Here is a 57,671-nt window from a genome sequence, read left to right as displayed (position 1 = left end):
CGCAGTAAACGTACACGAGCCATCGAGATTTGTGCAGTGATGATTGATCCGCTTCACCGAATCCGATAGAGAGTGACTTGAACGACAATACGCTATCTGTAAATAAAGAAGGATACTTTATCACCACTCTCTGTCGCCTTGTTTTTTCACTGCTCTAAGTGCTTTGATTTTACTTCTTGCAGCAGGTGTTGCTCCTTTATGATAATCATAATCTGAAGCTGATTCAGGTTAATGACCCACTCAGGCAAACGCAGGGTCGTTGGTAACGCACCATTACCCAAAGCGCACGACAAATTTTCATGTTTAACATTGTTAAAAATACAAGAAAAAAGGCAAAGATAAACTTTATGTGTAGGATTTTTTATAAAAAAACTATTTTTTAGTTTATGTTTAGATGCTTCTTCTCATGAATTGATCATTTCAAGTTTGATATAAACAGATTGGTATAAGTTTAGGTATACTATGAAAGTTGAATTAAAGAAAAATATACTATGTAAAAAGGACTTACGACAATAATGCAACTTCCACTACAACATTGGCTCCAGACCCTAGGCCTCACTCAGTACACTGATATTATCGCGACGCTCATTATGCTCACCGCGATGATTTTCATCTCACTGATTATTCATTTACTGCTTCATAAACTGCTGTTACCGATACTGAAAAAACAGTCAGAAAAAAGCCAACAACTTTGGCCAAAATCTTTATTCAAACACCGCTTATTTAACCGCGCGACCTGGCTGTTACAGGGCGTGCTCTTTCAGACATTACTCCATATCCTATTCGACCCGCAGAGTATGCTGTTCGTCGGGCTCACCACCCTCTGCCAATTATGGGTGATGCTCTTCAGCTTACTGATCGCCTTCTCTCTGCTCGATGTGATCCAAGCGGTGACCGCCAGAAGTGAATTTGCTAAGCAGATCCCGCTGCGGGGTATCTTCCAAAGTATTAAATTAATGATGGCGATTTTACTCGTCATCTTGATGATTTCGTTATTGCTCGGGAAATCGCCCGGCACCTTGCTAACCGGCTTGGGCGCAATGACCGCCGTCCTGATGCTGGTCTTTCGCGACCCGATTCTTGGGTTGGTCGCGGGGATCCAGCTTTCCGCAAACGATATGCTGAAGATTGGGGATTGGCTCGATATGCCAAAATATGGCGCTGATGGTGCGGTAATCGATATCAATTTAACCACGGTCAAAGTACACAATTGGGATAAAACTATCGTTACTATTCCCGCTTACGCCTTAATTTCCGATTCCTTTAGAAACTGGCGAGGGATGTCAGAATCGGGCGGCAGACGCATAAAGCGTAGCGTCAATATTGATACCACCAGCATTCACTTCTTATCGACGGAGGAAATTGATCAGCTTGGTCAAGCCCATCTGCTCAGTCCCTATTTAGTGAACAAGCAGCAAGAGATCAGCCAATGGAATGCGCAGCGAGATAATCATAATGCGTCATTACTTAATCATCGTGCGCTGACCAATATCGGGACGTTTCGTATCTGGCTGGAAAGCTGGTTGAAGACGCACCCACAGATTAGACAAGATATGACGCTAATGGTGCGCCAATTAGCGCCCAGCGAAAATGGTCAACCTATTGAGATTTATGCTTTTACCAATACGGTTATCTGGGCAGAGTATGAAGCAATCCAAAGCGATATTTTCGATTACCTCTATGCGGCGCTGCCTACCTTTGGATTGCGCGTCCATCAAACCCCAACCGGCACCGATATTCGGGCATTAATGCCAAGCCGCCCAACAGAATAATGCGTAACACTAGGGGGCCTATGGCCCCCTGACGTTAAGCTTGCTCTTTGACGCGCAACAGCAGCAGTAGCGCGATAACCATCAGGACGGTTGCTAAAACATAAATCGCCTGATGACCGAGGAGATCACTCAATAGCCCTTGGCAAAGCCCGGCGAAGATCATCCCTGTCGAAACGGAATTGGTAAACAAGGTGGTTGCGGCGCCCGCTTTCCCTGGCATTAAATCCTGGAACCACAGCATCACCAATCCTGCCACAATCCCAATAAAGACGGCATTCAATAGTTGGATAATCAATAGGCCTGTTTGTTGATGAAACACCAGCATCGCAGGGTAAAATGCCAGGCCGCACACCGCCGCAACGATCACCAAGGGCCGTTTACCTACTCGTTTAGCCAAATAGCCTGCCAGCAGCATCACCGGGATCTCTAGCCCTGCCGCCGTGCCCATCAATACGCCTGCAAAGCTTTCAGGCATGCCCAAGCTCTTACTGATATAGAGCGGCATGTCGATGATATACATCAGATTACAGACCCACATCAATACCGAGGCAGCAAACAGGAACCGCACATCCGTACGTTTCCAGCCACTGGCTGCACTTTTCGCTAAATCTTCAGCTGGATAGAGTCTTGGTACACTAGGTAGGGTGGTCTTAATCAAAATCAGCGACAACAGAAACAGCGCGGCTGCTACGAGGTATAACGTAATAAACCCATAGTTAAGTGCCAGCGCGAAAGAGATCGGCGGGCCAATCACCCAAGCTAACGACATTTGCGTACGCATCACCGAACTAAACATTACCACCTCGCGGCCGGTGCGGTCAGCGTATTCCCTTGCTAAGGCAAAGAGTTGCGGCATGACGACACTGGTTAAGGCCGAGAGGATCAGCCCCAAGGTTATCAACACCACATACTGGCGCACAAAAGCGAACATCAGCGCATTAGCGATGGCCATCGCACAGCAAAACATCAATAACCGCCGGCGATCCCCTTTGCGGTCTGAACGCTTGGCCAATATAAAGCTGATGATGATACCCGTCACGGCATTGATGGTGAAAAAGAGCCCAACCATAAAAGGTTTAGCCGCTAACTCCTGACTCAGATAAAGGCTGAGTGTCGGGGCCTGTAACGCTCCAGCAATGCTGACAAAGAATGTCACCAGCATAAACATCATAAAAACAGGATTTCCCCCTTTCGGGGCGGGCGGGGTAAAAGATTGCATAAGTGGCCTATAAGACTAACGCCCTACCTTCGGTAAGGCATGGGTCAACATGAGGCGTTTATCATATCAGTTACAGAATGATGGGGGTATCGGCAAAACGCTTTTCGGTTTGCGACTGACGCCATTGGCGGGGACTGGTGCCAAACCAGCGTTTGAACGCCCGCGAAAAGGCGCTCACTTCAGAGTATCCCAGTAATAATGCCATATCGGTTACCGAGATGTGCGGCTGTTGCAGAAAGCTCATCGCCATCTCGCCCCGTACTTTATCCACCAGCCCTGTAAAGCTGACGCCCTCTTGGCGTAACCGACGCTGCAGTGACCAAGGGGTCATCGCGACCTGTTCGGCAATCTGTTCGAGATCCGGTTCCCCCTGCCCTATCGCGAGCTGTACCTGAACACGGATCTGATCGATTAGGGGTTGAGTTGATACCTGGCCATTTAACTGGCGAATAGCATCTTGAGTCACCGTCAACAACATCGGATCGCTATCTGGCATGCTACGCAGGCCATCACTTTTCGGGATCACCATGCAGTTGGTCGGTTGGTCAAACCAAATCGGCGCATCGAAGACTTTACAGTGTTCATGCCATGCCGCTGGCCGCGGGTGTTCGAAATGAATTTCTCTCGGCGCCCAGTGACTGCCTAGCGCATGACGAATCAGGTTTAAGAACATACATAGGGTCAATTCGGCATCTTGCCGACGCTGAAGAATCGCGCCGTGCCGTACTTGATAGTGCAGTTGCCAGCTATCCCCTTTATCGACTAATTTAATCAAGGTATCGTGTTGGTGATAGGGAAAGGCATGAACCACATTACGCAATGCCTCTTCTAAGGTGGCTGAGCAGATCCCGATGTAGCCGATCAACCCCAAGGATTGCGGTTTAAACTGTTTACCATAATAGAGTCCGAAGTTATCGACTCCTGAATGTTTGGCCGCGACCTCCATGACTCGACAGTAGTTGACTAAACTCAAGCTCATGGTCGGATTCCCCAGCAACTCTGGGTCGATACCACTCATGCCGAACACCCGATCAATATCCCCGCCCTGATGCGTGATAAATTGGCTCAGTCCACTCGCGGCTGCCGCTAATACGCCATGATGAGCCGCTTGGTGGGAGGAGGTGAATAATGATTGCATGGTGATGCCCTCATGGATAATCGCAACGATACGAGTAATGCTGCAAACTTCATACCAACATTGACTTGCGCGATATAACACAGGCTTATCACCACCATGACGAGAAGGCTCCCTTGTCTACGATTTAATAGTGCACAGTGTGACCAATTGGCCGCTGCTTCCCCTCTAAATAGGTGCGGCATAAGCCTAATGTGTCCGCTGACCAGCCTTGCGCCACGCTTTTCGCCATGTCGGTCTCGCAATGCGAGCCTAGCCATGCGGTGAGTTGAATACGCCGCTGAATGAATAAGGCAGGTAACACTGCAAAATCATCGTCGCTAAAATGATGGATCTGTTGGTAACCCTCGATCCAGCGATCAACCCATAATGGTGCAGAGGGATGATGCTCGACGAAACTGATCGCCGCCGCCAGATCATGTAAATACCAACCAAACCCACAATCATCGAAATCGATCACCCGTGTTTCGCCACGATCTAATAACAGATTGGTGAGACGGAGATCCGCATGAATTAATCCAAAGCGATCGCTCTGTTGACCATAGCGGGTCAGTTTCGCGTCCACATCCGCGATCACGGTACAAATGAGATCATGATCCTTACTCGATAGATCACTCATATCACGCCAGTCCCCCCAATGACTTGTGCTCCCCACCATTGAATCATGGTCCCAGCGCAGACGCTGAAAAGCTGTCGGGCGCTGCCACTGGCGACTGTGTCGATGTAATCGTGCCGTGATCTCTCCCAACTGCTTGAAAGCATCGGGAGACACCTCACTGGTCGGCATCTCGCCCTCAATCCAGTGAAAGAGCACTGCATGACGTTGTTCATCTGGCGATAAGACATAGGTTTGAATACGTTCTCCTTGACCGTCTCGCAAGGCTTCTGGAACTTGGATCCCTTCCGAACGTAGGGCATCTAACCATAACAGCTCGCTCTCGATAGCCGCTTTCTGATGATAATTCCCCCGATGCAAACGGAGTGCATAACGTTTTCCTTGAGCGATCACCGAAAATGTCGCGTTTTCTGAACGGCATAATAATTTTATTTCCGCGTTCTGTAGCAGCGGATAGGCTTGTACGACATGATTCGCAATATGCAGTAATACCGCTTGGTCGAGGGCATCGTATTGTTTCACACTCATCATCTTCTCCTACACAGCGTTAGAACCTAATGTGAGAAGTAGCATCCACCAGAGTGACGTCTGTGAGCTTGACGATAAAACAGTGAAAGTTGACCGCAGAGTACAGCCGCCAATGATTACCCAATGAGTTAACGCGAGATGACAACAAACTGTCTTTTCCGGTCAAGTTTCTCGCCGTTAAGCACTGCATTATCTTTCGAAACGCAGTAATGACCTGCGAGGACGTCTTCAAAAATGCTAACGGGGTTAACTATGACGACATCATTAAAACCAACACTGGGGGCACTCCATTTATGGGGGATTGCCGTGGGTCTGGTTATCTCAGGCGAGTACTTCGGCTGGAGCTATGGATGGGGTGTGGCAGGCACGCTCGGCTTCTTAGTCACAACGCTAATCATCGCCGTGATGTATACCTGCTTCATCTTTAGTTTTACTGAACTGACCACGGCGATTCCCCAAGCCGGTGGACCTTTTGCCTATAGCCGTGCCGCGTTCGGCGATACGGGTGGCTTGATTGCCGGTCTCGCGACGCTGATCGAATTCGTCTTCGCGCCGCCTGCTATCGCCATGGCGATTGGCGCTTATCTCAATGTGCAATATCCGACACTCAACCCTAAATATGCTGCTCTGGGCGCCTATATTGTCTTTATGGGGTTAAATATTCTCGGGGTAAAATTAGCCGCGATGTTTGAACTGATCGTCACGCTCTTGGCCGTGTTTGAATTGCTGGTCTTTATGGGCGTTGTCTCCCCAGGGTTTAGCATGAGTCATTTCGTGGCCCATGGCTGGTCGGGACAGGAGCATTTCTCGATGGCCGCCTTACCCGGTATTTTTGCGGCGATCCCTTTCGCGATCTGGTTTTTCTTGGCGATTGAGGGAGCCGCGATGGCCGCAGAAGAGGCCAAAAATCCTAAGAAGACCATCCCTATCGCTTACTTAACCGGGATCTTGACCCTAGTGTTCTTAGCCATCAGTGTCATGCTTTTCGCAGGCGGTGCAGGTGATTGGCGTGCCTTATCGGGGATTAATGATCCACTTCCTCAAGCGATGAAAATGATCGTCGGCGAGCACTCTCGTTGGATGCATATGCTGGTCTGGATTGGATTGTTCGGCCTAATCGCTAGCTTTCATGGCATTATTCTCGGTTACTCTCGACAATTCTTTGCCTTGTCTCGTGGCGGTTATTTACCTGCGTCACTGTGCAAACTCAGTCGTTTTCAAACCCCGCACCGCGCCATTATTGCAGGGGGAATTATCGGGATGATCGTGGTTTGTAACGATGGCATGACGCTACAAGGCATGAGTTTAACGGCCGCAATGATCACCATGGCGGTGTTCGGTGCCAACGTAATGTACATCATGAGCATGTTAAGTCTGTTCCGCTTACGTAAAACCGCGCCAACCCTTGAACGTAGCTATCGTGCCCCTGGCTACCCGGTGATCCCCGGAATTGCGTTGGTCCTCTCAATCATCTGTTTCATCACCATGCTCTGGTTCAATCCGGTGATTGGTGGCCTATTTATCGGGTTAATGATCCTTGGTTACCTCTATTTCCTCACGACCAAAGTGAGGCGCCAAGCAAACCAGCCGATTAACCTTAAGGTCGTTGAAAACGAATAATCCCTAATAAGATAGGGCACCGTCCCTATCCGTGACCTCTTACTGACGACAGCAGTACAAGGAGTAGATAATGACCACACGTTCCACGATTATGGATACCAACAGCTTTCGCGCTGAACATGCCGACGCATTACGCCCTGAAATTCGTCAACTAACAGACAAACGCGATCGGATCCTCGGCGAATCCTATCGTCTGTTTTACCGTAATCCCGTCCACCTAGTAAAAGGGAAAGGACAGTATTTATGGGATGCCGAGGGCCGAAAATATTTAGACGTCTACAATAATGTCGCCAGTATCGGCCATTGCCACCCTGCGGTCGTCGAGGCGGTGAGCCAGCAAATGCAACAGCTCAATACTCATACCCGTTACCTTCACGAGAATATCTTGAATTATACCGAATCAATCTTAGCGACCACCCCAGCAGAGATTGATCGCGCGATATATATGTGTACCGGATCGGAAGCGAATGATCTGGCCATACGCGTCGCTAAATCCTTCAGTGGCGGCACAGGGATCATCGTCACCCAAGAGGCGTATCACGGTACTAGCGAGTTAACCTCAGGTGCATCACCCGCTCTAGGCAGTGGTCAAGCCCTAGCACCGACCACACGCGTCGTCCCTGCACCCGATTTTTATCGCTTAACGCCAAGCGATCCGGGCCAATGGTTTGCTCATGAGATCCAAAAACAGATCGATGACATGAAGCAGAATGACATCAAGTTTGCAGGCTTCCTTGCCGATTCAATCTTCTCGTCGGATGGGGTATTACCCAATCCTCCGGGCTTTCTTAAAGCGGCGATTGAGGTCGTTCATAAGAATGGCGGTATTTTCATTGCAGATGAAGTCCAACCGGGATTTGCCCGCACGGGTGATACCTTCTGGGGATTTGCGCGTCACGGCGTAGTGCCCGATATTATCACGACGGGTAAACCAATGGGGAACGGGATCCCTGTCTCGGCACTCTTTGCGAAAAGTGATGTACTCGCCTCCTTTAGTGATCATATCCCTTACTTCAATACTTTTGGCGGTAACCCTGTTTCGATGGCGGCCGCACAAGCCGTACTTAAGGTGATCCAAGAGGAGAATTTGCAAGGGCATAGCCGCGTGATGGGAGCACTTCTATTAACGGAGCTGCGCCGCTTGCAACAAAAATATCGCTGTGTCGGCGATGTTCGTGGTGCGGGACTCTTTATTGGCTTCGAGTTAGTTACCGATCCAGAAAGCAAACAACCGAATAAAGCGTTAGCTTTAGACTTGATCGAGCGCCTTCGTGACCAAGGGATCCTCACATCAGTGGCTGGACCTTATGGTAACGTGCTGAAACTGCGCCCTCCTCTCGCTTTCCAAGCCGCCGATATCGACTGGTTGGTTGGCGGTCTTGATCGCGCACTGCAACAACTTTGTCCGTAACCCCTCTGACTCGCGCAGTCGTCCCTGACTGCGCGTCCTTTGATGATCTTTGCTTTCCTCTTACTCAATAATTGCCTAGAATGCTCAGACTCAACGGGGTGCAGTCACGAACTGCTGAGACACACCCGTAGAACCTGATCCGGTTAATACCGGCGGAGGGATTTGAGCGAACCTTTCTCAGATCCTTTGCGCCAACGAGCAACGTTTTTCTAGGAGCGCAAAGTGTTTCCAACCAAAAAATGTGTTTCAGGGTTATTATTGGCCCTTACCGCACTGCCCGCCTTGGCGACTAAGCCAGTATTAACGGTCTATACCTATAACTCTTTCGCGTCGAAATGGGGGCCTGGTCCAGCAATTAAAGCCGCTTTCGAGCCGCAGTGTGGCTGTACAGTACGTTATGTGGCGTTAGAAGATGGGGTCTCGCTACTCAATCGCTTGCGAATGGAAGGTACGCGCAGTAAAGCGGATGTGGTGCTAGGGCTGGATAATAATCTGTTAGAGAGTGCGACAAAAACCGGCCTGTTCGCCCCTGCCAATATTGATACGCAAAATCTTAAGGTCCCCAATGGCTGGACCGACAAGACTTTTATCCCTTACGATTACGGCTATTTTGCCTTCGTTTATAACAAAAAACGTTTACCTCACCCGCCAAAAAGTCTGCAGGAGTTAGTCGAAAGCCCAGAGAAATGGCGCGTCATCTATGAAGATCCGCGCACCAGTACGCCGGGACTGGGGCTTTTATTGTGGATGAACCACGTATTTGGCGATAAAACCGCACAGGCATGGCAGCAGCTGGCGAAAAAGACCGTAACGATCCCTCGCGGGTGGAGTGAAGCGTATGGGCTGTTTTTAAAAGGTGAAGCTGACTTGGTGCTAAGCTACACCACCTCACCGGCTTATCATATTATGGAAGAACATAATAATGATTACGCCGCCGCGAACTTCTCAGAAGGCCACTATTTACAAGTAGAAGTGGCGGGACAATTAGCGAAAAGCCCACAACCAGCGCTAGCCCACCAATTTATGCAGTTTATGCTGTCTGATGATTTCCAAAAAAACTTGGCGACAGGTAACTGGATGTATCCGGCGACGCATCAACCGCTTCCGGCCGCTATCGCGCAGCTTCCGGTTCCTCAGCAAGCCCTGCAATACAGTGCGTCACAGGTGGCAGCTTCCCGCGCATCGTGGGTCGAGGCGTGGCAGATGGCTGTTTCCCATTAATGAACAATTGGCGACTTCCCGGCAGTATCGCGGCGTTCACTATCCTCGTCTGTCTTAGCGCAGCGCTTATCGCGCTGCTGTTTGCAGCCCCCTTACCTTCATTGACGGGACTACTGGAAGACGCCTACCTTCATCATTTGATCGCGTTTTCGTTCAAACAGGCCTCGCTATCTGCTGTTATCGCCGTCGGTTCGGCGATCCCTATCGCCCGGGCATTACAGCGCCGACATTTTTTTGGCAAGATCTTACTGCTGCGCCTTGCCAGCATGACCTTAATTCTGCCAGTGCTCGTAGCGGTATTTGGCTTAATGACCGTCTATGGCCGTGAGGGATGGCTTGCCATGCTGTGTCATCGCCTCGGTATCGATTATACCTTTAGCCCTTATGGCCTAAGCGGGATTCTACTGGCCCACGTCTTTTTCAATTTACCGCTTGCCACTCGCCTGTTATTACAAGCCTTACAGCAGATCCCTAATGAGCAGCGGCAGCTGGCCGATCAATTAGCCATTCAGGGATGGAATCTATTTAAATTTCTGGAGTGGCCTTGGTTAAAACGGCAACTGTTCCCGGCTTTTGTGCTGATATTCATGCTCTGTTTCACCAGCTTTGCCATCGTCTTAACCTTAGGCGGTGGCCCTCAAGCCACCACGTTGGAACTGGCGATTTACCAAGCGTTGAGTTTTGATTATGACCCGGGCCGCGCAGCGTTGCTCGCCATCATTCAACTTTGTTGTTGTGGTGGACTGTTATTATGCAGCCATTGGCTGACCCCTATCCGCGCCCATGAAGTCAGTTTACGCCAAACCTGGCGGCCTAAAGTGGAAGGTGTATGGGCCCGTATTATTGACGCTGCAGCGATACTGATACTGGTCCTATTACTGATCCCGCCACTTATCGCGGTCACGACTGCCGGTATTGGCCCACAGACTCTTGCAGCCTTGACCGATCCGGCATTGTGGCAGGCCGTAGCCCTTTCACTCAAGATTGCTGTGGTGGCCGGGGTGCTCAGTGTCAGTATCACCCTCATGTTATTATGGACCTCTCGTGAATACCGCCGACGGCAGCAGTATGGCTGGGCCAGTTGCCTTGAAGGCAGTGCAATGCTTATTCTCGGGGTGCCAAGCATTGTTCTGGCAACAGGGGCTTTTCTGATCCTCAATCAAACCATTGGACTTAGTCGCTCACCAGCCTATCTGGTCATTATCGTCAATACCTTGATGGCTTTACCCTATGCCAGCAAGCTACTCGAAAGCCCGATGCGGGACTTAGCGAATCAATATAGCCGTCTCTGCCTCTCACTGAACTTAGGTGGATGGCAGCGTTTACGTCATATTGAGTTACCGACGTTGCGACAGCCGTTGTTACAAGCCTTCGCATTCGCCTCGTTGATGTCGATGGGAGACTTCGGCGTGATTGCGCTGTTTGGTAGCCAAGATTTTCAAACGCTTCCCTATTACCTCTATCAGCAGATGGGCGCTTACCGGACGCAACAGGCGGCAGTGACAGCGCTGCTGTTATTGCTGCTTTGCTTCCTGATTTTTATCCTTATTGAAACCTTGGCGGACCGTAATGCTCACCATAAATCAACTAGGTTGTGATTACCCACAACACCCCCTGAGTTTTACCTTATCCGTTACAGCGGGTGAGCGGGTAGTGATTTTAGGCCCCAGCGGCGCGGGCAAAAGCACACTGCTCAATTTAATTGCCGGTTTCATCCCTGCCAGCCAAGGAGAGGTATGGATTGCAGATCAGAACGTGACGGCGTTGGCTCCGGCCAAACGACCGCTATCGATATTATTTCAGGAAAATAATCTTTTTACCCATCTGACCGTTAAACAGAATCTTGCCCTCGGATTATCGCCCGCCATGCGTCTTTCTGCCGTCCAGCAAGAAAAACTCTTAGCATTAGCTGACCGTACCGGACTGTTACCGCTAATGGATCGTTTACCTGCGCAGCTTTCCGGTGGACAGCGGCAGCGCGTTGCGCTTACCCGCTGTCTGTTACGTGAGCAGCCCTTACTACTGCTGGACGAACCCTTCTCAGCCTTAGATCCCGCTCTTCGCCAAGAGATGTTGGTCCTTACACAGGCGCTGTGTCGAGAAAATCACTTAACTTTAATGATGGTCTCGCATCAACTTGCGGACGCGCGTTTTCTGGCCGATCGCTGTATTGTGATCGACCAAGGAGAAATGGCATGGAGTGGGACGTGGCAACAACTGGAAAAAGGCGACATCGAAGCCGCCAGAATGTTAGGGGTGACGCCAGCTAATGACCCATAAAGACTTGCCACAATAAGTGACCAAACATTGGCATCATTGGGTGTTGGAGCAATAGGTACAAGACGATGGCGGTAATAACCACCGTTGTCGGCGCAAGATAACGAAGGCGTGCTGGGGTCAACCACCCCTTAGCGGCGTCTTCTTTAGCCGGACGTAACCAGCGCCAAGCTAACCAAACGCTGGCCCAAACCAGCACTCCTACACCGGCTAAATACCACTTGAATAAGCTATCTTGAGCGCCAGCGGGTACATCAATCGCCACACCGGCAAGAATACCGGGCAGCAAATAGAGGGGCGGCCACAAAATACATCCCACAAGGTTTGGGGGTAAGAACTTTTTTGCCGGCAGCTCTAGCATTCCGGCAATCAACGGGATAAGCGGTCGAGTAGGTCCGACAAAGCGACCAATTAAAATGGTCGCGACACTGTGATTATGCAAGGCGTGTTCGGTCTTATTAAGCAGGGCTTGGTGCTTCTGCAAATACTTCCAGCGGTGTAACGGGCCTTGAAATTTCCAACCGATATAAAACGATAACCAGTCCCCGACCAAGCATCCCATAAAACCCGCCGCCCACGCTGGATAGAGACTGACATGCCCACTGCCGATGAGCGCACCAAGCGAAGCCATCATGACGGTTCCAGGCAGTATTAAGCCAACCAGAGCTAAGGACTCTAAAAAAGTGACAACCGCAACAACGCCTATCGCCCAGCCGACCGATTGCTCTAATAAATGTTGGATCCAGGCTTCCATTAATTTTCCTCGTCATTCTCGAGCTCGGATTGTTGCGGTCTGTACCGACTTCGTCAAGTAAAGTTACCGATATTAAAACACTCCGAAACAAAATCGCTGACAGCTCAGCAAGCCGTGTTCCACTTTTACGCGTTACTACGACTCAATAGGGTTTACACACTGAGTCGGTAATTGATTTAATCCCTCTTTTTCAAGTGTAAACGACTTGAAACGAAGGTGCTTATCGAGCTTAACCAAATAGATGGAATCATAATCAAAAGGCGAAATGGAGGGGATCTGTGCGCTTTCCCCCCCTGTGCTTGACACCAGCTCTTTCACCGCGTCAACTAAGTGATCATGCTCCCAAGCAATATAGGTCACTTGGTGATTATCGCTGGCTAATAATCGGCTGACCAAGGCATGCGTATCGCGAGCATGAAATTGTAACCCGATACTCTCGGAGGTCTGAATGGCGATGGGCATCAGTGTCGCCACCGCACGTATAGAACTGCCCTCTTTCTCCTCAATCGGTGCAGAGGCGTACAGTTCGTCAGGTTTTCCATAGCGAGGTACCAGCACTTCGGGTAACCGCAACGCGCGATTCAATCCTTGGCAAGAGAGTTGCCCACTAAAATTCATCTGTTTTTCTGCATGACGAAAGAAAACAAACGTACGCTCTGCCTGACAGTTCTCGGCCACTAACAGTAGTAAAAGAAAAAAAATGCTACGCAAGGTTCAATCCTCCAGCCTGTATTCATATCCAGTAAGCGAGAACTATACCCGATCGATAAAAAATGGCCGTCACGATCTATCGATACGTTTAGCGTCGAGTGAGGAAATATTAAGAGTGTGGGCGGCGCCTGAATACAGATTAGGGAACAGTCACAACCACATTCAGCGTAGTACCTGATTCTACTTATTGCACCTCTAAAATTAAAGGCTCCCCACTCTCCGCTATTTGCCCCTGCTTAGTTATGCCAATAGAATTCAAATTCTTAAATCGATGCGACGTCAATAGTTAATCGATAACTTATCGGAATAGTGAAGTTGATAGTAAAGAGTCGTTTTTGTAACATTTTAACGGCCGATAAAAAATTTAATTAGCCTAGGTTCATTCACCATTTAAATAGAAATTGACGTGCGAAAATTAGCCTCTACCTACCAACAAGCCAAGAAATAGATTATTATCTCAAAAAAATTATTCTTTTCTATTTGAATAGGGAGATAAGGTTGAAAGGATATTTTGGATACGATACCACTTCTGGATTAAAGCCCGTTTTATCTAGATGGGATTTCTTTCTTCTACTCTGGATGATATTACTTAATATAGCGCTAGGTTATAGAATAAATATACTTTCCCTACTAGGATTATACTTAGGATTTAAGCTCCTTCCTATCCTAAGCCCAGCCCTGTATAAAACCCTAATAGTCATCTACTCAATAGTAGGTTTCATTTATGCACCAACTGGTGTTATTTATGGTCCACCTGATGTTAATGTTGTTGGTTCTTTTTTATACACCACACCTGAAGAGAGTATCGGCTTTATAAAGCAAACTCCTTTTTACATTTTTATCTTATCCTTGATCGTTTTGTTGTTAGGCCTTTTTTTAGTCACAGAAAAAAAATCGCCCAGCCATAAAATACCTAGAAGGGTGTTCTATTCATTTATAATTGCTTTCCTTGCCATTGTTGCTGTAGGGCTAATCAAAAAAAATAGAATTGATCTTCCTGCATATCGCTTTGTCAGTGAGTTAAGCTCAGCTTACTATACTGTGACTAAACAAAACCAAAGCTATGCAGCAATTATGCAAAACAAGCCCATTTGGGCGCCGATAGTCAAAAAGAGACAGTATCATACCTATCTCTTAATTGTAGGTGAAAGTGTACGCCGCGATTATCTTCACTCCTTCGGGGGTAAATTCGATAATACACCTTGGTTGGATCAGGTTCCTGCGACGATTTTTACTAATTATATATCTGCTGGACCCGCAACAGTCATCTCCCTAACCAATACATTAGTATTCAAGCAAAACAAAGAGAAACAGCTCAATAATAGTATCGTTACACTTGCAGAAAAGAGTGGATTTGAAACTTGGTGGCTATCAAATCAAGGAGTTAAAAGCCATTCCGATTCTCCCATTGCACGAATAGCAAAAAGCGCCAATCACACTGTTTTTATCAACCCAGGTAAAGCAGATTATAGCTCTTCATCTTTCGACGAAAACTTATTACCCCATCTCGAAGATGCATTGAATAATCCTGCCAGTGATAAACTTATTATTCTGCATTTAATGGGATCTCACCCTCGAGCTTGTGACAGAACACAGGGTCTATTTGATATTAACGTCGGTTCAAAGGAATTATCTTGTTACGTAAAATCAATTGGAATGACTGACACTTTTTTGAGCAAAACCGCTGCAATAGTGAAAAGGCATACTGACAATTGGACTATGATGTATTTCTCTGATCATGGTTTATCATATGTTGATAGAAACTCGGCTAGCGCTTATCTGACCCATGGAGACAAGACGAAAGAAAATTACCAAGTCCCTTTTTTCATAATAAATAGTGATTCAACAGAACGTTCTGTCGTTAGTCAACCTAGAAGCGCGCTCGATTTTTTGACCACATTTTCAGAGTGGCTTAATATCGAGGATAAGTCGATCACCAATCGTTGTAACATGTTATCAGACGATGATTGTCATGTTAGGCACGACGTCTATGATTTTAATGAAAAAGTGCAAAATTACGAAACACTGCCTTCCGTGCCTTAACCGGCGCTAAAACCATTAAATAATCTTATATATTGACTGACGCTTTCCTTCTCAACATTAACGTGATGAAGGAAAGCGTCTCTTTTTGCGAAAAAAATGCTTTGGCTATGACCTTAGTTCAAAAAATAGCGATGTAATTCTTTGCCCTGACCGATTGATAATTAAGTCGACCCACTAAAATTCTATTAACCCTATCAAGGTAGCTTATACTGTTTACAGAATGCTTAATGTTAAGGAAGCGATGTGGAGACGATTTCGGCCGGTTTTATCTTAACTCGTCATTGGCGCGATGCTCCTCGGGGGATTGAAGTCTCTTTTTGGCTGGCAACCGATCAAGGCCCACGCTCCGTCACTGTTCCTTTACAGCGGGCGACGGCCTTTTTCCCAACCGAATATCGTAATCAGGTAGAAACCCTACTGGCTGAATATCAAGGCATTACCCTGCACGATTCAGCGCTAACAGATTTTTCGCAACGCCCGCAAACGACGCTTTATCTTAGCCAGCAACGCTCGCTCAAAGCCATTACTCAACACTTCGCACAGGCGGCTATCCCTCTCTATGAGGCGGATATTCGCCCCACCGACCGTTATATGATGGAGCGCTTTATTACCGCTCCCGTCTGGATAGAGCATGGCTCAACAAAGGAGCCAGCCCGGCTAAAACCTTATCCTGATTACCGGCCAACGCTTAAATGGGTCTCGCTGGATATTGAAACCAACGAGCGTGGCGAACTGTACTGTATTGGCTTAGAGGGTTGCGGACAGCGGCAAGTATATATGCTGGGTCCCCCTACGCCGAGCGATGCACAGCCCGATTTTACCCTGACCTATGTTTCCCACCCGCGAGACCTAATCCATGCCCTCAATCAGTGGATGGCTATGCACGATCCAGATGTCCTTATCGGATGGAACGTTATTCAATTCGATCTACGTATCTTGCATCGCGAGGCCGAACGTTTCGACCTACCACTCAAGCTAGGTCGTGGCGGTGGACTGTTAGTCTGGCAAGAGCACGGCTTTAAACCAGGAGTCTTCAGCGCACAGGCAGCCGGGCGTTGGATTATCGATGGTATCGATGCATTAAAATCAGCATTTTGGGATTTCCCCTCTTTTAGTCTGGAAAATGTCTCCCAACATTTACTTGGGGAAGGAAAAGATAGCGCCACACCACACGATAGAATGGCAGAGATCAATCAGCGCTTTCGGCAAGATAAAGTGGCCCTCGCCCGCTATAACTTAAAAGACTGCGAACTCGTCACCCGTATCTTTCAAAAAACCGAATTAATGGCCTTTCTACTTGAACGCGCCAGTACCAACGGGCTTCCTGCCGATCGTCACGGCGGGTCGATCGCCGCGTTTACCCATCTCTATCTGCCGCGCATGCATCGTTTAGGATTTGTCGCGCCTAACCTCGGTGATATTGCGCCGCAACAGAGTCCAGGGGGATTTGTGATGGATTCACAGCCCGGCCTCTACCGTTCGGTGATTGTGTTGGATTATAAAAGCCTCTATCCCTCGATCATTCGCACCTTTTTAATCGACCCGGTAGGCTTAATCGTCGGTTTGGCCGATCCTGACCGTGCCTTGCCGGGCTACCTCTCTGCACAGTTTTCACGGACGGTGCATTGTTTACCGGCGATTGTCGAACAGATCTGGCAGGGGCGTGAAAAAGCCAAGCGCGAGAACAATGCTCCGCTATCGCAGGCATTGAAGATTATTATGAATGCTTTTTACGGTGTTCTCGGCACGCCCTCCTGCCGGTTTTTCGATCCGCGTCTTGCCTCATCAATTACTTTACGGGGTCATGACATCATGCAGCAAAGCCGACAACTGATTGAACAACAAGGCTATACCGTCATTTACGGGGATACCGACTCCACGTTTATCTCCCTGGGTGAAGACTGCGATCCGCAGCAGGCTGATACGATTGGTCAGCAGTTAGTGGCCATGATCAACCAATGGTGGCAGCAGACATTGCCGCAGCAACTCGGGGTAGAGAGTGCCTTAGAAATTGAGTACGAGCGCCATTTTAGTCGTTTCCTGATGCCGACTATTCGTGGCGCTGAACAAGGTAGCAAGAAACGCTATGCCGGCTTAGTGATCGACAACGGCGAGGAACGTTTAGTGTTTAAAGGGCTTGAGACGGTACGCACTGATTGGACACCGCTTGCTCAACAGTTTCAGCAGACACTTTATGGACTTATTTTTCGTGATCAACCTTGGGAAGAGTACGTGCAACATACTGTGCAACAACTCCTCGCGGGTGAGCTAGATGATCAGTTAGTCTATAAAAAACGCTTACGTCGCCCACTTGCCGACTACGAAAAAAATATCCCGCCCCATGTGCGTGCAGCCCGTCTTGCTGAACAGGCGGCCCTCGCTCAAGGGCAAAAATCGAGCTTCCGCCGGGGGAGCTCCATTCGTTATGTCATCACACTCGCAGGTCCAGAGCCCATGACAGCAATGACCGCGCCCCTCGACTATACTCACTACTTAACCAAGCAATTGCAGCCTGTCGCAGAAGGTATTCTCGGTTTTGTTGGCGGTAATTTTGAAAATGTCATGACCGGGCAACTAGGACTATTTTGATAGGTGACGAATCCTCTGCCTTCCAGTACCATAGCGCCCTTCAAAATAACCAGGCCTTCTCGCACCACCAGGGTGGAGAACAGTGTTCGGCCCGTTATCCGTGAATCCATACATCCCTATAATTAAGAGAATCGAGCAAAATTTATGCCTTTTACACTTGGTCAGCGCTGGATTAGTGATACAGAAAGTGAACTTGGACTGGGAACCGTTGTGGCAATCGATGCGCGCATGGTGACCTTACTTTTCCCAGCCACCGGCGAAAACCGACTTTATGCCCGCAATGATTCTCCCATTACTCGCGTGATGTTTAACCCGGGCGATACCATCACTAGCCACGAGGGTTGGCAGTTAGTGGTTGACGAGGTTCGCGATGAAAATGGCCTGATAGCCTATATTGGTACGCGCAGCGATACCCAAGAAACGGATGTGGTGTTACGCGAAGTCATGTTAGGCAGTAAACTGATCTTCAGTAAGCCGCAGGATCGCCTGTTTGCCGGACAGTTGGACCGGATGGATCGGTTCGCGCTACGTTACCGCGCAAGAAAATACCAAAGTGAGCAATACCGTTTACCGACCAGTGGGATGCGCGGAATGCGCACTAACTTGATCCCCCACCAGCTGCATATCGCTCAAGACGTGGGCCGTCGTCATGCCCCCCGCGTGCTACTGGCTGACGAAGTCGGATTAGGTAAAACCATTGAAGCAGGCATGATTATCCAACAGCAACTGCTAGCTGGGCGTGCTGAACGGGTATTAATCATCGTTCCCGAGACACTGCAACATCAGTGGCTGGTTGAAATGTTACGCCGCTTTACCCTCCACTTTGCGCTATTTGACGATGAGCGGTATAACGAAGCACGCTTCGATAGCACTAACCCTTTTTTCACCGAACAATTGGTGATCTGCTCACTGGATTTCGTGTGCAAAAACAAGCAGCGTTTAGAAGATATGCTGGAAGCCGACTGGGACTTGATGGTGGTCGATGAAGCCCATCACCTCTCATGGGCCGAGGGTAAACCTGGCCGTGAATATCAAGTCATTGAAAAACTGGCCGACGTCGTGCCTGGCGTCTTGCTATTAACCGCTACCCCAGAACAGCTAGGCATGCAAAGTCACTTTGCCCGCCTGCGTCTGCTCGATGCCAATCGCTTCCATGATTTCGAGGCCTTCGTCGAGGAACAACGTCACTTCCAACCCGTTGCTGAGGCAGTGGCCAGCCTGTTGGCCGAAGAGCCTTTAGCCGATCAGCAAATCGCCGTCATTAATGGGTTGATTAAAGAACAAGATATTCGGCCGCTGATCCTGCAAGCGAACAGTGATAGCGACGAACGTCTGGTGGCTCGCCAGCAACTCGTTGAGATGTTAACCGACCGCCATGGCACCAGCCGAGTCCTATTCCGTAATACCCGTCAAGGGGTGCAAGGCTTCCCGAAACGCGCGTTACATGCCGTGCGTTTGCCGCTGCCAAGCCAATACCAAACGGCAATTAAAGTGTCTGGCATTATGTCGGCTCGTAAGAGTAAAGATGAGCGAGCGCGTGACTTACTCTACCCTGAGCAAATTTACCAAGAGTTCGAAGGGGATAACGGAACCTGGTGGGCGTTTGATCCTCGTGTGGAATGGTTGATCAACTATCTGCTGGAACACCGTAAAGAGAAAGTCCTCGTCATCTGTGCAAAAGCCGCGACTGCGCTACAGTTGGAGCAAGTATTGCGTGAGCGCGAGGGGATCCGTGCAGCCGTATTCCACGAAGGGCTGTCGATTATAGAACGGGACAAAGCCGCGGCGTTCTTTGCTTCGCAAGAAGAAGGTGCCCAGGTGCTACTCTGTTCAGAGATTGGCTCGGAAGGACGTAACTTCCAGTTCGCCAGCCGAATGGTGATGTTTGATCTGCCCTTCAACCCTGATCTTTTAGAACAACGTATTGGCCGTTTAGATCGTATTGGACAATTACATGATATCGAGATTATGGTGCCATGGCTGGAAAATACGGCACAAGCCGTATTATTACGCTGGTTCCACGAGGGGTTAGACGCGTTCGAAAGTACCTGTCCAACCGGTCGGACGATTTACGATAGTGCGCATACTCAGCTGTTAGAGTTCTTAGTTGCACCCGAAAAAGATGAAGGCTTAGAGGCCTTTATCGAGCAGTGCCGCGCACAACATGACGACCTTAAATCACAGCTGGAATCGGGTCGTGACCGCTTATTAGAGTTGCATTCCCATGGCGGCGAGAAAGCTGAACGCCTTGCTGACGAGATTGCCGCACAAGATAACGATACCGCGTTAGTTAACTTTGCCTTGAATCTGTTCGATATTGTCGGCATTAACCAAGAAGACCGTAGCGATAACTTAATAGTGTTAACGCCTTCGGATCATATGCTGGTACCCGATTTCCCTGGGTTGCCGGAAGACGGCTGTACGATTACTTTCAACCGTAACCAAGCGTTGTCTCGCGAAGATGCCCAGTTTATTACTTGGGAACATCCGCTCATTCGTAATGGTCTGGACCTGATCTTATCGGGTGATACTGGAAGCTGTGCTCTCTCTTTATTAAAAAATAAAGCCTTACCGGTCGGCACTCTGCTACTGGAACTGATCTATGTGGTTGAAGCACAAGCGCCAAAACACCTCCAACTGACTCGCTTCCTGCCGCCAACACCATTGCGCCTATTAGTGGATACCAAAGGGAATAATCTGGCCGACAAGGTGGAGTTTGAAAGCTTCAACCGCCAACTGAATGCGGTCAATCGTCACACTGGTAGCAAACTTGTGAATGCGGTACAGCAAGAAGTGCATCAAATTCTCACTACCGGCGAGCAATCGGTGAGCGCCAGTGCCCAGGCTGTGATTGTAGAAGCCCAGAAGACGGCTGAGAAACAGTTAACGGCAGAGCTGGAACGTTTGGAAGCGCTAAAAAGCGTTAACCCGAACATTCGTGAAGATGAAATCGATGCGCTACGCGATAACCGTCAAGAGGTTCTCGAAAGTTTATCGCAGGCGAACTGGCGTTTAGATGCATTACGCTTGATCGTCGTTACCCATCAGTAATCGTTGTGAGGGGGGCGCCCCCCTCTAGGATAGAAAATGGAAGCTTACCACCCGCCCCTTGAACCTTGGCTACATATCCTTTACCAGGATGAGCATATTATTGTGGTCAATAAACCGAGTGGTTTATTGTCGGTTCCCGGGCGTCTACCGGAACATCGCGACAGCATAATGACGCGTATCCAGCGTGACTTTCCTGGCGCCGAGTCGGTTCATCGCCTTGATATGGCCACTAGCGGTGTGATGGTGGTTGCCTTGACCAAGGCCGCTGAGCGTGAATTGAAACGCCAATTCCGTGAGCGAGAGCCGTCTAAGACCTATATTGCTCAGGTATGGGGGCAACTGTTACCGGATGAAGGCTTAATCGATTTACCCTTGATTTGCGATTGGCCTAATCGCCCTAAGCAGAAAGTGTGTTTCGAAACCGGCAAAGCGGCACAAACAGAGTGGGAAGTGCTCGAACGCGATGCAGTGAGCTGTCGTGTCCAGCTGAAACCTATTACTGGGCGTTCTCACCAGCTCCGCGTACACATGTTAGCCATGGGACATCCCATCTTGGGTGATAACTTTTATGCTTCACCGGAAGCGAAAGCATTAGCTTCACGCTTACTGCTCCATGCAGAGCGTCTAACCATTACCCATCCGGTGTTCGGTAACAGTATGACCTTTAAACAGCCTGCAGAGTTTTAGTCTCTGCAGGCTGCTCTGTCCGTCGGAAACTAGAAGCCTTTCTGTGTGCGGATGAGCTCATACGCCGATTGAATTTTTTGCGCTTTCTCTTTGGCTAGCGTCATCATCTCTGGGGGTAATCCTTTGGCCACCAGCTTATCCGGATGATGTTCGCTCATTAATTTGCGATAGGCTCGTTTGATGGTTAAGGCATCGTCCTCTGGGGAGACTCCTAATACCGAGCAAGCATCCTGCAGGGTCGGCCCTTGTGGCGCTTGACGAAAGCCCCCTTGTTGTTGCGAGTAGCCTTGCTGTCCAAAATGGCTTCCACCGGTCATCATGCGGATGAATAGTTCAAACTGCTGACGAGAAATTCCCAACTCTTCCGCAATAATATATAAGACTTGCTGCTCATTCGGATGGAGCTCACCGTCTGCCAGTGCCGCCTGAATCTGGATTTCCAGAAAAATCTTAATTAGATCAACCCGTCCAACACACGCCTGTCTGAATCCGCGTAATTTTTGGCGTAACGGAAAATCGGTCTCTTTCCCCTCACGAAATGCTTGCTGCGCCAGTTGGCGGGATGCGCCTTGCAGCTGCATGCGGTCCATAATGGTTGACGCCAGCTGGATATCCGCCTCCGTGACGCGGCCTTTAGATTTGGTTAAGTGTCCCATCACTTGGAAGGTCGTGATGAAAAATAGATTCTGTCGTGAGTGAGCGGTGCCCTTAAAATTTCCAGCAAAATTGGACATTACCGTATCGACGAGATGCCCGAGGAGTACGCCGCCGACGATGCCCCAAAACCCTACCCCTGAAAAGAGTCCCAATAAAAAACCAATAACTTTGCCTCGGTAGCGCATAAACTCCTCAATTCGTCATGCTAATGTTTTCATTTTCGATTATCATACCCGTCATTTACTAAACCGCCTATCGCTAAACCAGCTTAATCACGATTATCGCTGGCGCTGATACTTTCGGTAAGTTACTCTTTATCGGACTGCTGGCCCCTCGCCAGAACTAACGGAATCTTAGATACCGCGTATGAATAAAAGACTACCTACATTGCTGGCCACTATGATTGGATCAGCCCTATACAGCCAGTATTCGCTTGCTGACGATCTGATGTCGCAATGTATGCTGGGCGTGCCTTCTTATAATCGTCCGCTGGTCAATAGCGACCCGAATACGCAGCCCGTCACTATTCATTCAGAGAGTGTGAAGGGTAACTACCCTGACGATGCGGTATTTGATGGTAAAGTAGATGTTAATAAAGGGAATAGCCGACTGCGTGCTGACCAAGTGCAAATCCATCAACGCCAGCAAGCCGGGCAAAATACCCCCACCCGTACGGTGGACGCACTCGGAAATGTTCACTACGACGATAATCAAGTTATCTTAAAAGGCCCTAAAGCCTGGTCCAATCTAAACACTAAAGATACTAATGTGTGGGACGGAAACTATCAGATGGTTGACCGTCAGGGACGCGGGACTGGCTCGCAGATGAAGCAACGCGGTAACAACCGCTATACTATTTTAGAAAATGGTAGCTTTACCACCTGCTTACCGAATGCCAATAGCTGGAGTGTTGTAGGTTCGGAAATTATTGAAGACCGCCAAGAAGAAGTGGCGGAGATCTGGAATGCGAGATTTAAAATCGGCTCAGTGCCTATTTTTTATAGTCCTTATCTGCAAATACCAATCGGCGATCGCCGTCGGTCTGGTTTCCTGATCCCTAATGCGAAATATGGCAGTAGGAACGGCTTCGAATTTATGTTGCCTTATTACTGGAACATCGCGCCACAGATGGATGCCACCATTACGCCGCATTACATGAGCAAACGCGGTATGCAGTTGCAGAACGAGTTCCGTTATCTCTCCGTGTTAGGCGCGGGGCTGATGGAGTTCGACTATCTGGGTTCCGATAATCAGTACGACAAACAAAAAGATGCCCGTGGTATCGCCGATGGTGATAGTTCTAAGCGTTGGTTATTCTACTGGCAACATAGTGGGGTCTATGACCAACACTGGCGCTTCAATGCTAACTACACCAAAGTCAGTGACCGCTACTATTTTAACGATCTGGATTCTAAATATTACAGCTCCACTGACGGTTATGCCGATCAGAAGTTCAGCTTCGGGTATGCGGATAAAAATTGGGACGCCACCCTGTCGACACGCGATTTCCAAACCTTCAATAAGCTGGATACTAGCATCTACCGCACATTACCGCAGTTAGATGTTAATCTTTACCAAAATGATGTTGGACCGTTCGATACCCACGTTTATGGTCAGTTCGCACGCTTTACCAATACTAACTCGCGCCTCCCCCGCGCAACGCGACTGCACATCGAACCGACTATTGATTTACCCCTGTCCAATGGCTGGGCAAGCTTAAATACCGAAGCAAAATTGCTGGCGACTCACTACCAGCAAGAGCACTTGCAAAATGCTAACGACCTCCCTAACGGTGGCGATTATAATCTGAAAAGCTCGGTAAACCGGACGCTGCCACAATTTAAGGTTGACGGTAAATTAGTCTTTGATCGGGATATGGATTGGGCGCAAGGCTACACCCAAACGTTGGAACCGCGTGTTCAATACCTCTACACGCCTTATCGTAACCAAAATAATATCTACCCTTACGATTCAACACTATTACAAACCGACTACACAGGCCTGTTCCGCGATCGCACGTATAGCGGATTAGATCGTATTGCCTCGACCAACCAACTGGCCACCGGGGTCACGACACGTATCTATGATGAAAATTTAGTTGAACGTTTCAACGCTTCCGTAGGTCAAATCTACGCGTTTACTCGCTCACGTACGGGTGACCCGTCGGATGATAATGATACGGGAAGTATTATTTGGGCTGGTGATACTTACTGGCGTATGACTGACCAATGGGGTTTACGTGGGGGTTTGCAGTATGACACCCACTTAAATAACGTGGCGCAAGGTAATGCCGGTATTGAATACCGCCAAGATAGTGACCGTGTGATACAACTGAACTATCGCTATAGTAGCCCTGAATACATTGCTCGCGCGATGAATAACTCAATTTATACCACTAGCCCAATCTATAAGAACGGGATTTCGCAAGTGGGTGCTACCGCTAGCTGGCCAATTGCTGATGCATGGTCTGTTGTCGGTGCCTACTATTATGATACACGTAATAGTAAGCCCGCTGAGCAGCTGCTTGGCGTGCAATATAGCTCTTGTTGCTACGCGATACGCTTGGGTTATGAACGTAAGATCAATGGCTGGCAAAACAATACCAGTGAGTACGATAATCAGGTCTCATTTAATATTGAGTTCAGAGGATTAGGGGCGAACTACGGTTTAGGTTCTGCAGAAATGCGGACTCAGGGAATTATCCCTTATCAGCCAACGTTTTAATCATTAGTCGATAACCGGTAATTTCCGCATTGCGGTCTTAACGATGGAAAATGTATGAAGAATTGGAAACTCCTGATGCTGGGCGCTTTAATGGCGAATGCAAGTCATGCTTTCGCAGCGCCTCAAGTCATTGATAAAGTTGCAGCCGTTGTCAACAATGGCGTAGTACTCGAAAGTGATGTTGATAACATGATGTCTTCTGTCAAGAGCCAAGCTCGTCAGGCCGGTCAACAGCTGCCCGACGATGCCACGCTGCGCCATCAGATTTTAGAGCGTCAGATCATGGATAGTATCATCATGCAACAAGGTCAGCGCGCCGGCGTGAACATTAGCGATCAAGAGGTCGATGAGGCGATTAAAAATATCGCTGCTCAGAACCATATGACGCTCGACCAGTTACGTAGCCGTTTAGCCTACGATGGTATGAACTATGCCACCTATCGCACACAAATCCGTCATGAAATGACGATTGCTGCGGTGAGAAATAACGAAGTACGGAGTCGCATCACGATTCTGCCTCAAGAAGTCGATACATTAGCAAAACAAGTCGCCGCGCAAAACGTCCCGGGCACCGAGATGAATCTGAGCATGATCTTGCTTCCTCTTCCTGAAAACCCGACGCAACAACAAGTTGATGATGAAGAAGATCTCGCCAAGAAATTAGTGGGTGAACTGCGTGGTGGTGCGAACTTCGGTAAGATGGCAGTGACCTATTCTGCGTCACCTGAAGCGCTGAAGGGCGGCAACATGGGTTGGGGTAAAATTGAAGAGCTCCCTTCTCTTTTTAGCCAAGCGTTAAGTACTTCACAAAAAGGCGACATCGTTGGTCCAATCCGTTCCGGCGTCGGCTTCCATATTATCAGAGTGAATGATATGCGTGGCGAAAGTAAAAACGTCTCCGTGACTGAAGTCCATGCTCGCCATATCTTGGTTAAAACCTCACCTATCATGAATGATGACCAAGCACGCGCGAAGATAGAGCAGATCGCAGCCGATATTCGCAGTGGAAAAACCACTTTTTCGAATGCAGCGCGCCAAAACTCTGATGATCCAGGTTCGGCTAACCAAGGCGGCGATTTAGGCTGGGCGTCTCCAACAATCTACGATCCTGCTTTCCGTGATGCATTAATGCACTTATCACCGAATAAGCTTAGCCAACCGGTACGCTCTTCTTTCGGCTGGCACCTGATTGAACTCTTAGGGACTCGCCAAGTTGATAAGACCGATGAAGCAGAGAAAGACAGAGCTTACCGCATTCTCTTCAATCGTAAGTTTGCCGAAGAAGCGCAAACCTGGATGCAAGAAGAACGCGCCTCTGCCTACGTTAAAATCTTAGACTCTAATGGCTAATACTCCACGTATTGCTATCACTCCCGGTGAGCCCGCCGGGATTGGCCCTGACCTGATTGTGCAGTTAGCACAACAGGCTTGGCCCGTCGAACTGGTTGTCTGTGCTGACCGCGCGTTACTCTTACAACGTGCTGCAGTGCTGGGATTACCCCTTACCCTGCACCCCTATCAACCACAAGAATCTGCACAGCCTCAAGCGGCCGGCAGCCTAACACTCTGTTCTATTCCGTTGTCTGCCGCGGCAAAACCTGGTGAGCTGAATTCCGCTAACAGCCAGTATGTATTGAATTCGCTCGCGCGCGCTTGTGATGGGAATTTACACGGCGAATTCGATGCTTTGGTGACAGGTCCAGTCCATAAGGGCGTCATCAATGATGCAGGCATCCCTTTTACCGGCCATACTGAATTTTTCGCTGAACGTTCTTCAACCCCCCGAGTCGTGATGATGCTGGCGACGGAAGCGTTGCGCGTGGCCCTCGCCACAACCCATCTGCCGTTAAAAGATGTCTCTGCCGCGATTACTCAGCAGAGCTTGCGCGAAGTGATCACCATCTTGCACGCTGACTTGTGCCGTAAATTTGGGCTGACTGATCCTCACATTCTGGTCAGTGGACTGAATCCGCATGCCGGCGAAAATGGTCATATGGGTCGGGAAGAGATCGAGGTGATTGAGCCAGTATTAGCTGAATTACGACAGAAAGGCTTCAGATTAAGCGGTCCCCTTCCTGCTGATACGCTATTTCAACCGAAATATTTGCAACAGGCGGATGCGGTGCTGGCCATGTATCACGACCAAGGCCTCCCCGTACTTAAATATCAAGGGTTTGGTCGCGCCGTGAATATCACTCTCGGCTTACCTTTTATCCGGACTTCAGTCGACCATGGCACAGCCCTCGACTTAGCCGGTACACACCAGGCGGATACTGGCAGCTTTATCACTGCGCTTCGCCTTGCTATCACTATGATTAAGAGTAGTAATGAATAATCGCGTACATCAGGGGCACTTTGCCCGCAAACGTTTTGGACAAAACTTCCTGAATGACAGCTATGTCATCGAGAGCATTGTTGCCGCCATCCATCCGACTAAACAAGATGCCATGGTCGAGATTGGGCCAGGCCTAGGCGCCCTTACCGAACCGGTTGGTGAGCACCTTGATGTGCTGACCGTTGTCGAGTTAGACCGCGATCTCGCCGCCCGCTTACAGACACACCCCTTTTTAGGTCCTAAACTGACTATCTTTCAACAAGATGCGATGACCTTTAACTTTGGCGAACTGGCTGAGCAAAAAGGACAGTCCTTAAGGGTGTTCGGTAACTTGCCTTATAACATCTCGACGCCTCTGATGTTCCATCTTTTTAGCTTCACCAAAGCCATCAAAGATATGCATTTTATGCTGCAAAAAGAGGTGGTCAACCGCTTGGTCGCGGGACCTGACAGTAAAGCCTACGGCCGTTTAACCGTCATGGCACAATACTATTGCCAAGTCATCCCGGTGCTTGAAGTCCCTCCCCATGCCTTTACGCCGCCACCTAAAGTTGATTCGGCAGTCGTGCGCTTAGTCCCTCATCAACAGTCACCTTATCCTGAGGTCGATGTGCGTGTGCTTGGCCGTATTACCTTAGAGGCATTCGGAAAACGCCGCAAAACATTACGTAATAGCCTAGGCCATCTGTTCAGTACTGAAGTCCTCGATCAGCTGGGGATTAGCGGCACACTTCGCGCAGAAAATGTTACTGTTGCTCAATACTGTCAGCTGGCCCAATGGTTATCAGCACACCCTCCCCAGCAAACTCGCGAGGAATAATGTCGGAAACTACCGCCTTAACGATTAGCGTAACCACTCATTATCTTCCGGCGCACTCGGCGCCGGATGCCAATCAGTATCAATTCGCCTACACTATTACTTTAGAGAACCACAGTGACCAGCCGATGCAGCTCCTTGAGCGCTATTGGCTTATCACTGACGGTAACGAAAAAAAGACTGAGGTGGAAGGTGAAGGCGTGATCGGTAAGCAGCCGACTTTACAGGTAGGCGAGCGATTCCAGTACACTAGCGGTGCAATGCTTGAGACCCCAGTCGGTACAATGCAAGGCCATTACCTGATGCGAAATGAGGATGGAAGTGAGTTTAAGGCTCCTATTCCTATGTTTCTATTAGCCGTTGAAGGCGCCCTGCATTAAGCTTACTTTCCTGAAAGGGTGATAATGAGTACCTATTTAATCGGTGATATTCACGGCTGCTATCAAGAGCTCTGCCAATTGCTGGATCAGGTTGCTTTTGATCCGACTCAGGACCAATTATGGCTCACTGGTGACTTGGTTGCTCGTGGCCCCGATTCGCTGAAGGTATTACGGAAAGTCAAATCACTCGGCGACTCAGTACGACTCGTACTGGGTAATCATGATCTTCACTTACTGGCGGTCTATGCTGGGGTCAGTAAAAATAAATCTAAGGATCGTTTACAGCCGCTGCTCGACGCAGAAGATTGCGACGAATTAATTAACTGGTTACGTCGCCAGCCGTTGCTACAAATCGACCAAGAAAAACAGCTCATCATGGCGCATGCCGGTATTACACCACAGTGGGATTTAGAGACGGCGCAACGCTGTGCGGGCGATATTGAGGCCGTGTTAGCAAGCGATAGTTATCCACTGCTACTGGATGCCATGTATGGCGACATGCCAAATAATTGGTCTGAAAATCTCAGCGGTTTGGCACGGTTACGCTTTAGTACTAACGCCTTAACCCGGATGCGCTACTGTTTCCCAGGCGGTCAGTTAGATATGATCTGTAAAGAAAAACCTGAAGAGGCAACGCCCCCCTTAAAACCTTGGTTCGATATACCACGACAGTTACCCGAAGATTTTACCATCGTATTTGGACACTGGGCGTCACTAGAAGGTAAAGGCACCCCGAGCAATGTCATTGGGCTCGATACTGGCTGCTGCTGGGGGGGAGAATTAACGCTGCTGCGTTGGGAAGATGGCCGCTATTTTCATCAGCCTTCTACACAACAGAAAGCCGATGAATAACGTAGCCTTGCGATTAAGTACGCCGCTCTAAGATCTCAAAACAGAGGCCGTAATTATTGGCCTCATCTGCATCCCGAAACTCACTGAATACCGACTCCCACTGATCAGGATCGTATTCTGGAAATTGAGTATCCCCTTCAATCTCGGCATCCACATGGGTCAAATACAGTTTTTGTGCCTGAGGTAATAATTGCTGATAGAGATTCCCCCCACCAATAACCATAATTTCTTCTGCATCCGCGGCACTGGCGATCGCCTCATCAATTGAGGTTACCCAAATAATATTTTCTTGGGCAGGTTGTGCCTGACGACTGATCACGATATTTTTCCGGCCCGGAAGTGGGCGGCCAATCGACTCAAAGGTCTTGCGACCCATGATGATAGGTTTACCCAGAGTTTGCTGTTTAAACCACGCGAAGTCGGCGGGAAGATGCCACGGCATTTGATTTTCATTACCGATAATACGGTCGGTTGCCATCGCGGCAATTAGGCTTAACATAGTCGCACTCTCTGCATAAAAGACGCGCAATCATACGAGAAGGCGTGACGTTAGTCGAGAGGGATTAGCGGGAAATATAGGATTTGAAAAAAAATAACGGCCTCATTGCGAGGCCGTTATCAGCGGGCTTAAGCTTTCAGCTCAGCATGCATTTCTTGCACAGAGATAACGCGCTCTGTTGGGTCAGCATTCAGAGCCATCGCCGTCGCAAATCCACCATTCATGGTGGTGTCGTAGTGTACTTTATACTGCAGTGCGCTACGGCGAATTAAGCGTGAATCTTCGATAGCCTGACGTCCTGCGGTAGTGTTAACGATATAAGCGTATTCACCATTTTTCAGACGGTCTTGGATATGGGGACGGCCTTCATGCACCTTATTGACGAGACGAGGATTAATGCCCGCTTCGCCCAATACCACTGCCGTACCGTGAGTTGCATCCAATTCAAAGCCAAACTTCACTAATTTCGCTGCTAAATCGACGACGCGTTTTTTATCGCCTTCACGCACCGAAAGTAACGCACGACCTTGTTTCTTCATCGTGGCTTGCGCACCCAGCATCGCTTTAGAGAACGCTTCAGCAAAGGTACGGCCAACGCCCATCACTTCCCCGGTCGAGCGCATCTCTGGCCCAAGAATCGGGTCAACGCCTTGGAATTTATTGAAAGGAAGCACCACTTCTTTTACCGAGTAGTAAGGCGGGATCACTTCTTCCGTTACGCCTTGCTCTGCCAAGGTTTTGCCTGCCATCACGCGTGCAGCCACTTTCGCTAAAGGTACCCCTGTCGCTTTCGAAACAAAGGGAACGGTTCGTGCAGCGCGAGGGTTAACCTCAATCAAATAGACTTCATTATCCTTGACCGCAAATTGGACATTCATCAGACCACGAACATTAAGCTCGAAAGCCAATTGCTCAACTTGCTTACGCATAACGTCTTGAATCGCTTTGCTAAGCGTATAAGCTGGCAGAGAACAGGCTGAGTCACCGGAGTGAACACCAGCTTGCTCGATGTGCTCCATAATGCCGCCAATCAACACGCGCTCGCCATCGCAAATCGCATCAACGTCTACTTCGATGGCATCATCTAAGAAGCGGTCAAGTAGGACGGGCGCATCGTTCGAAACAGAGACAGCCGTTTGGAAGTAACGCTTTAGATCCTGCTCGTCATAAACGATTTCCATGGCACGGCCACCGAGTACATAAGATGGACGAACCACTAATGGGTAGCCCAGGCTCGCGGCGCGCTCAACAGCTTGCTCCAGTGCCGTCACCGTAGCATTCGCCGGTTGCTTTAACGCTAAACGATCGACCGCTTGTTGGAAGCGCTCACGGTCTTCAGCTCGGTCAATGGCATCAGGGCTGGTACCAATCACCGGCACACCGGCCGCTTCTAAGGCACGTGCGAGTTTCAGGGGCGTCTGTCCGCCATATTGCACGATAACCCCTTTAGGTTTTTCGATGCGGACAATTTCCAACACGTCTTCGAAGGTGACCGGTTCAAAGTAGAGACGGTCTGAGGTGTCGTAGTCTGTGGAGACTGTTTCAGGGTTACAGTTAACCATGATGGTTTGGTAACCATCTTCGCGCAGCGCTAAGGCCGCATGCACACAGCAGTAGTCAAACTCGATCCCTTGACCAATACGGTTTGGACCACCGCCCAAGATCATGATTTTTTCACGATCGCTGTCTGGCTGCGCTTCACACTCTTCTTCATAAGTGGAATACATGTAGGCCGTATCTGTCGCAAATTCAGCCGCACAGGTATCTACACGCTTATAGACTGGGTAGAGGTTATATTGTTGACGTAATTTACGAATTTCCGCTTCGGCCACACCGGTTAAGGTGGCTAAGCGCGCATCGGCAAACCCTTTACGCTTCAGTTGACGCAGGAAGTCAGCGGTAAGGATTTGAACACCACCACGGGTAACCTGTGCTTCAAGGCGCACCAGTTCCTCAATTTGAACTAAGAACCAGCGGTCGATATTGGTCAGGTTAAACACGCCTTCGACCGACATGCCATGGCGGAATGCATCGGCAACATACCAGATACGGTCTGCACCGGCATCTTTTAGTTCACGGCGGATTTTGGTCAAGGCTTCAACGTCGTCGGCATCGACTTTCGGGTCAAAGCCCGTCGCCCCAACTTCCAGTCCACGTAACGCTTTTTGCATTGATTCTTGTAGGGTACGGCCTATCGCCATCACTTCCCCAACAGATTTCATTTGCGTGGTCAGACGGTCATTAGTACCTGCAAATTTCTCGAAGTTGAAACGAGGGATTTTGGTGACAACGTAGTCGATAGACGGTTCGAATGACGCCGGCGTTTGCCCGCCAGTAATATCATTCATTAACTCATCTAAGGTGTAGCCGACTGCCAATTTGGCCGCAATTTTCGCAATCGGGAAGCCCGTTGCTTTAGAGGCTAACGCAGAAGAACGCGATACACGTGGGTTCATCTCGATGATGATTAAGCGACCATTTTCTGGGTTGACCGAGAACTGAACGTTTGACCCACCCGTTTCGACACCAATCTCACGCAATACCGCCATCGAGGCGTTACGCATGATTTGATACTCTTTATCCGTCAGAGTCTGGGCAGGTGCGACGGTGATGGAGTCACCGGTATGGATCCCCATCGCATCGAAATTTTCAATCGAACAGACAATGATGCAGTTATCATTTTTGTCCCGCACCACTTCCATTTCATACTCTTTCCAACCAATCAGTGATTCATCAATCAGCAATTCATTAGTCGGTGAGAGATCGAGGCCACGCTCACAGATCTCTTCAAACTCTTCACGGTTATAGGCAATCCCGCCCCCCGTCCCGCCCATGGTGAACGATGGACGGATAATGCAGGGGAAGCCCACATCTTCGGCTACCGCTAACGCCTCTTCCATGGTGTGCGCAATACCGGAACGTGCGGTGTCTAAGCCGATTTTTTTCATCGCTTTATCAAAACGCTGACGGTCTTCGGCTTTATCGATCGCATCTGCTGTTGCACCAATCATGGTTACGCCGAACTCTTCAAGGACCCCTTGACGCTCGAGCTCTAACGCACAGTTCAGTGCTGTCTGGCCGCCCATGGTCGGTAATACCGCATCAGGGCGCTCTTTTTCAATAATTTTTCTGACGACTTGCCAGTTGATCGGCTCAATATATGTTGCATCAGCCATATCTGGATCAGTCATGATGGTCGCCGGGTTGGAGTTAACCAAAATAACCCGATAACCTTCTTCACGTAATGCTTTACAGGCTTGTGCGCCCGAGTAGTCAAATTCACAGGCTTGACCGATGACAATCGGGCCAGCACCTAAGATCAGGATAGATTTGAGGTCAGTACGTTTTGGCATTGCTTCTCTCCTGATTACGCTTTAACGCCGCGGTAAGCATTGATAAGTTCAATAAAGTGGTCGAATAACGGTGCTGCATCATGCGGGCCAGGGCTTGCTTCTGGGTGACCTTGGAAGCTGAAAGCCGGCTTGTCGGTACGATGAATCCCTTGCACAGTATGGTCGAACAGTGAGCGGTGAGTAACACGCAAGCACTCTGGCAGTTGCTGATCATCTACCGCAAATCCATGGTTTTGTGCCGTGATCATGACAACGTTGTTATCGAAGTCTTTTACCGGGTGGTTACCACCGTGATGCCCCAACTTCATTTTCACCGTTTTCGCTCCGCTCGCCAACGCAAGCAGTTGATGCCCCAAACAGATGCCGAAGACTGGGATGTCTGTCTTAAGAAACGCTTGGATTGCGCTAATCGCATAGTCACAAGGCTCTGGGTCCCCTGGGCCGTTAGATAGGAAAATCCCATCTGGATTAAGGGCTAAGACTTCTTCTGCTGAGGTCTGTGCTGGCACTACTGTCAGCTTACATCCACGGTCTACCAGCATACGTAAGATATTGTGTTTCGCGCCGAAATCGTAAGCGACCACATGCCAAGGCAGGTCAGCCTCGTCACGCGCATCGGGTAGTTCATTTTCCAGTGTCCAACTTCCCTGCTTCCAGCTGTAGCTTTCTGAGGTAGTGACTTCTTTTGCTAAGTCCATTCCCTTCAAGCCTGGGAAAGCTTTAGCTTTTTCTAAGGCCAGAGCAACATCTGGATTATCCCCTGCGACGATGCAGCCGTTTTGCGCACCTTTTTCGCGAAGAAGTCGGGTCAGCTTACGAGTATCGATATCCGCAATCGCTACAATGTTGTGTTGTGTTAAGTAGGACGATAAATCGCTCGTGCTGCGATAGTTACTGGCAATTAGAGGCAGGTCACGAATAACAAGGCCTTGCGCATGAACGGAAGAAGCCTCTGCATCGGCGGGATTAGTACCGACATTACCAATATGGGGATAAGTGAGAGTGACGATTTGGCGGGAGTAGGAAGGATCAGTAAGGATTTCTTGATAACCGGTCATTGATGTATTGAAAACGACCTCTCCGACTGCCGATCCCAATGCGCCGATCGCCCGGCCGTGAAACTCGGTTCCGTCTTCCAGAACCAAAATTGCTGACTTAGTCAAAACTTCCTCCAGGGAATAAATAGTCACTGTTCATGCATATTAATTCAATTAGTGAGATTAAATCAATGCAAAAATGCCTGCCTATCTGGATTTTGGCAAATTGGCGGCATTCTAATGATCCCTAGGGCTGATGTCTATACTGAAGAGGAATTAATTTATTTTTTTTACGGCTTTCATCGCGATTTCTCATTTTTCACGATGAAAAGGGATCTTATCTGGTCGAAAAAAACGTTTGCTGAGAAAGAATTAGCAATAATAAACAGAGCAGCACCCAAATAGACTATAAAATACCCAATAAAAGGGGAAAAGTAGACCATTCGGTAAAATTAAATGATCTAAATATTAAAAAATATGCATTTAATCAAGAATAAATGCCAAACAAATAAAAATCGGCACTTTTCGATTAAAATGCCGATATATCAATGAATTAAAATAACTATAACCAACTTAAATTAGAAGTCCAATACATCCTTCATCGAGTAAAGACCAGGTTTCTTGCCAATTAACCAAGATGAAGCCTTAACTGCCCCTTTTGCGAAAGTCATACGACTGGAAGCCTTGTGAGTTATCTCTATACGCTCACCGATATCTGCAAAAATAGCGGTATGCTCACCTACGATATCGCCTGCTCTAATCGTCGAGAAACCAATGGTACCGGCCTTTCTTTCACCCGTAATCCCTTCTCTCGCATAGACAGCATGCTCATCCAACGACCAGTCCATTGCTGTCGCAATCGCTTCGCCCATGGCCAGCGCAGTGCCTGAGGGGGCATCAACTTTGTGACGATGATGGGCTTCGACGATTTCAATATCGGTATAGTCCCCCATCACCTTAGCGGCCTGATCCAAAAGGTTCAGCATTAGATTAACGCCGACACTAAAATTCGCAGCAAAGACTACCGGGATATGTTGAGCCGCTTGCGCAATCTGTTGCTTGCCTGCCTCATCAAAACCAGTCGTCCCGATAACGATCGATTTGTGGTGCTGACGACAGAGTTTAAGGAGGTCGAGGGTAAGTTCCGGACGGGTAAAATCGATTAAAATATCAAAGTCATCGATGACCTGCTGAATATCATCCACAACCGCGATGCCCAGTGAGCCAATACCCACTAACTCGCCTGCGTCACATCCTTTCAGTGACGAGCCTCGGCGCACGATCACCGCCCCCAGTTGAACGGAATCGTCGGCGTGAACCGCTTCGATTAATTGTTTCCCCATGCGGCCAGATGCGCCGATGATAGCAATACGTGTTGCAGCCATAACAAAAACCCTATCTGTATTATTTTCTTTATTCAGCATAACGGGCCTACCAGGCTAACTCCAGCGTAAATTTTAGCGAATAACGGTATTGATGACGGAAAAAAACCAGCTCTGGGGAGCTGGTTCAGATCGTACAAGGCTACCGTTAGATAATCTCTTTCACTGGCACACGAAGTTCTTTAGGGACCTCGAAGAAAATATTCTCTTCTCTTCCCGAAAGCTCGATTGCCGGCTCGCCGCCATGCTCCATCAGGCGTGTAATGACCTGTTGGACCAAAATATCGGGGGCCGATGCACCCGCCGTGACGCCCACACAGCTGATGTTCTCCAGCCATTGGGGGTTAATATCTTCGGCGCTATCAATAAGCCTTGCCAGTCTACCTGCGCGTTGCGCTAACTCCGCTAACCGATTGGAGTTAGATGAGTTTTTGGACCCAACAACTAATACCACATCTGCCTCGTCCGCCAACTGTCGAACAGCTTCTTGGCGATTGGTGGTGGCATAACAGATATCGTCTTTACGTGGGCCGATAATGAGCGGGAAGCGTTGACGAAGTGCATCAATCACATCCGAGGTATCATCCACCGATAAGGTCGTTTGGGTCATAAAGCAGAGGTTAGCTTCATTTTTAACCGTCAGTTTCCACACATCGTCTGGCGCCTCAACCAAATACATTCCCCCTTCAGGGTTACTGTATTGCCCCATGGTGCCTTCCACCTCGGGATGTCCGGCATGGCCAATCAGAATCGCTTCGGTCCCTTTGCGGCTGGCTCTAGCAACTTCCATATGCACCTTAGTGACCAACGGACAGGTTGCGTCAAATAACATGGTGAGTTGGCGGGCTTTTGCTTCAGCCCGTACCGCTTGTGAAACACCGTGCGCAGAGAAAATAAGAATGGCACCATCGGGTACCTCGCTGATCTCCTCAATAAAGATTGCGCCTCGCTCGCGTAATCCTTCGACGACATAACGATTATGAACAACTTCATGACGCACATAGATTGGCGCACCATACATTTCTAGCGCGCGTTCAACAATACTGATCGCCCTATCGACGCCTGCACAGAATCCACGCGGATTAGACAGTAAGATTTTCATTCTGTTCCTCTAACACCGGATTGATGTCGATAATCTCGATATCAAACGTGATGTCTTGACCTGCTAACGGATGATTGAAATCTACAGTAACCGAGTCACCGGATATTTCACGCACGATGCCCGGCATTTCACTGCCATCAATCGCGCTAAAGAGCATAATGGTCCCGACCTCTGGCTCACCCGCCTCCATAAAGGATTGGCGAGAAAAGTATTGCACCAGATCTGGGTTACTGGCACCGAACGCATCTTCCGCCGCTAAGCTGAATTTATGTTGGCTACCCACTGCTAGCCCGAGTAATTCAGCCTCTAGTTTAGGAGAGAGGGACTGATCACCTAAGGTGAGCAGAGCCGGTTTATTATTTACTTTAGTCGATTCTGCCACCGACCCATCAGAGAGCGTGAGAATGAGCTCAACCACTACGCGACTGTCCGCCGTGACGATAAGTTCACTCATGATTTGTCCTCTGCTGAATCGGCCTGCGTCTTAGGCAGGAAACCTTCTAACACAATTAGCGCCGCCCCAACACAAATACCACAGTCGGCAATGTTAAAGGTCGCGAAGTGCCAATCCCCCACGTAGAAGTCGATAAAGTCGACAACAAAACCGTGCCATGCACGGTCAAAGAGGTTGCCTAGCGCCCCACCAATAATCATTGCGTAAGCAATGTTGGTCAGCTTTTGCTCAGCTCGGCTACGATACATCATTAGCAGTAAGGAGACCGCAATCGCGACAGCAATTGCCGCGAACATCCACCGCTGCCAGCCACCTTTATCGGCAAGGAAGCTGAACGCCGCACCATAGTTATGGGCATAAAAAAGATTTAGGGAAGGTATTAGGGCACGCGATTCATGGAGTTGCATCGACGTCATCACCCAGTATTTACTGGATAAATCAACAACGATAACAACCACCATCACCCATAACCAACGTAAACCGGTAGAACATAATGATTTTTTCATTAGGCAAACTTACGCTCTTCACCATTTCCTGCCACATTACTGTAGCAGCGGCCACAAATTTGTGCCTGTTCAGGGTTCGCACCAATGTCATTACTGTAATGCCAGCAGCGTGGGCATTTCTCGCCCTGTGCTTTACCTAACAAGATACGCAGCCCTTTCAATTGCTCGCTCTGAACCGCTTCACTTGGGGCTGTAGTGATATCGGCGACTTTTGCTTCCGAGGTCAGTAGTACAAAGCGTAGCTCGTTGCCTAAGGCCTGTAAGCGCTCAGCCAGTTCAGGCTCCGCATAGAGAGTAATAGAGGCTTCTAATGCTCCCCCCACTTTTTTATCTGAACGAGCTTGCTCGATGACCTTGTTTACTTCGCTACGCACTTTTAACAGTTGATCCCAGTAGTCGTCGTTCATCGGCTCATCATTCGCTAAACCAAACAGACCTTGATACCACTCTTCGGTAAAGACATATTTTTCACGCTCACCCGCTAGGTGTCCCCAGATCTCATCAGCCGTGAAGGAGAGGATAGGCGCCATCCAGCGAACCAGTGCTTCGACGATATGCCATAATGCGGTTTGGCAACTGCGACGCGCTAGACCATCCGCTTTCGCAGTATATTGACGATCTTTGATGATATCGAGATAGAACGATCCCATTTCAACTGAACAGAAATGCATTAAGCGTTGAACCACTTCATGGAAATCATATTTCTCATAGGAAGCGATGATATCTTGTTGTGCCGCCAGCGCACGTCCAACCGCCCAACGATCCACGACCACCATCTCTTCTGGAGCAACGTGATCCGTTTCTGGATTAAAGCCGGATAGGTTTGCCAGCAAGAAACGCGCTGTATTACGGATACGACGATAAGCATCGGCTGATCGTTTCAAGATCTCATCAGAAACCGCCATTTCACCTGAATAGTCAGTCGAGGCAACCCATAACCGCAGAATGTCCGCGCCGAGCTTATCCATCACCTCTTGAGGGCTGACCGTATTACCGATTGATTTAGACATTTTTCTGCCTTGTCCATCGACGGTAAAACCGTGGGTCAGTACTTGACGGTAAGGCGCTTTCGATTTGATCGCGGTGGAAATCATCAGCGACGACATAAACCAGCCACGGTGCTGATCTGAACCTTCCAGATAAATGTCCGCGCTGTGTCCATTAAATTCAGGGCGAACATCGACAACGCTGCAGCTGGTCGATCCCGAATCGAACCACACATCCAAGGTATCAGGAACTTTCTCGTAATCGTCCGCATCGCTGCCCAAGAGATCCGCGCTATCCAGATCCCACCACGCTTGAATACCGTCTTGTTCAACACGTAGCGCGACTTTTTCCATTAACGCTAAGGTTTCTGGGTGGATAGCACCGGTCTGCTTATGGATAAACAGCGACATCGGTACGCCCCACGTTCTTTGACGGGAGATACACCAATCAGGGCGATTTTCGACCATAGATTCAATGCGCGCCTGGCCCCAATCAGGGATCCACTGCACACCTTTGATCTCTTTCAAGGATTGTGCACGTAATCCTTTCTGATCCATGCTGATAAACCACTGCGGCGTGGCACGGAAAATAACCGGTGTTTTATGACGCCAGCAGTGTGGGTAGCTATGGTGAAGATTTTCAAGATGCAGTAAGGCACCCTTCTCACGCAGAATGTCGATCACCAATGGGTTCGCTTTAAACACATTAATTCCATCGAGGCCTGGGTAAGTGCCCGGAAGATAGCAGCCATCGCCGCCTACTGGGTTAACCGTTTCAATCCCATATTTTTGGCCGATCACGTAGTCTTCTGGGCCGTGTCCGGGCGCGGTATGGACGGCACCGGTACCGGCATCCAATGTTACGTGATCACCTAATAATACAGGGACATCTAAGGCTAAGAATGGGTGTTGGAAGCGATGGTTCTCTAAAACATCACCTTGGCATTCGCCTAGTACTTGCCAGCTTTCAGCGCCTAGTTTAGTCATGACAGCGTCGACTAAATCTTTCGCTAGGATGATCCGTTGACCGTTAACCTCAATCAGCTGATAGGTAAACTCAGCATTTAAGGAGATGGCACGGTTGGAAGGTAAGGTCCACGGCGTAGTGGTCCAGATAACCAGTGAAATGGCTTGACCATCCGCTGCTACGCCAAATTTCCCCGCCACCGCCTCAGCATCCACCGCATTGAACAGGACATCGATAGAGGGTGAGGTTTTGTCGTAATATTCAACTTCCGCTTCGGCTAACGCCGAACGGCAATCTAAACACCATTGAACGGGTTTAGCCCCTTTATGAAGGTGGCCATTGCCAATGATCTTAGCCAACGCGCGAATGATATTGGCTTCCGTTTTGAAGTCCATGGTCAGATAAGGACGATCCCAATCGCCAAGAACGCCGAGGCGAATAAAATCTTTCTTTTGGCCTTCAACTTGCTCAGCGGCATAGTCGCGGCACGCCTGACGGAACTCGGCAGCGGTGACTTTCTCACCCGGTTTGCCGATCATTTGCTCAACTTTGTGCTCGATCGGTAGACCATGGCAATCCCAGCCTGGAACGTAAGGAGCATCGAAGCCCGCCATACCGCGAGACTTCACGATAATGTCTTTAAGGATTTTATTTACTGAGTGACCAATATGAATATTGCCATTCGCATACGGAGGGCCGTCGTGCAAAATAAATGTCTTTTTCCCTTTCTTCGCTGCACGAATGGTCGCGTAGAGATCATCGGCGTACCAACGCTTAAGCATATCTGGTTCTCTTTTTGCTAAATCACCACGCATTGGAAAACCTGTTTCAGGAAGATTCAGGGTTGATTTATAGTCACTCATTAGATTTTAGTTCCAGGTTTCGGGATTACACCGTTGTTCGTTGAACGAAATAATTTCTGGCCGTTTCCACATCCTGCGCAATCTGTTGCGTCAACGCGTCTAGGGATGCAAATCGTTGCTCATCACGTATTTTATATTTAATCACTACTTGGATTCGTTTTCCGTAAAGGTCTCTCTGTGTATCGAGCAGGTGGACCTCAAGTTGTTGACGAATACCTTTAATTGTCGGTCGAGTACCAATGTTGGCGACACCTGCAATAGGGTGATCACCGACACCATACACTTCTACCGCGAAAACGCCTTTTACCGGTGTTACACGTCGTTTTAACGGTATATTGGCTGTCGGGAACCCCAGTGTTCTCCCTAACGCGTCACCATGCACCACACGGCCTGTGATCGACCAGGGACGGCCAAGTAAAATTTCTGCCTGTGGGAAGTCGCTATTCGCTAGTGCCTGACGCACTGCAGTGCTACTGATACGTTTACCTTGTTCAATATAGGTTTCGGTACTCACCACATCAAAACCATATTGTTTTGCCGCCTGTTGTAATAACAGGAAATCACCGCGGCGGCCAGCGCCAAATCTGAAATCATCACCAATCGCGAGTAATTTCACATTTAATCTCTTCACCAGTAGTTCACTGATAAAGTTCTCTGCGGTAAGTTTCGCAAAATCTTGGTCGAAATTAATGCAGACTACTTCGTCCACACCAAACTTTTCTAAATTCTCTAGTTTCTCACGCAGGTGCGTCAGCCTCGCCGGGGCGACTTCAGGTTGGAAGAGCTCTAGAGGCTGAGGCTCGAATACCATCACCACAACCGGCAAGTGTCGGTGCGTGCCTGCTTGCCGTAAATGGCGCAGCAAAGCTTGGTGCCCCCGATGTACGCCATCAAAGTTTCCAATCGTTAAAACGCAACCTTGTTGATGCTGTGTGAGATTATGTAGCCCACGGATAAACTTCATGGCAAACTCGATTTGCTGAAAATGCCCGATTATACCTTGTTCAGCGTTCAAAATTAACCCGTTGATGTCGGCTTTACGCACTAGTTTTAGCGTTTTTATCCTATGAATTTCTCTTGGGCGTAAATTCCGCACAATTTTGTTGCGAAAGACTGTATTCAGGGCAGGGAAACTGTTAGAATCCTGCGCCATCAATTACGTAACCGAGCGCCGCGATGTAAGCGACGCTTATTTGCACAAATCCATTGACAAACGAAGGGACAAAAGGCATAGTCCTCGACCTTTGATTTGTCCATAAAGAACTAATTTGGGAGTTGGACCTTGGCTAATATCAAATCAGCTAAGAAGCGCGCGGTAACATCTGAAAAGCGTCGCAAACACAATGCTAGCCGTCGCTCTATGATGCGTACTTTCCTCAAGAAAGTTTACGCTGCAATCGCGACTGGCGACAAGCAAGCTGCACAAAACGCATTTAATGAAATGCAACCAATCGTGGACCGTCAAGCTGCTAAAGGCTTGATCCACAAGAACAAAGCTGCACGTCATAAAGCTAACTTGACTGCACAAATCAACAAAATGGCTTAATCGCCACACGTTGATGTTCTTTAAAAAGCCGACCTCTGGTCGGTTTTTTTGTTTTCGCTTTCCCTTCTCTATTCCCTCTTACTAACGCTTTCTCAATCGTTCCAAGCCATCCTGTTTGGATTATGCCAATCTCGCCATTGGGGATCCTTGGTCTGTATGATCTCGACTATTCACTTCCACCAAAAAAATACCCCATAGATCGGAAGCCAACCTATGGGGTATACAAAATAGTGAATCAGTAAGAGATGACTAGCGAGTCAGATCATCAAAAAACTTTTTCACACCATCAAAAAAGCTCTTAGAACGTGGGCTATTGGCATCACCTGCCGGACCACCTAAAGACTCACCCAGCTCTTGTAGCAGCTGTTTCTGCTTCTCATTGAGCTTCACAGGCGTTTCTACGACCACACGACAGAGCAGGTCACCTACAGCACCGCCACGAACCGATTTAACGCCTTTGCCACGCATGCGGAATAGCTTACCGGTTTGGGTTTCTGCAGGGATTTTAAGTTTGACACGACCATCCAGTGTTGGGACTTCAATTTCCCCACCCAAGGCTGCCATAGCAAAATTGACCGGGACTTCGCAGAACAGGTTACTCTCTTCACGTTCGAAGATAGCGTGCTTTTTAACAGAAACTTGAACGTACAGATCCCCAGACGGTGCACCTTGTTCACCTGCTTCGCCTTCGCCACTCAAACGAATGCGGTCACCCGTATCAACGCCCGCGGGAATTTTCACTGATAGCGTTTTAGATTTCTCCACGCGACCGTGTCCGTGGCACGCATTACACGGATCTTTAATGACTGTTCCACGTCCTTGACAGGTTGGACAAGGCTGTTGCACCGCGAAGAAACCTTGGCGCATTTGTACTTGGCCCGCACCCTGACAGGTCGAACAGGTTTGGGGCTTAGAGCCTGCCTTCGCTCCGCTACCGTCGCATTTTTCACACTCTTGCAACGTAGGGATACGGATCTCTTTGGTGACGCCACGGACAGCTTCTTCAAGCGTCAGCTCCATGGTGTAGCGTAAATCGGAGCCACGCGCTGCGCGCTGACGACGACCGCCACCGAAAATGTCACCGAAAACATCACCGAAGATATCGCCGAAATCAGCACCGCCGCCGCCAAAGCCGCCGCCGAAGCCACCACCACCCATTCCACCTTGCTCGAAGGCTGCATGGCCGTATTGGTCATAGGCAGCACGCTTCTGATCATCGGTGAGGATTTCATAAGCTTCCTTAACTTCTTTAAACTTTTCTTCAGCTTCTGCATTCCCCGGGTTTCTATCGGGGTGAAACTTCATTGCTAAGCGTTTGTACGCTTTTTTGATTTCACGCTCATCCGCTGATTTGGATACGCCTAAGATCTCGTAATAATCACTCTTTGCCATTGTTCTTGCCCTTAACATGAGAGCACGGGCGTGGAGAAACTCCTACGCCCGTGCTGGTTAGCAATACAGACTTACCGTATTGAGCCCGGTCATGGGCAATTATTTTTTGTCTTTGACTTCTTCGAACTCAGCGTCAACAGCATCGTTGTCTTGCTTAGCAGCACCTTCGGCTTGGCCTGCTTGAGCTTGCTGTTGTTGCTGAGCCAGTTCCATCAGTTTGCCTGATACTTCACCTAACGCTTGGATCTTCGCTTCGATCTCAGCTTTATCCTCACCGCGCAGTGCTGTTTCCAGCTCAGTCAGAGCAGTGTCGATAGGCGCTTTGTCATCCGCAGACAGCTTGTCACCTGCTTCTTCCAATTGCTTACGAGTACTGTGAACGATCTGGTCACCTTGGTTACGAGTCTGTACCAGCTCCTCGAACTTACGGTCAGATTCAGCATTCGCTTCTGCATCACGAACCATTTTTTCCACTTCTTCATCGTTCAAACCAGAAGAGGCTTTAATGGTGATTTTTTGCTCTTTTCCGCTATTTTTATCTTTAGCAGAAACGTGCAGGATACCATCCGCATCAATGTCAAAAGTCACTTCAATTTGTGGCATACCACGTGGTGCCCCTTGGATACCATCTAGGTTGAACTGGCCAAGTGACTTGTTATCACCTGAACGCTTACGCTCACCTTGCAGCACGTGAATGGTCACCGCAGATTGGTTGTCTTCTGCAGTAGAGAACACTTGGCTGTGCTTAGTTGGGATAGTGGTATTTTTGCTGATCAGTGAAGTCATCACGCCGCCCATGGTCTCGATACCCAGAGATAATGGCGTAACGTCCAGCAATAATACGTCTTTAACGTCACCCGCTAAGACACCACCTTGTACTGCTGCACCGACGGCCACTGCTTCGTCTGGGTTCACGTCTTTACGGGGTTCTTTACCAAAGAAATCTTTAACTTTGCTTTGAACCAGTGGCATACGTGTTTGACCACCGACCAAGATTACGTCGTTGATGTCTGAAACAGACAGCCCCGCATCTTGCAGTGCAATTTTTAATGGCTCGATAGAACGAGCAACCAGATCTTCAACTAAAGATTCTAATTTCGCACGGGTTACTTTTAAGTTTAAGTGCTTAGGACCTGTCGCATCAGCGGTGATGTATGGCAGGTTAACGTCAGTTTGTTGTGCAGAAGAAAGCTCGATTTTTGCTTTCTCAGCCGCTTCTTTCAGACGTTGCATCGCTAACGGATCGTTATGCAGATCGATACCTTGCTCTTTCTTAAACTCAGCAACTAAGTAGTTGATCATACGGCTATCAAAATCTTCACCACCTAAGTGAGTATCACCATTGGTCGCTAATACTTCGAAGGTTTTTTCACCGTCAACTTCATCGATCTCGATGATTGAGATATCGAAAGTACCACCACCTAAGTCGTATACCGCGATAGTACGGTTACCTTCGCCTTTGTCTAAGCCATAAGCCAGCGCTGCGGCGGTAGGTTCGTTGATGATACGCTTAACTTCTAAACCTGCGATACGACCAGCATCTTTTGTTGCTTGACGTTGCGCATCATTGAAGTATGCCGGTACGGTGATAACGGCCTCAGTCACTGGCTCACCCAGATAATCTTCGGCAGTTTTCTTCATCTTCTTCAGAACTTCAGCAGAGATTTGTGGGGGTGCCATTTTTTGGCCTTTCACGTCTAACCATGCGTCGCCGTTATCAGCAGGCACGATTTGGTAAGGCATGATTTTCAGGTCACGCTGCACTTCTTCGTCTTGGAAACGACGACCAATTAAGCGCTTAATTGCAAATAAGGTATTTTGCGGGTTGGTCACTGCTTGGCGCTTAGCAGGTTGACCGACTAAAGTTTCACCGTCTTGCGCATAAGCAATAATTGATGGAGTGGTACGGTCACCCTCAGCGTTTTCTAATACGCGCGCTTTCGCGCCGTCCATGATGGCAACACATGAGTTGGTTGTACCAAGGTCAATACCAATAATCTTACCCATTATAAACATCTCCCACGTAAATTCTGTTTTGTTCGGTTATAAACTATAGATGCGGTCTATTGCGTGCTTTTCAAGACGTCGCTCTCAGTTTTTTTTCGTTGATAACTTTCGATAGTTACCAGATGGGGGCGGTTTACCGAGCATCAAGGGACAAACTGAAAAAAATTTACTTTTTTTTCGAAAAACTACGCTGCTTACGTTCAAAAACAAGGCAACTGACGATGACTGCCGCGCATAGGGTGAGTAAGTAAAGCGCCGGGAGTTGTCTGTTGAGAGGCATCAGTAGGGTAATAAACAACGGGGTCAGTCCGCCAAACACGGCATAACCAAGGTTATAGGCAGTGGCTAATCCCGTGAACCTTACCTGTGTCGGGAAAACTGTCACCATTATCGCCGGGATTATTCCCAGTACGCCGAGCATTAGCCCCACCACCCCGTAAGCGAGGAAGAATTGAGAAGGTGCGAAGCTCAGGCAATAGAAGAGCCACAGTACCGCCGCCGCGAGCAGCAAGCAGCCGACGAGTAGGCTCCGACTCATCCCCCACTTATCGGCGGCAACACCCCCTCCTATACAGCCGATCATCAGCATACACGTCGCGAATGTATTCGCCTGTAGGCTTTGCGCCGCCGAGATGGCAAACCATTTTTGAAACAATACAGGGGCCATCAGGACTAACACAATGATTGCAGCAGCCAGTAGCCAGGTCAGAATGGTCGAGAAAAAGAGAGCCGGACGATAAGAGAGTAAAAGGGTTTTGATGGGTAAACGAGTCTGACTACGCTGCTGTTGCATGGCCAGAAAAACCGGAGTCTCGTGCAACCAGCGCCGCAAAAACATCCCCATTAAGCCAAATCCGCCGCCAATCAGAAAAGCAATTCGCCATCCGATATCGGCCAACAATCCTGCTGGCAACAGATAGGTGAGACCCTGCGTAATCAGTGAACCAAGGATAATACCGAGGGTGAGCCCACTCGTCAGCAAACCACAGGCTCCCCCCACCCGTGAACTTGGGACATGCTCAGACACAAATACCCATGCGCCAGGAACCTCCCCGCCAATGGCTGCCCCCTGCAGAACCCGCAACAGCAACATAATGATAGGCGCGGCAATCCCTATTGATGCGTAATCGGGCAACAGCCCCATCACCGTCGTAGGCAGTGCCATCATTAAAATACTAAGCGTGAAGGTTTTCTTACGGCCTAATTTATCGCCGTAATGAGCCAGGACCACGCCTCCTAGGGGCCGAGCGAGATAGCCTGCAGCGAAGAGCGCGAAGGTTTGGAGTTGGCGTAACCAGTCGGGAAGGTCGGCAGGGAAAAAGCGTTCCCCGATGACCAGTGCGAAAAAGGCAAAGATGACAAAATCGTAGAACTCTAATGCCCCGCCTACGGCGGCTAAAGCGAGGGTTTTAATATCGTGCCGCGTTAGGGACCGCGGGGGGATTGCGGGTTGTTGCATAGACGAAGCCTCTCCATAACTAGGGTAATCATCGACTATATCTGGATATAATCATTAATAGAATTAATGATTTTAAAATCAGTCTCTCAAACCGCCGGGGGACGTTGGGCACTTTTCGGGCGAAACGAATCAACCACCGCTTTGTCCGTATCCAACCATGGGTTATCTAATAGTTGCAGACAATACGCGACGCTCGCGAAGATCCCCGTGACGCGAACATTCCCCTGCTCATCCCTCACTCCTTCAAGGGTTTCCTTGATTGATTTAGGTTGGCCGGGAAGATTGAGGATCAGCGCTTGCCCGCGTATCACACCGACTTGTCGAGAAAGTATTGCCGTCGGGACATAATGTAAGCTGATTTGACGCATCTGCTCGCCAAATCCAGGCATTACCCTGTCGGCAACAGCTAAGGTCGCATCCGGTGTCACATCACGTAATGCGGGGCCGGTTCCTCCCGTCGTCAACACTAAGTGACACCCTTGGTGATCGACGAGCTCACACAACGTCTGTTCGATAAGCGATCGTTCGTCAGCAATAAGACGTTGCTCAAGATGATAAGGCGTAGTGATCGCCTGTTCTAACCATTCAGACAAGGCCGGTAGGCCTTTATCGGGGTAAATACCTTGCGAGGCGCGATCGGAGATAGAGACAATTCCAATACGTAGTGTCGTCATAACGATTCTTAAATAGGAAGAAAACCGCGGCCGACTGGCCGCGGAGAGGAAGATTACAGCAGTTCTTCGATCATTTTTTCTAATTTGCCTTGGTCAACCGCAAAGTTACGGATACCTTCGGCAAGTTTTGCTACAGCCATTGGGTCTTGGTTGTGTTCCCAATAGAACTCAGCTTCAGTCATTTTTTCAGGGCGAGCTTTAGTTTCGCCGCTGTAGCTCAGTTTACGCGCTAACTCACCTTCAGACTCATGCAGCTCTTTAAGCAATGCAGGGGAAATGGTTAGGCGATCACAGCCCGCTAATTCAATGATTTCGCCTGCGTTACGGAAGCTAGCGCCCATTACAACGGTTTCATAACCATGTTGTTTGTAATAGTTGTAGATCTCAGTAACAGAGACGACACCTGGATCTTCTTGCGGTGCGTACTCTTTCTTATCCGTATTCGCTTTGTACCAGTCCATGATACGGCCAACGAATGGGGAGATCAGGTAGGCACCCGCTTCAGCACAGGCACGTGCTTGTGCGAAGGAGAATAACAGAGTCAGGTTACAGTTGATGCCTTCTTTTTCTAACTGCTCAGCAGCACGGATACCCTGCCATGTCGACGCCAGTTTAATCAACACGCGATCGTTGCTAATGCCTGCGTCGTTATATAACTTGATCAGGCTACGGGCTTTCGCCAAGCTTGCTTCGGTATCATAAGATAAACGTGCATCAACTTCAGTTGAGATACGACCCGGTACTAACTTCAGGATCTCAAGACCAATGTTCACATTCAGACGGTCTGAGGTCAGAGCGATTTGCTCTTCGCGGTCATTACTTTGTTTACGAGCCCATTCGATAGCGTCGTCAATCAGGCGGCGATACTCAGGAATTTTCGCTGCGTTCAGGATCAGTGAAGGGTTAGTCGTTGCATCTTGAGGCTTGTAAAGCTTCATCGCTTCAATATCGCCAGTATCGGCTACAACGGTTGTCAACTTACGCAGTGATGTGAGTTTGTCGGTCATATTTTGCTTCTCTTCTGTTTGACAGTAAGTGTAAAAAGCCTGTTTCGATAATATCACGCGCGCTCAGACACGCAAGCGCAGGGAGAAAGTAAGTCTCGTTATCCGTAGGAATAAACAAGAATGCTACTTTTCTGAGATAAAATAGTACTGATTACTCTAACCATAGCCTGTTCGTATCAGAGCCATTTGTCGATTTGTGCAACTTATTTGTTACACTTGCAGAATATTACCAACTGGCACCGATACAGACTGAGGATCTCATCATGTTAATGCTTATTTCTCCAGCCAAAACCCTAGACTATGAATCACCGGTCCCGGTTTCCGACTATACCCAGCCCGAGCTACTCGATCATTCTCGGCAACTGATCGATATTGCAAAAAAACTCTCTCCCGCCGAGATAGCCTCCTTGATGAAGATCAGCGATAAGCTTTCACACTTGAATGCCGACCGCTTTAATCAATGGTCAACCCCCTTCTCTCCCGATAACGCGCGCCAAGCGCTATTTGCCTTCAAAGGTGATGTCTATACCGGCCTGCAAGCGGATCAACTCTCACCTGACTCTATTCACTTTGCTCAGCAACATTTGAGGATGTTGTCAGGGCTGTATGGTGTATTGCGTCCATTGGATTTGATGCAACCCTACCGGTTGGAGATGGGGATAAAACTCGCGAATCAGGCGGGGAAAGATCTTTACGCATTTTGGGGGGAAACCATTACGAAACAACTCAATCAACATATCGACACTCAACATGAAAAGTGGGTAATCAACTTAGCTTCCGATGAGTATTTCAAATCGGTTAACCCAGCCAAATTAAACGCGCCGCTGATTAAGCCGGTTTTCCTTGATGAGAAGAACGGAAAATTTAAGGTGATTAGTTTTTATGCTAAGAAAGCGCGGGGCATGATGTGTCGATTTATTATCGACAATAAGATCACTCAGCCAGAGAAATTAACTGAATTCAATAGGGAAGGGTATTTTTACGACGCCCAACGCAGCACTGAAAATGAGATGGTTTTTTGCCGCCACGAAATCTAATAAATAGGCGGACTATCGTCCGCCTTAGCCTATTACACTTTACTGACGCTTTCTAATAAGATACGACGTAATTCAGGGAAATCAGCCCCGATAGTCTTAGATAATAAAGGTAAATCCGCACGCTCTGCTAGAGGCTCCGGTAGAGGTAAGGTTTCGCCCAAAATATCTTCAACACTTTCTTTGAATTTCGCAGGATGCGCCGTACCGAGGAATAAGCCGTATTCCCCTTCCTGAAGCTGTTCGGTCAGCACTTGCCAAGCGATGGCGGCATGAGGTTCAGAAACGTAGCCTTGGCTAGCGAGTGAACGCACTGCTGCACGCGTTTGCTCGTCATTCAGTGCACCGTAGCCGAGAGAGTTGAGCTGCCAATTTTTACGGCGAAACAGTTCTTCAACCCGCGGCCAGTTATTCGGCTGGCTAACATCCATCGCGTTAGACAAGGTGGCTACCGTTTTATGAGGTGTCCACTGCCCCGATGCTAAGAAACGTGGCACGGTATCATTGGCATTCGTCGCCGCAATGAAACGTTTGATCGGTAAGCCCATCGCTTTGGCGATTAAGCCTGCTGTTAAGTCACCGAAGTTACCACTCGGTACGGAGATGACGAGTTGGTTACGTTTCTCTTGGGGCAACTGAGCGACTGCTTCAAAGTAATAACACACTTGTGCAAGCAGTCGGCTTATATTGATAGAGTTAGCCGAGTTAAGACCAATCGCGTTTTTCAACTCCACATCGTCGAACGCTTTCTTCACTAAGCTTTGACAGGCATCGAAATCGTCCGCCACTGCCAACGTAGTGATATTGCCGCCCAGCGTACAGAAGAGCTTCTCTTGCAGAGGGCTGATCTTACCCTCCGGGTAAAGGATCACGACATTGATATTTTCCATACCGTAAAAAGCATGAGCCACTGCCGCACCGGTGTCACCGGAGGTCGCGGTAAGAATAGTGATTTTTTCCTCAGGCTTTTTCGATAATGCCAAAATCTGTGCCATAAAGCGGCCACCAAAGTCTTTAAACGCTAAGGTTGGGCCATGGAACAGCTCTAGGCTGGCAACGTTCTCAGAAACGGCTTTCACTGGCGCAGGGAAAGCAAATGCGGCACCGACACGTTGCAACAGTTCTTCTTCGGAAATCTCGTCTCCGATGAGTGCAGATAAAATCTTACTACTGCGCGTCACAAAGTCGAGTGATAACCACTCTTCGATAACGGTTGATTCAATTTCAGGTAATTCGTGAGGAAAAAAGAGCCCCTGTTGCGATCCTAATCCCTGTTTAACTGCCTGAGTGAAACTAACCTGCTCATTGTGATCTTTTAGATTGTAGAGTTTCATCATTTATCCCAGTTTACGTGCGCCGGCAGTATCCAGTCGGCAAATATGGACAAAACCTTCATCATTTTGCAGATAATGGTTAACGAGTTGTTCTTTGACTTGCTCTGCTGCCGTTAAGGTATCACAGATAGCGAAAAGTGTTGGCCCCGAACCTGAAATACCACAAGCCAATGCCCCGGCCGCTATTGAGCGCTCGCGTGCTTGTGCAAAACCTGGCAGTAATTGGGTTCTGTAAGGTTCTGCGACGATATCTTGCATCATGGCAACGGCCAGCTTCGCTTGTCGAGAGTGGCAAGCATGAATGAAACCACCAAGCAAACGCCCATGGCGAACGATATCGGCTTTCGTGTAATGTGATGGAAGAATAGCGCGAGCCTCTGCAGTGGACACCTTAATACCAGGATAAGCCATGACCCAGTACCACTCGTCGAAGGCTGGCACAGGCTGCGAGATAATCCCCTGTTCTTCAAGCATCAGTTGTAGCCCGCCTAAATAGCAAGGGGCAACATTGTCATAATGCACGCTACCCGAGATACGCCCTTCTAGCTCCCCCATCAATGATAATAACTGATGTTCAGAGAGTGGCTTCCCAGCAAATTCATTCATGGCGACCAGAGCTGCGACCACTGAGCAGGCACTTGAGCCTAGACCAGAACCCACTGGCATGTTCTTTTCCAAGGTCATCGCCACCGGAATCGTCCTGCCAACCGTTTCGCAGAATAATTTCCAACACTGGTAAACGATGTTTTGCTCAGGATCGCTAGGAAGCTTATTCACAAAGCGTCCCAACGTAGTCAGGGAATACGCCTCTGCCAGTTCGACGCTGACGCAATCGCCGAGTAACGAACCATCAATCGGTGACACTGCCGCCCCAAGGACATCAAAGCCTACACTCACGTTGCCAATTGAGGCCGGTGCATAGATTTTTACCATGCTCATACTCCCAACTTCCATGATAGCGTTCTCAATAGATCAGCAAAGACACCCGCTGCCGTCACATCGTTTCCTGCCCCATATCCACGGAGGACTAATGGGATTGGCTGGTAGTAGCGTGTGTAAAAGGCTAAGGCATTTTCGCCATTTTTCACTTTATACAAGGGATCATTGGCATCGACCTCGCTTAACGCGACTCGACATTTGCCTGATTCGTTAATTGATCCGATAAAACGTAACACTTTTCCGTTAGCCTGGGCTTGGGTGAAGAGCGTCGTGAAGTGCTCATCCAACTCAGGTAACTGCTGCATAAAACTGTCTGCATCAGGTAGGTCGAGTAAACGCTGCGGGAGTACAGGCTCGATGTCGATATCGGATAGCTCTAAGGATAATCCTGCCTCACGGGCCAAGATAAGCAGCTTACGCGCCACATCCATGCCAGAAAGGTCATCACGAGGATCTGGCTCGGTATAACCTAACTCACGTGCTAACCCTGTCGCTTCCGAAAGACTCATCCCTTCGTCAAGCTTTCCAAAAATAAAGGAGAGCGACCCCGACAGAATTCCGTTGAACTCTACGAGTTCGTCACCCGCATTCAACAGGTTTTGTAAATTCTCAATAACCGGTAATCCCGCTCCGACGTTGGTATCGTAAAGAAATTTACGACGCGATTTCTCGGCAGCAGCACGCAACTCTTGATAGTAATGCCAACTGGAGGTATTGGCTTTCTTATTGGGGGTTACCACGTGGAAACCTTGTTTCAAGAAATCCGCATACAGGTCGGCCATCGCCTGACTTGACGTACAGTCAATAATGACGGGGTTAAGTAAGTAGTACTCTTTCGCCAATTCGGTGAGATACTCCAACGAGAAGTGCTGTTCAGCCTCAGGGAGATCTGTTTGCCAAGTGGTTAAATCAATGCCATTGACTTTGGTCAACATCTTACTGGAATTAGCGATACCGCAGACCCGAAGATCGATATGCTTCTTCTTCAACCAGCTTTGTTGGCGCTCTAACTGTTCCAGTAATGCCGTCCCTACGCCCCCTACGCCGATCACGAAAACTTCGAGCACTTGGTCGGTCGCAAATAACATCTGGTGAACAGCCCGCACCCCGGTAGTAGCACTGTCATTACTCACGACTGCCGAGATGGAACGCTCAGAAGAACCTTGCGCAATCGCGACAATGTTAATGTTGGTGCGTGCAAGCGCTGAGAAGAATTTTGCCGAAATCCCACGCAAGGTGCGCATACCATCACCCACGACAGAGATAATGGCTAGTTTCTCGGTGACATCGATAGGGTCAAGTAGCCCTTCTTTGAGCTCCAGCACAAACTCTTCTTCCAACGCACGTCGCGCATGCAGCATTTCTGCTTGGGGCACGCAAAAACTGATACTGTATTCGGAAGAGGATTGTGTGATAAGTACCACGGAGATAAATTTACGCGACATCACCGCGAAAACACGTGCCGCCATGCCAACCATACCTTTCATACCTGGACCCGATACACTGAACATCGCCATGTTGTTAAGGTTAGTAATTCCCTTAACGGGAGTTTTATCTTCTCCGCCTTGGGCGGAGATACGGGTACCAGGCGCGTGAGGATTAGCGGTGTTCTTAATCACGCAAGGAATTTGGAATTGGGCGATAGGCGAAATAGTACGTGGATGGAGGACTTTCGCACCGAAGTAGCTCAGCTCCATTGCCTCTTGATAAGACATTGATTTCAATAGTCGCGCATCGGGAACTTGGCGAGGGTCACAGGTATACACACCGTCCACATCAGTCCAAATCTCACAACAATCAGCACGTAAACAGGCTGCAAGAACTGCCGCGGAGTAATCAGAACCATTGCGCCCCAGCACGACGAGCTCACCGGCTTCATTTCCTGCGGTAAATCCAGCCATCAAAATATAATGAGTCTGCGGAATTTCACGTGCGGCAATACGACGAGTCGATTCAGCGATATCGACGGTAGATTCTAAATAATGTCCTTGGGCAAGAAGGTTTTCAACCGGGTTAATAACGCTCACTTCATGACCGCGTGCGACTAAAAGAGCCTGCATAATCGCGATCGAGAGTTTCTCTCCACGGCAAATAATCCCAGCATTGATACTGTCTGGGCACTGTTGTAATAGACTGATACCTAACAACACTTGTTCAAGTTGCGCGAGTTCTTGTTGCACAACACACTGCATGGCCGCTAAATCAAAAGAAGGTTCTGCAGCAGCCAGTCCAGTTAATAATTCGTCAAAAATACGGCGGGCATCCGCTAGGTTCTCACGGGTATCTTGACCAACAATCGTTTTTTCAATCAGGGCAACTAAGTGGTTAGTAATTTTTGCCGGGGCAGATAAGACGGTCGCAACCTGTTCCTGTTGCCCATTACTCTCAATGATCTCAGCGACACGAAGAAAACGTTCAGCATTGGCAACTGATGTTCCACCAAATTTCAGTACACGCATGGGGCTCTAGCTCCTGAATAGAGTTCAAAAAAAAAGCCCGCACCTGAATAGGGTGCGGGCTTTTCTATCTTTCCTGTTATACGTCAGCCCGCACCATTACCTGTTGTAATGGTGGTAATTGTAATAATGGTAATATTCAGGCTGGTTGTACGCATTTTTTCTCTGTTTATCTGTCTGTCTTAAAATCTGTCGCTAACAGAAGTAAAGCAAACTGCACGCCAAGTCAACGTATTTATTATTGAAAGAACGCCCCACGTTTACGCAGAGATCCTTCAAAACTGCAGACGATTTACCTGATGCATGGCAACATGCTGTAATAGCAAGATCTGTCCCTGCTATATAGCCCTAGGACAGAATTTTATTTTGCGAGCTTTTTTTCAATATCTTGAACTAATCGATGCAACATCGCGGTATCTCTCCACTGTGCAAAGCCTAGGCGTTGCTCAATCCAGTTCACCAATTTTTGGTCATCGCTCACCTCAATACTCTCCAACAATTGCGAAATTCGCTGACGCAATGCCAGTAGCTGATGTGATGACTCATTCGGCGCTTCAACCTGAGGCTCCAGATTTAACGCGGAAAGTTGATAACAAAACACCATCACCGCTTGGCCCAAATTAAGAGAGGGGTAATCGACGGCCATAGGGATACCGGTGAGCAAGTCGACACACTCGAGATCGGCATTGCTTAGCCCGTTCTCTTCACAGCCAAACACCAGCGCAAAACGGCTCATCCATTGACGCTTTTCACGCAACTGTTCCAATACCTCTGTCGGGGTGGCGTAATAGCGGAATTTAGCGCGACTGCGGGCCGTTGTCGCGATAGAAAAATCAATATCGGCTAAAGCGTCTTGCAGCGTTGTAAACGTTTCAACGTTATCCAAGATCTCGGTAGCCCCATGTGCCGTCCAGTGAGCCGCTGGCTCTCGATGAACTTGGCTATTCACGATTCTTAATTGCGTGAACCCCATGGTTTTCATGGCGCGAGCGGCTGCCCCCACGTTCTCTGCACGCGCAGGCGCCACTAAAATAATCGGAAAAAACATGCATACACCTTCGGTTCTAAGCGAGTCGCTATCATAGACTGCCGGATTTACCTTGGCTAGTCGCGATACATTCCGAATAAACCACAGAAGTATGTTAATTTTTTTTCACAAAGACAGCTTGATAACGTCACGCAGCAGGAATCGGTACCATGCGAGCAACATCAGGAAATGTGAGCTTTTTTTAATAAAATTTGTCAGAAGTGACTGATTCTACTAGTAAAGGAAAACGAAATAGTCATTTTTCATACAACTGTTAACGTGCTACACTTAGGTTTGATATAAGTCAACGAAGCACATTTATTTGCTTCCTGAATGTTATTGACGCTGTTAGCTAAGTGTTAAAGGCGTTAGGATAGGTTAATACCCTATTGGCTAACTAAGCATAAAACTTGAAGATCCAAGTTATTACCCTATTAATGTAACCGTCCGTGCTAAAAATCAAAATATCGAACCCAGTACGTCATCGCCCAGCATTAATTGATTTAACTTACTCTACACAACATCAGCGCTGTGGCCTTGTATCAATTTCGTTGGCAAATTTTAGGTAGCAAAACATGCAGATCCCACAAATTCTTATCGTCGAAGATGAGTTAGTAACCCGCAATACCCTCAAGAGTATCTTTGAGGCAGAGGGTTATACCGTTTACGAGGCAACCGATGGCGCTGAAATGCACCACGCGTTGACTGAGCACACTGTTAACTTGGTGATTATGGATATCAATCTACCAGGTAAAAACGGTCTACTTCTCGCTCGAGAGCTTCGTGAACAACAAAGCGTTGCACTGATGTTCCTGACCGGACGCGATAACGAAGTCGATAAAATTCTTGGGCTAGAGATCGGTGCTGATGATTACATCACTAAACCTTTCAACCCTCGTGAACTGACTATCCGGGCACGAAACCTGTTGTCCCGTACGATGAACCTTGCGCCAAGCCAAGAAGCACAAAAGCACGTTGAAAACTATCGCTTCAACGGCTGGGTGTTAGACATTAATAGTCGTTCACTGATTAGCTCTCAGGGCGAGCAATATAAATTGCCACGCAGTGAATTTAGAGCCATGCTGCATTTCTGTGAAAATCCAGGAAAAATTCAGCCACGTGCGGAATTACTTAAGAAAATGACTGGCCGTGATCTCAAGCCTCACGACCGTACCGTGGATGTCACGATCCGTCGTATTCGTAAACATTTCGAATCCACACCGGGAACGCCAGAAATTATCGCGACCATTCACGGTGAAGGATATCGTTTCTGCGGCGATATCGAAGAGTAACGCTCTGTACTGTACTAGACTAGCCCAGAATTTCTGGGCTTTTTTCTATCAGTGCCAAGGCATAATCGGTACAGCACTCAGTGCATTTTTAGGTGAACCTTCTACCACCTTATCTGAATAAGCGAGGTAGACCAGCGCATTTCTTTTCTTATCGTAAAAACGATTAACCTGTAATTTCTTAAAAATTAACGAGGTTCTTTGTTTAAATACCGTATCACCATCTGTTTTACCGGCTTTGATATTTTCTGGAACCTCATCGGCCCCACCTGATGACAGGAAATAGCGGCATCCGCAGTGTCCTCCGCTAATCCAAGACTCCCTTTAATCCCTCCGGTTTTAGCTCGGCTTAAGTAACAGGTGACGTTACTGATTTCGGGATCGTCGAATGCTTCAATCACTATTTTATGGTTAGCACCAATTATTTTAAACTTTGTATCTACCGAGCCGATTTCCTCGCTCTGAGCAAGATGCGGTATCGCAGCGGCTAATAAAATAGAGAAGGCGAAAAGACGTTTAAAAAAAGAAGCCGAATGATGAGTTTTCATAAACCTAAAATACCTCGAGATCCGTTAAATTAAGTAACCTTTTGTGATAATACCCTAAAGTTATTTTTTTTAAGTTAAAAATTTTATATGTAAATATTGATATTGATCGGTTCAATTATACGAGGCAATAGATTCAGAAAATTGAAATCTAGCGTATAATAGTCCGACTAAAAGGCTTAACCTGCCAATGGATAAGGGGATTTATTATGGACCAAGCTGGAATTATCAGAGATTTATTGGTGTGGTTAGAAAGTCATTTGGACCAGCCTCTATCACTTGATAATGTTGCCCACAAAGCTGGCTATTCAAAATGGCACTTACAGCGGATGTTCAAAAATATCACCGGTCATGCAATCGGGGCTTATATTCGTTCACGACGCCTTTCTAAAGCCGCGGTGGCATTAAGGTTAA

At 48.5% G+C, this 57,671-nt stretch carries 45 protein-coding genes, 1 pseudogene, 1 riboswitch and 1 other annotated feature (2 of these 48 only partly in view); of the genes and pseudogenes, 20 read left to right on the top strand and 26 right to left on the bottom strand.

Annotated elements, in window-relative coordinates; translation table 11 throughout:
* Nucleotides 1–57, bottom strand: the 5' portion of a protein-coding gene (locus BMX14_RS17100; RefSeq protein WP_329957785.1) for a hypothetical protein. 30 nt of this gene lie to the left of the window's left edge; the window shows 57 of its 87 coding nt (coding positions 1–57); it begins with the start codon at nucleotides 55–57; its stop codon lies beyond the left edge, outside the window.
* A gap of 458 nt (nucleotides 58–515) precedes the next feature.
* On the opposite strand from BMX14_RS17100, the gene BMX14_RS02215 reads away from it, so the two are divergent.
* Nucleotides 516–1,772 carry a mechanosensitive ion channel family protein gene (locus tag BMX14_RS02215; protein ID WP_092672084.1) on the top strand — a complete coding sequence of 419 codons (1,257 nt, stop codon included), beginning with the start codon at nucleotides 516–518 and terminating at the stop codon, nucleotides 1,770–1,772.
* A gap of 34 nt (nucleotides 1,773–1,806) precedes the next feature.
* Here the strand turns inward: BMX14_RS02215 and BMX14_RS02210 are convergent, their stop codons facing one another.
* The 3 genes from BMX14_RS02210 to BMX14_RS02200 all read right to left on the bottom strand — a co-directional run bounded on the left by BMX14_RS02210 (nucleotide 1,807) and on the right by BMX14_RS02200 (nucleotide 5,270).
* Nucleotides 1,807–2,991: an MFS transporter gene (locus BMX14_RS02210; RefSeq protein ID WP_092672081.1), complete on the bottom strand. Its 1,185-nt coding sequence runs from the start codon at nucleotides 2,989–2,991 to the stop codon at nucleotides 1,807–1,809.
* 70 nt (nucleotides 2,992–3,061) lie between these two features.
* Nucleotides 3,062–4,129 carry an AraC-like transcriptional regulator QhpR gene (gene qhpR / locus BMX14_RS02205; protein WP_092672079.1) on the bottom strand — a complete coding sequence of 356 codons (1,068 nt, stop codon included), beginning with the start codon at nucleotides 4,127–4,129 and terminating at the stop codon, nucleotides 3,062–3,064.
* Between the two features lie 124 nt (nucleotides 4,130–4,253).
* A complete protein-coding gene (locus BMX14_RS02200) occupies nucleotides 4,254–5,270 on the bottom strand; it encodes a phosphotransferase enzyme family protein (protein WP_092672076.1) in 1,017 nt (338 codons plus the stop codon).
* Between the two features lie 252 nt (nucleotides 5,271–5,522).
* Between BMX14_RS02200 and eat the strand changes: the two genes are divergently transcribed.
* The 5 genes from eat (at nucleotide 5,523) to thiQ (ending at nucleotide 11,802) form a co-directional block, all read left to right on the top strand.
* Nucleotides 5,523–6,890 carry an ethanolamine permease gene (gene eat / locus BMX14_RS02195; protein WP_092672073.1) on the top strand — a complete coding sequence of 456 codons (1,368 nt, stop codon included), beginning with the start codon at nucleotides 5,523–5,525 and terminating at the stop codon, nucleotides 6,888–6,890.
* Between the two features lie 70 nt (nucleotides 6,891–6,960).
* Complete coding sequence (locus tag BMX14_RS02190) at nucleotides 6,961–8,301, top strand: aspartate aminotransferase family protein (RefSeq protein WP_092672070.1); 1,341 nt, start codon at nucleotides 6,961–6,963, stop codon at nucleotides 8,299–8,301.
* A gap of 84 nt (nucleotides 8,302–8,385) precedes the next feature.
* Nucleotides 8,386–8,480, top strand: a riboswitch (TPP riboswitch).
* 43 nt (nucleotides 8,481–8,523) lie between these two features.
* The gene (thiB, locus tag BMX14_RS02185) at nucleotides 8,524–9,522 is read left to right on the top strand and encodes a thiamine ABC transporter substrate binding subunit (protein ID WP_092672067.1); all 999 of its coding nucleotides are present in this window, start codon (nucleotides 8,524–8,526) and stop codon (nucleotides 9,520–9,522) included.
* Nucleotides 9,522–11,120 carry a thiamine/thiamine pyrophosphate ABC transporter permease gene (gene thiP / locus BMX14_RS02180; RefSeq protein ID WP_092672064.1) on the top strand — a complete coding sequence of 533 codons (1,599 nt, stop codon included), beginning with the start codon at nucleotides 9,522–9,524 and terminating at the stop codon, nucleotides 11,118–11,120. The genes thiB and thiP overlap by 1 nt, the downstream gene beginning before the upstream one ends.
* Nucleotides 11,092–11,802, top strand: a complete 711-nt coding sequence (gene thiQ, locus BMX14_RS02175; protein ID WP_092672061.1) for a thiamine ABC transporter ATP-binding protein ThiQ — start codon at nucleotides 11,092–11,094, stop codon at nucleotides 11,800–11,802. Before thiP ends, thiQ begins: the two co-directional genes overlap by 29 nt.
* Here the strand turns inward: thiQ and BMX14_RS02170 are convergent.
* Both BMX14_RS02170 and BMX14_RS02165 read right to left on the bottom strand, forming a co-directional pair.
* A complete protein-coding gene (locus tag BMX14_RS02170; RefSeq protein WP_092672058.1) occupies nucleotides 11,789–12,553 on the bottom strand; it encodes a DedA family protein in 765 nt (254 codons plus the stop codon). The two genes, thiQ and BMX14_RS02170, sit on opposite strands and share 14 nt — an antisense overlap.
* Before the next feature lie 135 nt (nucleotides 12,554–12,688).
* A complete protein-coding gene (locus tag BMX14_RS02165) occupies nucleotides 12,689–13,264 on the bottom strand; it encodes a histidine phosphatase family protein (RefSeq protein WP_092672055.1) in 576 nt (191 codons plus the stop codon).
* Between the two features lie 498 nt (nucleotides 13,265–13,762).
* Here BMX14_RS02165 and BMX14_RS02160 point away from each other — a divergent pair, with 498 nt between their 5' ends.
* The 4 genes from BMX14_RS02160 to rluA all read left to right on the top strand — a co-directional run bounded on the left by BMX14_RS02160 (nucleotide 13,763) and on the right by rluA (nucleotide 21,634).
* Complete coding sequence (locus BMX14_RS02160; RefSeq protein WP_092672052.1) at nucleotides 13,763–15,307, top strand: phosphoethanolamine transferase; 1,545 nt, start codon at nucleotides 13,763–13,765, stop codon at nucleotides 15,305–15,307.
* Nucleotides 15,308–15,550: 243 nt separating this feature from the next.
* Nucleotides 15,551–17,896: a DNA polymerase II gene (locus BMX14_RS02155; protein ID WP_092672049.1), complete on the top strand. Its 2,346-nt coding sequence runs from the start codon at nucleotides 15,551–15,553 to the stop codon at nucleotides 17,894–17,896.
* Between the two features lie 144 nt (nucleotides 17,897–18,040).
* The gene (rapA, locus tag BMX14_RS02150) at nucleotides 18,041–20,947 is read left to right on the top strand and encodes an RNA polymerase-associated protein RapA (protein WP_092672046.1); all 2,907 of its coding nucleotides are present in this window, start codon (nucleotides 18,041–18,043) and stop codon (nucleotides 20,945–20,947) included.
* A gap of 36 nt (nucleotides 20,948–20,983) precedes the next feature.
* Nucleotides 20,984–21,634 carry a bifunctional tRNA pseudouridine(32) synthase/23S rRNA pseudouridine(746) synthase RluA gene (rluA, locus tag BMX14_RS02145; RefSeq protein ID WP_092672043.1) on the top strand — a complete coding sequence of 217 codons (651 nt, stop codon included), beginning with the start codon at nucleotides 20,984–20,986 and terminating at the stop codon, nucleotides 21,632–21,634.
* A 29-nt stretch (nucleotides 21,635–21,663) separates the two neighbouring features.
* Here the strand turns inward: rluA and djlA are convergent, their stop codons facing one another.
* A complete protein-coding gene (djlA, locus tag BMX14_RS02140) occupies nucleotides 21,664–22,476 on the bottom strand; it encodes a co-chaperone DjlA (protein ID WP_092672040.1) in 813 nt (270 codons plus the stop codon).
* Between the two features lie 181 nt (nucleotides 22,477–22,657).
* Here djlA and lptD point away from each other — a divergent pair, with 181 nt between their 5' ends.
* From lptD to apaH, 6 genes are read left to right on the top strand one after another with little or no spacing between them, the layout of a single operon-like run.
* Nucleotides 22,658–25,015, top strand: coding sequence for an LPS assembly protein LptD (gene lptD, locus BMX14_RS02135; RefSeq protein WP_092672037.1), 2,358 nt, complete (start codon nucleotides 22,658–22,660; stop codon nucleotides 25,013–25,015).
* Between the two features lie 54 nt (nucleotides 25,016–25,069).
* Nucleotides 25,070–26,365 carry a peptidylprolyl isomerase SurA gene (gene surA / locus BMX14_RS02130; protein WP_092672033.1) on the top strand — a complete coding sequence of 432 codons (1,296 nt, stop codon included), beginning with the start codon at nucleotides 25,070–25,072 and terminating at the stop codon, nucleotides 26,363–26,365.
* Complete coding sequence (gene pdxA, locus BMX14_RS02125) at nucleotides 26,358–27,350, top strand: 4-hydroxythreonine-4-phosphate dehydrogenase PdxA (RefSeq protein WP_092672030.1); 993 nt, start codon at nucleotides 26,358–26,360, stop codon at nucleotides 27,348–27,350. Before surA ends, pdxA begins: the two co-directional genes overlap by 8 nt.
* Nucleotides 27,343–28,170 carry a 16S rRNA (adenine(1518)-N(6)/adenine(1519)-N(6))-dimethyltransferase RsmA gene (gene rsmA, locus BMX14_RS02120; RefSeq protein WP_092672027.1) on the top strand — a complete coding sequence of 276 codons (828 nt, stop codon included), beginning with the start codon at nucleotides 27,343–27,345 and terminating at the stop codon, nucleotides 28,168–28,170. The genes pdxA and rsmA overlap by 8 nt, the downstream gene beginning before the upstream one ends.
* The gene (gene apaG / locus BMX14_RS02115) at nucleotides 28,170–28,547 is read left to right on the top strand and encodes a Co2+/Mg2+ efflux protein ApaG (protein ID WP_092672024.1); all 378 of its coding nucleotides are present in this window, start codon (nucleotides 28,170–28,172) and stop codon (nucleotides 28,545–28,547) included. Before rsmA ends, apaG begins: the two co-directional genes overlap by 1 nt.
* Before the next feature lie 24 nt (nucleotides 28,548–28,571).
* Complete coding sequence (gene apaH, locus BMX14_RS02110) at nucleotides 28,572–29,399, top strand: bis(5'-nucleosyl)-tetraphosphatase (symmetrical) ApaH (protein WP_092672021.1); 828 nt, start codon at nucleotides 28,572–28,574, stop codon at nucleotides 29,397–29,399.
* A gap of 13 nt (nucleotides 29,400–29,412) precedes the next feature.
* Here the strand turns inward: apaH and folA are convergent, their stop codons facing one another.
* The 9 genes from folA to ribF all read right to left on the bottom strand — a co-directional run bounded on the left by folA (nucleotide 29,413) and on the right by ribF (nucleotide 41,512).
* Nucleotides 29,413–29,898: a type 3 dihydrofolate reductase gene (gene folA, locus BMX14_RS02105; RefSeq protein ID WP_092672018.1), complete on the bottom strand. Its 486-nt coding sequence runs from the start codon at nucleotides 29,896–29,898 to the stop codon at nucleotides 29,413–29,415.
* 128 nt (nucleotides 29,899–30,026) lie between these two features.
* Entirely contained in the window at nucleotides 30,027–33,251 is a 3,225-nt protein-coding gene (gene carB, locus BMX14_RS02100; protein ID WP_092672015.1) for a carbamoyl-phosphate synthase large subunit, read from the bottom strand.
* Nucleotides 33,252–33,265: 14 nt separating this feature from the next.
* Nucleotides 33,266–34,414 (bottom strand): glutamine-hydrolyzing carbamoyl-phosphate synthase small subunit, encoded by a 1,149-nt coding sequence (carA, locus tag BMX14_RS02095; RefSeq protein WP_092672012.1) that lies wholly within the window; start codon nucleotides 34,412–34,414, stop codon nucleotides 33,266–33,268.
* A gap of 452 nt (nucleotides 34,415–34,866) precedes the next feature.
* Nucleotides 34,867–35,673, bottom strand: a complete 807-nt coding sequence (dapB, locus tag BMX14_RS02090; protein WP_092672458.1) for a 4-hydroxy-tetrahydrodipicolinate reductase — start codon at nucleotides 35,671–35,673, stop codon at nucleotides 34,867–34,869.
* A 145-nt stretch (nucleotides 35,674–35,818) separates the two neighbouring features.
* The gene (gene ispH, locus BMX14_RS02085; RefSeq protein ID WP_092672009.1) at nucleotides 35,819–36,772 is read right to left on the bottom strand and encodes a 4-hydroxy-3-methylbut-2-enyl diphosphate reductase; all 954 of its coding nucleotides are present in this window, start codon (nucleotides 36,770–36,772) and stop codon (nucleotides 35,819–35,821) included.
* Nucleotides 36,753–37,226, bottom strand: a complete 474-nt coding sequence (fkpB, locus tag BMX14_RS02080; RefSeq protein ID WP_092672006.1) for an FKBP-type peptidyl-prolyl cis-trans isomerase — start codon at nucleotides 37,224–37,226, stop codon at nucleotides 36,753–36,755. Before fkpB ends, ispH begins: the two co-directional genes overlap by 20 nt.
* Complete coding sequence (gene lspA, locus BMX14_RS02075; protein ID WP_092672003.1) at nucleotides 37,223–37,732, bottom strand: signal peptidase II; 510 nt, start codon at nucleotides 37,730–37,732, stop codon at nucleotides 37,223–37,225. Before lspA ends, fkpB begins: the two co-directional genes overlap by 4 nt.
* Nucleotides 37,732–40,548: an isoleucine--tRNA ligase gene (ileS, locus tag BMX14_RS02070; RefSeq protein ID WP_092672000.1), complete on the bottom strand. Its 2,817-nt coding sequence runs from the start codon at nucleotides 40,546–40,548 to the stop codon at nucleotides 37,732–37,734. Before ileS ends, lspA begins: the two co-directional genes overlap by 1 nt.
* A 25-nt stretch (nucleotides 40,549–40,573) precedes the next feature.
* Nucleotides 40,574–41,512 (bottom strand): bifunctional riboflavin kinase/FAD synthetase, encoded by a 939-nt coding sequence (ribF, locus tag BMX14_RS02065; protein ID WP_092672455.1) that lies wholly within the window; start codon nucleotides 41,510–41,512, stop codon nucleotides 40,574–40,576.
* Nucleotides 41,513–41,830: 318 nt separating this feature from the next.
* On the opposite strand from ribF, the gene rpsT reads away from it, so the two are divergent.
* Entirely contained in the window at nucleotides 41,831–42,094 is a 264-nt protein-coding gene (gene rpsT / locus BMX14_RS02060) for a 30S ribosomal protein S20 (protein ID WP_048911476.1), read from the top strand.
* 249 nt (nucleotides 42,095–42,343) lie between these two features.
* Here rpsT and dnaJ read toward each other — a convergent pair whose 3' ends face one another.
* From dnaJ to tal, 5 genes are all read right to left on the bottom strand, one after another.
* Complete coding sequence (gene dnaJ / locus BMX14_RS02055; RefSeq protein WP_048911475.1) at nucleotides 42,344–43,486, bottom strand: molecular chaperone DnaJ; 1,143 nt, start codon at nucleotides 43,484–43,486, stop codon at nucleotides 42,344–42,346.
* 99 nt (nucleotides 43,487–43,585) lie between these two features.
* The gene (gene dnaK / locus BMX14_RS02050) at nucleotides 43,586–45,493 is read right to left on the bottom strand and encodes a molecular chaperone DnaK (RefSeq protein ID WP_092671997.1); all 1,908 of its coding nucleotides are present in this window, start codon (nucleotides 45,491–45,493) and stop codon (nucleotides 43,586–43,588) included.
* A gap of 166 nt (nucleotides 45,494–45,659) precedes the next feature.
* Nucleotides 45,660–46,952 carry an MFS transporter gene (locus BMX14_RS02045; RefSeq protein WP_092671994.1) on the bottom strand — a complete coding sequence of 431 codons (1,293 nt, stop codon included), beginning with the start codon at nucleotides 46,950–46,952 and terminating at the stop codon, nucleotides 45,660–45,662.
* An 86-nt stretch (nucleotides 46,953–47,038) separates the two neighbouring features.
* A complete protein-coding gene (gene mog / locus BMX14_RS02040; RefSeq protein WP_092671991.1) occupies nucleotides 47,039–47,626 on the bottom strand; it encodes a molybdopterin adenylyltransferase in 588 nt (195 codons plus the stop codon).
* A gap of 53 nt (nucleotides 47,627–47,679) precedes the next feature.
* Nucleotides 47,680–48,633 carry a transaldolase gene (gene tal / locus BMX14_RS02035; RefSeq protein ID WP_092671988.1) on the bottom strand — a complete coding sequence of 318 codons (954 nt, stop codon included), beginning with the start codon at nucleotides 48,631–48,633 and terminating at the stop codon, nucleotides 47,680–47,682.
* A gap of 263 nt (nucleotides 48,634–48,896) precedes the next feature.
* On the opposite strand from tal, the gene yaaA reads away from it, so the two are divergent.
* A complete protein-coding gene (gene yaaA, locus BMX14_RS02030) occupies nucleotides 48,897–49,670 on the top strand; it encodes a peroxide stress protein YaaA (protein ID WP_092671984.1) in 774 nt (257 codons plus the stop codon).
* Nucleotides 49,671–49,702: 32 nt separating this feature from the next.
* Here yaaA and thrC read toward each other — a convergent pair whose 3' ends face one another.
* From thrC to BMX14_RS02010, 4 genes are all read right to left on the bottom strand, one after another.
* Entirely contained in the window at nucleotides 49,703–51,001 is a 1,299-nt protein-coding gene (thrC, locus tag BMX14_RS02025; RefSeq protein ID WP_092671981.1) for a threonine synthase, read from the bottom strand.
* 3 nt (nucleotides 51,002–51,004) lie between these two features.
* Nucleotides 51,005–51,934, bottom strand: a complete 930-nt coding sequence (gene thrB / locus BMX14_RS02020; protein ID WP_092671978.1) for a homoserine kinase — start codon at nucleotides 51,932–51,934, stop codon at nucleotides 51,005–51,007.
* 2 nt (nucleotides 51,935–51,936) lie between these two features.
* Nucleotides 51,937–54,399 carry a bifunctional aspartate kinase/homoserine dehydrogenase I gene (gene thrA / locus BMX14_RS02015; RefSeq protein ID WP_092671975.1) on the bottom strand — a complete coding sequence of 821 codons (2,463 nt, stop codon included), beginning with the start codon at nucleotides 54,397–54,399 and terminating at the stop codon, nucleotides 51,937–51,939.
* A gap of 26 nt (nucleotides 54,400–54,425) precedes the next feature.
* Nucleotides 54,426–54,547: a sequence feature (Thr leader region), on the bottom strand.
* 210 nt (nucleotides 54,548–54,757) lie between these two features.
* Nucleotides 54,758–55,444 carry a tRNA/rRNA methyltransferase gene (locus BMX14_RS02010; protein ID WP_092671972.1) on the bottom strand — a complete coding sequence of 229 codons (687 nt, stop codon included), beginning with the start codon at nucleotides 55,442–55,444 and terminating at the stop codon, nucleotides 54,758–54,760.
* Nucleotides 55,445–55,998: 554 nt separating this feature from the next.
* Here BMX14_RS02010 and arcA point away from each other — a divergent pair.
* Nucleotides 55,999–56,715 (top strand): two-component system response regulator ArcA, encoded by a 717-nt coding sequence (gene arcA / locus BMX14_RS02005; protein ID WP_092671969.1) that lies wholly within the window; start codon nucleotides 55,999–56,001, stop codon nucleotides 56,713–56,715.
* Nucleotides 56,716–56,763: 48 nt separating this feature from the next.
* Here arcA and creA read toward each other — a convergent pair.
* Nucleotides 56,764–57,260 (bottom strand): annotated as a pseudogene (creA, locus tag BMX14_RS02000) (protein CreA).
* 206 nt (nucleotides 57,261–57,466) lie between these two features.
* Between creA and robA the strand changes: the two are divergent.
* Nucleotides 57,467–57,671 carry the 5' end (the start) of an MDR efflux pump AcrAB transcriptional activator RobA gene (robA, locus tag BMX14_RS01995; RefSeq protein ID WP_092671966.1) on the top strand. Its footprint extends 662 nt past the window's final position, so the window shows 205 of its 867 coding nt (coding positions 1–205); it begins with the start codon at nucleotides 57,467–57,469; its stop codon lies off the right edge, out of view.

This window comes from Rosenbergiella nectarea (genome assembly GCF_900111105.1).
In the GTDB taxonomy this organism is placed as follows: domain Bacteria; phylum Pseudomonadota; class Gammaproteobacteria; order Enterobacterales; family Enterobacteriaceae; genus Rosenbergiella; species Rosenbergiella nectarea.
The sequence above is the reverse complement of the archived record's forward strand: the minus strand, read 5'-3'. Positions and strand labels throughout refer to the sequence as shown.

Excerpts from the sequence above, each read along its gene's own strand:
- ispH (WP_092672009.1), bottom strand. The coding sequence starts at position 36,772 with ATGAAAATCTTACTGTCTAATCCGCGTGGATTCTGTGCAGGCGTCGAT.
- apaH (WP_092672021.1), top strand. The coding sequence starts at position 28,572 with ATGAGTACCTATTTAATCGGTGATATTCACGGCTGCTATCAAGAGCTC.
- BMX14_RS02010 (WP_092671972.1), bottom strand. The coding sequence starts at position 55,444 with ATGTTTTTTCCGATTATTTTAGTGGCGCCTGCGCGTGCAGAGAACGTG.
- surA (WP_092672033.1), top strand. The coding sequence starts at position 25,070 with ATGAAGAATTGGAAACTCCTGATGCTGGGCGCTTTAATGGCGAATGCA.
- arcA (WP_092671969.1), top strand. The coding sequence starts at position 55,999 with ATGCAGATCCCACAAATTCTTATCGTCGAAGATGAGTTAGTAACCCGC.
- BMX14_RS02045 (WP_092671994.1), bottom strand. The coding sequence starts at position 46,952 with ATGCAACAACCCGCAATCCCCCCGCGGTCCCTAACGCGGCACGATATT.
- rsmA (WP_092672027.1), top strand. The coding sequence starts at position 27,343 with ATGAATAATCGCGTACATCAGGGGCACTTTGCCCGCAAACGTTTTGGA.
- BMX14_RS02215 (WP_092672084.1), top strand. The coding sequence starts at position 516 with ATGCAACTTCCACTACAACATTGGCTCCAGACCCTAGGCCTCACTCAG.
- ileS (WP_092672000.1), bottom strand. The coding sequence starts at position 40,548 with ATGAGTGACTATAAATCAACCCTGAATCTTCCTGAAACAGGTTTTCCA.
- dapB (WP_092672458.1), bottom strand. The coding sequence starts at position 35,673 with ATGGCTGCAACACGTATTGCTATCATCGGCGCATCTGGCCGCATGGGG.
- qhpR (WP_092672079.1), bottom strand. The coding sequence starts at position 4,129 with ATGCAATCATTATTCACCTCCTCCCACCAAGCGGCTCATCATGGCGTA.
- lspA (WP_092672003.1), bottom strand. The coding sequence starts at position 37,732 with ATGAAAAAATCATTATGTTCTACCGGTTTACGTTGGTTATGGGTGATG.
- rapA (WP_092672046.1), top strand. The coding sequence starts at position 18,041 with ATGCCTTTTACACTTGGTCAGCGCTGGATTAGTGATACAGAAAGTGAA.
- carB (WP_092672015.1), bottom strand. The coding sequence starts at position 33,251 with ATGCCAAAACGTACTGACCTCAAATCTATCCTGATCTTAGGTGCTGGC.
- BMX14_RS02210 (WP_092672081.1), bottom strand. The coding sequence starts at position 2,991 with ATGCAATCTTTTACCCCGCCCGCCCCGAAAGGGGGAAATCCTGTTTTT.
- yaaA (WP_092671984.1), top strand. The coding sequence starts at position 48,897 with ATGTTAATGCTTATTTCTCCAGCCAAAACCCTAGACTATGAATCACCG.
- lptD (WP_092672037.1), top strand. The coding sequence starts at position 22,658 with ATGAATAAAAGACTACCTACATTGCTGGCCACTATGATTGGATCAGCC.
- tal (WP_092671988.1), bottom strand. The coding sequence starts at position 48,633 with ATGACCGACAAACTCACATCACTGCGTAAGTTGACAACCGTTGTAGCC.
- ribF (WP_092672455.1), bottom strand. The coding sequence starts at position 41,512 with ATGAAGTTTATCCGTGGGCTACATAATCTCACACAGCATCAACAAGGT.
- dnaJ (WP_048911475.1), bottom strand. The coding sequence starts at position 43,486 with ATGGCAAAGAGTGATTATTACGAGATCTTAGGCGTATCCAAATCAGCG.
- pdxA (WP_092672030.1), top strand. The coding sequence starts at position 26,358 with ATGGCTAATACTCCACGTATTGCTATCACTCCCGGTGAGCCCGCCGGG.
- eat (WP_092672073.1), top strand. The coding sequence starts at position 5,523 with ATGACGACATCATTAAAACCAACACTGGGGGCACTCCATTTATGGGGG.
- dnaK (WP_092671997.1), bottom strand. The coding sequence starts at position 45,493 with ATGGGTAAGATTATTGGTATTGACCTTGGTACAACCAACTCATGTGTT.
- apaG (WP_092672024.1), top strand. The coding sequence starts at position 28,170 with ATGTCGGAAACTACCGCCTTAACGATTAGCGTAACCACTCATTATCTT.
- BMX14_RS02170 (WP_092672058.1), bottom strand. The coding sequence starts at position 12,553 with ATGGAAGCCTGGATCCAACATTTATTAGAGCAATCGGTCGGCTGGGCG.
- thrA (WP_092671975.1), bottom strand. The coding sequence starts at position 54,399 with ATGCGTGTACTGAAATTTGGTGGAACATCAGTTGCCAATGCTGAACGT.
- rluA (WP_092672043.1), top strand. The coding sequence starts at position 20,984 with ATGGAAGCTTACCACCCGCCCCTTGAACCTTGGCTACATATCCTTTAC.
- BMX14_RS02190 (WP_092672070.1), top strand. The coding sequence starts at position 6,961 with ATGACCACACGTTCCACGATTATGGATACCAACAGCTTTCGCGCTGAA.
- mog (WP_092671991.1), bottom strand. The coding sequence starts at position 47,626 with ATGACGACACTACGTATTGGAATTGTCTCTATCTCCGATCGCGCCTCG.
- BMX14_RS02200 (WP_092672076.1), bottom strand. The coding sequence starts at position 5,270 with ATGAGTGTGAAACAATACGATGCCCTCGACCAAGCGGTATTACTGCAT.
- djlA (WP_092672040.1), bottom strand. The coding sequence starts at position 22,476 with ATGCGCTACCGAGGCAAAGTTATTGGTTTTTTATTGGGACTCTTTTCA.
- thiQ (WP_092672061.1), top strand. The coding sequence starts at position 11,092 with ATGCTCACCATAAATCAACTAGGTTGTGATTACCCACAACACCCCCTG.
- thrC (WP_092671981.1), bottom strand. The coding sequence starts at position 51,001 with ATGAAACTCTACAATCTAAAAGATCACAATGAGCAGGTTAGTTTCACT.
- folA (WP_092672018.1), bottom strand. The coding sequence starts at position 29,898 with ATGTTAAGCCTAATTGCCGCGATGGCAACCGACCGTATTATCGGTAAT.
- thiP (WP_092672064.1), top strand. The coding sequence starts at position 9,522 with ATGAACAATTGGCGACTTCCCGGCAGTATCGCGGCGTTCACTATCCTC.
- thrB (WP_092671978.1), bottom strand. The coding sequence starts at position 51,934 with ATGGTAAAAATCTATGCACCGGCCTCAATTGGCAACGTGAGTGTAGGC.
- fkpB (WP_092672006.1), bottom strand. The coding sequence starts at position 37,226 with ATGAGTGAACTTATCGTCACGGCGGACAGTCGCGTAGTGGTTGAGCTC.